This is a genomic window from Nonomuraea sp. SYSU D8015, from assembly GCF_008065375.1.
GTDB lineage: Bacteria > Actinomycetota > Actinomycetes > Streptosporangiales > Streptosporangiaceae > Nonomuraea.
Genome location: NZ_VJYI01000017.1, coordinates 115,344 through 171,094, shown reverse-complemented (window position 1 = coordinate 171,094; position 55,751 = coordinate 115,344). Strand labels below are relative to the sequence as shown.

Here is a 55,751-nt window from a genome sequence, read left to right as displayed (position 1 = left end):
CCTTGCCGTCGTAGTCGGCGATGTCGCCGGCGGCGAAGATGCCGGGCACGTTGGTGCGCATCGCGGAGTCGACCACCAGGTGGCGGTTGTCGTGCAGGTCGAGCCCCCATTCGCGGAGCGGCCCGAGGTTGGCGGTGAAGCCGAGGGCGGCGACGAGCCGCTGGCACGGGAGGGTGTGCCCCGTGCTGAGCTCGATGCGCTCCAGCCGGTCGCCGCCGAGGGCGGCGGTGACCTGGGCGTTGGTGACGATCTCCACGGGCGAGGCCTTGAGCCGCTCGACCGAGCCGTGGTGGGCGCGGAAGGCGGCGCGGCGGTGCACGAGCGTGACGCTCGCGGCGACGGGGTGGAGCATGAGGGCCCAGTCCACGGCGCTGTCGCCGCCGCCGACCACGACGACGTCCTTCGCTGCGTAGTCCGCGCCGTCCGGCACGAAGTACTCCAGCCCCCTGCCGAGGAACTCCTCCCCGGCGGGGAGCGGGCGCGGCGTGAAGGTGCCGATGCCGCCGGTCACGATGACGGCGCCGGCGTTGATCTCGGTGCCGGCGCTGGTCTTGACCACGAGGCGGCCGTTGAGGCCGTGTTCGAGCCGCTGGGCCTCCTGCCCGAGCAGGTACGCCGGCTCGTACGGCGCCGCCTGCTCGACCAGGTTGGCGATGAGCCGGCGGCCGGAGACGGCGGGGAATCCGGCGATGTCGTAGATCTGCTTCTCCGGGTACATCGCGCTGACCTGGCCGCCGACCTGGCTCAGCGAGTCGACGACCGCCGTCTTCAGCCCGCGCACGCCGGCGTAGTAGGCGCCGAAGAGGCCGACCGGCCCGGCTCCGACGATCAGCACGTCGACGTCGACGGCGCTCATCAGAGCACCTCCCGCTCCGCGACGAGCTCCCGGACCTTGAACCGCTGGATCTTCCCGGTCGCGGTCTTGGGCAGCTGTTCGAGGAAGATCACGTGCCGTGGGCGCTTGAACGACGCCAGGCCGTCGCGGCACCACTGGATGAGCTCCTCGGCGGTGACGTCCCCGCGGCTGACCACGCAGGCGACCGGCTTGTCGAGCCCGTGCTCGTCGGCCAGGCCGACGACGGCCGCCTCCTGGACGGCCGGGTGCTCCAGCAGGCGGCTCTCGACCTCCGTCGGCGACACCCAGATGCCTCCGGCCTTGAGCAGGTCGTTGCTGCGGCCCAGACAGGTGTAGTAGCCGTCCGGCGAGCGGACGTAGGTGTCGCCGGTGTTGAGCCATTCGCCGGCGAACACGGAGCGGCTGGCGTCGGTGCGCCGCCAGTAGCCCAGCGCGATGGACTCGCCGCGCACGTACAGGGAGCCGGGCTGCCCGTCGGGCACCGGCTTCCCGTCGGCGTCGCGCAGCTCGATGTCGTAGCCGGGCACCGGGCGGCCGGTGGTGCCGGGACGCACGTCGCCCGGGCTGTTGGACAGGAAGATGTGCAGCGCCTCGGTGGAGCCGATGCCGTCGATGAGCTCGACGCCGAAGCGGCCGGCGAACCGCTCCTGCAGCGGCGCGGGCAGCGCCTCCCCCGCCGAGACGCCGAGCCGTACCGACGCGAACGTCTCGGCGGGCAGGCCGGCGGCGAGCAGGGCGGCGTAGAAGGTGGGGACGCCGAAGAACAGCGTCGGCAGGTCGGCGGCCATGCGCTCGGCCGTCACGGCGGGGGTGGGGCGGCGCGGCTCCAGCACGGTCGCGGCGCCGGCCGAGAGCGGGAAGAACATCGCGTTGCCGATGCCGTAGGCGAAGAAGAGCTTGGCGACGGAGAAGCAGACGTCGTCGGGCCGGATGCCGAGCACCTGGTCGCCGTAGGTCTCGCAGACGTGGCGGATGTTGGCGTGGCGGTGCATGGCGCCCTTGGGCGTGCCGGTGGTGCCGGAGGTGTAGAGCCACAGGGCCCAGGAGTCCGCGTCGGTGACGGCGGGCTCGCGGGGCAGTCCTTCGCCGGACTTGAGCAGCTCCTCCCAGGTCAAGGCGGTGCTCCCGGACGGCGCGTCGCCGTCCCACACCAGGTGGCGCACCTCGGGCGCCAGGGTGAGGGCCTCCTGGAGGCGGGGCTCGTACTCGGGGCTCGCGATCACCACGGCGGCGCCGGAGTCGGCGATGATCGTGCCGAGCTCCTTGGCCCCGAGCATGGTGGAGACCGGCACGGCCACGAAGCCGCCGCTGAAGGCGGCGAGGATGCCGGCGAACATGGGCAGGTCGTCGTTGGTGACGAACACGACGCGGTCGTCGCGGCGCAGGCCGAGGCCGCGCAGGGCGGCGGTGACGGTCCCGACGAGGTCCGACAGCCCGGCGTAGGTGAGCGTGGCTTCGCCGCGCCGGACCGCCACGCGGCCGCCGCGGCCCTCCCGCACGTGGCGGTGGACGAGCCAGTCCCCGGCGTTGAACTCGTTCTCACTCATGATCAGACCCGCTCCACGTCATAGTCGCCCTTGCGGCCGGTGCCGTAGCGGCGCAGGGCGCCGTCGGGGCCCGACGCGTTGGGGCGAATGAAGATCCAGTTCTGCCAGGCGGTGAGCCTACCGAAGATCTTCGTCTCGAGGGTCTCCGGGCCGGCGAAGCGGTGGTTGGCCTCCATGCCGGTGAGCGCGTCAGGCGACAGCGAGGCGCGTTCCTCCAGCACGATGCGCAGCTCTTCCTCGAAGTCGATGTCGTCCAGTGCCAGGGTGACCAGGCCGAGCTCCTGCGCGGCGGCGGCGTCCAGCGGCTCGCCGAGCCTGGCGCGGACGGCCGCCAGGTCCCCGTCGTTGCCCCAGAAGCGCGACTCCAGGCGGGACAGCCCGTTGCCCATCGGGTAGTCGCCGTCGTTGGACGGGGTCAGCAGGAGGGTGGCGGGGGCGGCATCGGCGTCGCGGTCCTCGTAGACGCCCTCCAGCATGTACTGCCGGTCGGCGGCCAGGGCCAGCTCGGCCAGCAGGCCGGCGAAGGCGGTGCCGGGGTCGATGACGGCGATGAGGCTGCGGCTGGTGACGTCGAGCCGCTTGAGAGTGCGCTTGTAGTAGTGGCGCACCTCGTTGACGAACCAGTCGCCGGCCTGCTCGCGCAGCTGGGCGTCGTAGGCGAGCACCCGCTCGGGGTCGCCGACGGCACGCAGCACCCAGATGCCGAGCTCCAGCTCGTTGGTCCGCAGGTGGAGGATGAGGTCGTCCAGCGCGCGCGTCACGGCGAGCGGCCAGTATTCCGCCCCCTGCGCCGCGGGGTCGGCGGGCGGGGCGTCGGCCGGGCCCGACACCGTGATCTCGACGAGGCGGTTCGCCCGGTCGATGCGCGCCGACAGGTACGGGTAGGTGATGGCGTCGGCCTCGTCCTTGCGCTCCAGCGGCGTCAGGACCACGCCCTTCGCGTCCGAAGGCCGTGTGGAGGCCGCCACCGCCTCGCCCGCACGCCTGGCCACCTCATCGTCGAACGAGTGGCGTGGCACGGCGGCGTCCACCAGGCCCCATTCGACGGCCGTACGGCCGCGGAAGCCCTCCGCCTTGGTGGCGAACAGGTCGGCGCGGTCCTTGCGCACGTGCCGCTTGTCCACGACGCGGGTCAGGCCGCCGGTGCCCGGCAGCACGCCGAGCAGCGGCACCTCGGGCAGGGAGACGGCCGAGGAGCCGTCGTCGACGAGGACGATCTGGTCGCAGGCCAGCGCGAGCTCGTAGCCACCGCCCGCGGCGGTGCCGTTGAGCGCGGCGATCCAGGTCTGGCCGGAGTGCTCGGTGGCGTCCTCGATGCCGTTGCGGGTCTCGTTGGTGAACTTGCAGAAGTTCACCTTCCACGCGTGGGTGGACTGGGCCAGCATGCGGATGTTCGCGCCGGCGCAGAACATGCGCTCCAGGCCGCCGGTCAGCACGACGGCCTTGACCTCGGGGTGCTCGAAGCGGAGCCGCTGGACGATGTCGTAGAGCTCGATGTCGACGCCGAGGTCGTAGGAGTTCATCTTGAGCTCGTAGCCGGGGACCAGGCCGCCGTGCTCGTCCACGCGCAGCGTGACGGTGGCCACCGCCCCGTCCACGTGGAGCGTCCAGTGGCGGTAGCGGTCGGGGGAGGTCGCGAAGGTGACGGTCAATGCGCGCTCCATGGGGGGTTGGGCCTCACTGCCTAATATTCGACGCCATCTCGGTGTGACGTCAAGAGTTTGTAGTGTTTAGAGGAGGCCTTCGTCGGCCAGGTGCACGTAGTCGAACTCGACCGGCTGGTCGTTGATGCCGGTCTTCGGCGGGGCGATCCAGCCGGCGAACTTGCCGTACTCGTACTCGGGGATCATGAGGGAGGCCACCTTCTCGCGGTCCTCGGGCGTGGGCAGCCACTCGGCGGCCCGGGCGTTCCAGGCGTCCTCGTCGACGACCTCGCCCTGCGGGGTCACGTGGTGGCCCGCGTACACGCCGACCTTGCGGTTGAAGCCCTCGTGCGGCAGGTAGAGCCGCTCGGACAGCCCGGCGTCCTCGAGCGCCTGGTTCCAGCGGCGCACGCCGTTGGCGCAGTCGGCGACGTACTCGTCGCGCAGGTCGAGGTTGAGCGCGCTGAGCATCGGCACGGTCTTCGTCTTGATCTGGCCGTCCTCGACGTAGCGCAGCTCGCGGGTGGCGTCGAGGAGCACGTGGTCGTCCTTGCGCCGGGTCTCCATCCAGCGGCCCTTCAGGCCGGAGGTGTAGTAGTTGCCGGCGTTGGTGGACTGCTCGGACCCGAACAGGTCCATCGAGACGGAGAACTGGAAGTTCAGGTATTTCTGGATGATGTCCAGCGGGATGCCGCCGTGCGGGAGGATGTCGGCCGTGTCGTGCTCCTTCATGAGCTCGGCGGTGCGCTCCAGGGTCCGCTGCACCCCGGTGGTGCCCACGAACATGTGGTGGGCCTCCTCCTTGAGCATGAACTCGCAGGTGCGCGCGAGAGGGTCGAAGGCCGACTCCTTGAGCGTGCCGAGCTGGTACTTCCCGTCGCGGTCGGTGAAGTACGTGAACATGAAGAACTGCAGCCAGTCGGTGGTCGCCTCGTTGAACGCGCCCAGGATGCGCGGCGCGTCGAGGTCGCCGGAGTTGCGCTTGAGCAGCTGCTCGGCCTCCTCGCGGCCCTCGCGCCCGAAGTAGGCGTGCAGCAGGTAGACCATCGCCCACAGGTGGCGGCCCTCCTCCACGTTGACCTGGAAGAGGTTGCGCAGGTCGTAGATGCTGGGCGCGGTGTGGCCGAGGACGCGCTGCTGCTCGACCGAGGCGGGCTCGGTGTCGCCCTGGATGACGATCAGCCGCATCAGGTCGGCCCGGTGCTCGCCGGGCACCTCCTGCCAGGCGGGCTCGCCCTTGTGCTTGCCGAAGTTGACCTTGCGGTCGGGGTCGCGCTCGGCGAGGAAGATGCCCCAGCGGTACTCGTCCATGGGGACGTGGGCGAAGTGCGCCCAGCCGTCGCGGCCCACGGCGATCGCCGTGCGCAGGTAGACGTCCTTGGTGGGAAGGGCCGGGCCGAGCTGCTTCCACCACTCCAGGAACTTCGGCTGCCAGCCTTCGAGGGCGCGCTGCAGGCGGCGGTCGCCGGCCAGGTTGACGTTGTTGGGGATGCGCTCGCTGTAGTCCACGCGGCTGAGCGGGCCGGTGGGCGCGGGGGCGGCGCCGGTACGGGTGTCGTCGATGCTCACCACTGCTCTCCTTCTCCAGGTCTGAGTCGTCAGTTGATGATCGAGTCGAGGGTAGCGAGGCTGCCCTGGATGGCGGTGCGCTGCAGGTGGGCGTGGACGGCACGCAGCCCGCCCTCCTCCTGGCCGCCGCCCGCCCGCCCGGGGCCGCCGTGGACGAGCTGCGGCATGGGCGTGCCGTGCCCCGTGGACTCGGCGGCGCTGTCGCGGTCGAGCACGAGCAGGCGGCCGTGGTGGGCGGCGGCCCCGAGCACGACCCGCCGGACGAAGCCGGGGTCGTACGACACCACCGACCCGGCCAGCGACCCCTCGCCGCGGGCGATCAGCTCGTTCACCTCGGCGGCGTCCCGGTAGGGCATGAGCGTGCTGACCGGGCCGAACGCCTCCACCTCGTGCGGCTCAGGACGGGCCGGGTCGTCCGCGCGCAGCAGCAGCGGCGACACGAACGCGCCGCGCTCGGCGTCGGCGCCCACCACCTCGACCTTGTCCGGGTCGCCGTAGATCACCGAGCCGGCCCGGGCCAGGCGCGCGACGGCCGCCCGCACGTCCTCGCGCTGGGCCAGGCCGACGAGCGCGCCCATCGTCACGCCGTCGGCGCCGGGCGCGCCCACGACGACCCGCGCCAGCCTGGCCTCGACCGCCTCGCCGACGGCGTCGAGGAGGTTCGCCGGGACGAACGCGCGGCGGATCGCGGTGCACTTCTGCCCTGCCTTGACCGTCATCTCGGTGACGAGGGCGTCGGCGAACAGATCGAACTCCGGCTCCCCCGGCACGGCGTCCGGGCCGAGCACGGAGCAGTTGAGGGAGTCGGCCTCGGCGTTGAACCGCGCCGAGCGGCGGGTGACGGCGGGGTCGGAGCGCAGCCGGGCGGCCGTGTCCGCCGAGCCGGTGAAGCCGATGTGGTCCTGCCCGCCGAGCAGGTCGAGCAGGCCGGGAACGCCGCCCGCGACGAGCTGGAGCGCCCCCGGCGGCAGCAGGTCCGCGATGATCCGGACGGCGTGGGCCGCGATGTACGCGGTCGGCGTGGCGGGCTTGACGATCGTGGGCAGCCCGGCGAGGAACGCGGGCGCGAGCTTCTCCAGCATGCCCCACACGGGGAAGTTGTAGGCGTTGATCTGCAGCGAGAGCCCGCGCGGCGTGGTGAGGACGTGGCGGCCCGCGAACGTGCCGCCCTTGCCGAGCGGCACCGGGTCGTCCTCGACGATCAGGGTGTGGTCGGGCAGGCCTTTGCGGGCGAGGCCGACGTAGACGAGCGCCGTGCCGATGCCGCCGTCCACGTCCACCGCCGCGTCGCGGCGCGTGGCCCCGGCCCGCGCCGACAGGTCGTACAGCTCCTGCCTGCGCTCCTGCAACGCCAGCGCGGCCGCTTTGAGCGCGGCGGCGCGCTGCGGGAAGGTCAGCTCGCCGAGTTCGGCCAGGCCGGTGCGGCGGGCGTAGGCCACCGCGGCGGCGAGGTCGAGTCCCTCCCCGCTGACCCGGGTGACGGTCTCGCCGGTCACCGCGTCGGCGACCGCGACCCCCTTCCCCGTCCCGGCGCGCCAGTCCCCTGCGAGATAGCTCTCCAGCATGCTCATGACTCGCTCCAGTCGTAGAAGCCCTTGCCGGTCTTGCGCCCGAGACGGCCCTCCTCGACCATCCGGACGAGCAGGTCCGGCGGGGTGAAGCGGGGGCCCAGCTCGCGTTCGAGGTAGCGGGCGATGCCGAGCCGCACGTCCAGGCCCACCAGGTCGGTGAGCCGCAGCGGCCCGGTCGGGTGGCCGTAGCCGAGCGTCATCGCGGCGTCGATGTCCTCGGGCTCGGCGACGCCGGACTCGACCATGCGGATCGCCTCCAGGCCGAGCAGGACGCCGAGCCTGCTGCTGGCGAAGCCGGGCGAGTCGCGGACGACCACGGCGGTCTTGCCGAGCGCCGCCACCCAGGCGACGGCCCGGTCCCGCAGGGCCGGATCGGTGGCGGGCGCGATGACCACCTCGACGAGCCTGCTGGCCGGGACGGGGTTGAAGAAGTGCAGCCCCAGGAAGCGCCCGGGCCGGGCGAGGGCCTCGGCGAGCGTGGCGAGCGAGATGCCGCTGGTGTTGGAGGCGATGACGGCGCCGGGCTCGACCGCGTCCTCGACAGCGCGCAGCGTGACCAGCTTGAGGTCCACGTCCTCGGGGACCGCCTCGATCACCAGGCCGCATCCGGCCAGCTCGGCGTGGCCGAGGGCGGTGGTCAGGCGGGACATGGGCTCTTCCGGGCCCGCGATCAGGCCCCGCTTCGCGCTGCCCTGGACGGCGCGCGACACCCGGTCGCGGGCGGCGGCCGCGGCCGCCGCGTCGCGCTCCAGCACGGTGACGTCGCAACCGGCGAGGAGCAGGGCGTGCGCGATGCCGGCGCCCATGCGCCCGCCGCCCACGACCCCGCACCGCCGCGGCAGCGTCGAGATCTCGCTCATTCCTCCAACATGCCACATTGTCGTTGCGTAGCGGAAGAGAGATGTAGTGAATCGAAGGTGAAGATCACATAATCATAGAGCACCCGAAGTCTCGATTGATGACAAACCCTTGACGTCCCATCACAGAACTGTGGATTCTGTGCGCACGCCATCCCCCAGGAGCCGACATGGGTGTTCTCTCCCTCCTCCGCATACTCGCACCCGCCGCCGTGCGCGCATTGTCGGGTAGCGCCGGTTCGAGCCTCAGCCAGTCCAGCGGCGAACAGGCCGGCGGCGCCGTGAGGATCGGGTCGCTGGTGCCGCGGTCGGGCCGCGATCGCGCCCATGCCCTCCTCGGCGTCGGCTAGCTCTTCCCACAACCGAACACATCTGGCGGAGGTCGCCATGACTCCCAGCGACATGACCCCGACCAACGAGTTGCGCCCGGAGATCGCGATGTCCTGGCGGCGCTGCCGGATGAGCGGGCTGGGGCCCGCGGCGCCGCACCTCCGCTTCGAGGCCGGCGAGGTCGACCGGCGCAGCCGGCTCGTCGCCGCGGCCCGGCCGGTCCTGGAACAGCTCGCCGAGCAGCTCGGCGACGCCGGGTACTGCGTCATCCTGGCCGATCGGGAGTCGCGGCTGGTGGACGTGCCGATCGGGGCGCGCACGCTGCGCGACCGGCTGGCGGCGCTGGGCGTGGTGGCCGGCGGGGTGTTCATGGAGGAGACCACCGGGACCAACTCGATCGCCACGGTGTACGAGCTGCGCCGCGGCCTCGCCGTGCACGGCGAGGAGCACTACCTGGAGCCGTTCAAGCGCTTCAGCTGCTACGGGCACCCGATCGTCCATCCGGTGACCCATCGGCTGGAGGGCGTCCTCGACATCACCTGCCTGGCCGAGAACGACTCCCCGCTGCTCGGCCCGTTCCTGACCCGGGCGGTGAGCGACATCGAGGAGCGGCTGCTGCAGACCGCGCGCCGCGCCGAGCAGCGGATGCTGGCCGCGTTCCAGGCCGCGGCGGCCGGGCACAACCGGCCGGTGCTGGTGCTCGGCGAGGGCGTGGTGCTGGCCAACCCGGCGGCCGTGGAGCTCCTCGACCCGATCGATCACCTGCTGCTGCGGGAGCTCGCGGCCGACCTCGCCGGCCGGGGGCGTCACGAGGAGCGGTCCGTCGAGCTGTCGTCGGGGCGCAGGCTCGCGGTCCGGTTGGAGGCCGTCACCTCGGGGGCGGACGGGGTGCTGTTCGAATTCACGGATCCGCGCGAGACCCGCCGCGCCACCGCCCGCACCGCGCCCCCGCGCCCCGGCACGCCCGTGTACGTCAGCGGCGCGCCAGGCACGGGCCGCACGACAACGGTCCGATCCCTGGCCAGGGACGCCGGGATCGATGTGACCAGGACACCCGCCGGACGGGAGCCCGGCGGCATCGCACCCGCCTCCGAGACACCCGCCGGACGGGAGACCGGCGGCGCCGCGCCCGCCACCGAGACACCCGCCGGACCGGAGACCGGCGGCGCCGCGTCGGCCCCCGCCAAGACACCCACTGGGCGGGGAGCCGGGGGCGGCGCGGCCCATGCGGCTGTGGCGGCCGCCGGGCGGGGAGGGGGGATCGTGGCGCTCGACGCCTCCGAGGCGGCGGTCAAAGGGGAGGCCGAGTGGCTGGCCGAGCTCGACGCCGCGGCGGCCGCACGGCCGGGACTGCTGCTGGTCGAGGACGCCCATCTGCTGCCCGACGCGTGCGCGGTTCACCTGCGGCGCCTCATGGAGCGCGGCGGGGTGTGGATCGCGCTGACCGGCGCGCCGGTGGCCGAGCTGACCGGGTACGCAGCCACGCTCGCCGCCGGGTGCCCCGCCCGGATCGGACTGCCCGCCCTGCGGGACCGAGCCGACGAGCTGCCGGCACTCGTGCGGGCCATGCTCCACGAGCTCGGGGCAGGCGATCGGGTGCGGTTCACCCCGGCCGCCCTCGCCGCCCTGGCCGGTCACCCGTGGCCGGGCAACCTGCGCGAGCTGCGCACCGTGCTGGAGACCGTGGTGGCGCACCGCTCGGCGGGCGACGTGACGCCCCGCGACCTGCCCGCGAGCTACCAGGTCAGCCCCCGGCTGCGCCGGATGACGCCCCTGGAGCGGGCCGAGCACGACGCGATCGCCGCCGCGCTGCGCGAGCACGACGGCAACAAGCTGCGTGCCGCCCAGCGGCTCGGCATCAGCCGGACGACGCTCTACAACCGTATGCGGGCCCTGCAGATCTCAGTGTCCAAGAGTTGAACAGTGCGCCGGGCGCGCGCCGACCTACGTTGCCGGTGAGAAACCCACCGGAAAAGGAGTCGTAACGTGCGCATCACCGCGGCACTGACCGAGACCCAAGGCGCTCCCTTCGCGCTCGCCCCCCTCGACCTCGACGACCCCCGGCCCGGCGAGGTCGTCGTGCGGATGGTGAGCTCCGGCGTCTGCCACACCGACCTGATCGTCCGCGACCAGTGGTACCCGGTGCCGCTGCCCGCGGTGCTCGGCCACGAGGGGGCGGGCGTCGTGGAGGCCGTCGGCGACGGCGTCACCTACGTGGCGCCCGGCGACCACGTCGTGCTCACGTTCAGCTCCTGCGGCGGCTGCCGCATGTGCGTCCAGGGCCGCCAGGCGTACTGCGACCAGTTCTTCGCCTACAACTTCGCCGGCTCGCGCCCCGACGGCAGCGCCACCCTGCACCGGGCGTCGGGTGACGTGCACGGCGCGTTCTTCGGCCAGTCGTCTTTCGCGACCCACGCCCTGGCCAGTGAGCGCAATGTCGTGAAGGTGGACCCCGAGGCGCCCCTGGAGCTGCTCGGCCCGCTGGGCTGCGGCATCCAGACCGGCGCGGGCGGCGTGCTCAACTCGCTCAGGCCGCCGGCGGGCAGCAGCATCGCGGTCTTCGGCGCGGGCTCGGTCGGCATCAGCGCCGTGATGGCCGCCGCCGTCGCCGGCTGCACCACGATCGTCGCCGTCGACCTGAACGACCGGCGGCTGGAGCTGGCCGCGGAGGTGGGCGCCACGCACGTGATCAACGCGGCCGCGGGCGACACTGTCGAGCGGCTGCGCGAGCTCACCGGCGGCCTCGGCGTGGACTACACGGTGGAGACCACCGCGGTCCCGGGCGTGCTGCGGCAGGCGGTGGACGCGCTCAACCAGGGCGGCACCTGCGGCCTGATCGGCGCCGCCGCGCTCGGCACCGAGGTCTCCCTGGACATGTCGGCGCTGCTGTTCGGGCGCGGGGTGCGCGGGATCGTCGAGGGCGACAGCGTGCCGCGGCTGTTCATCCCCAAGCTCGTGGACCTCCACCGCCAGGGCCGCTTCCCGTTCGACAAGCTGATCAAGACGTACGCGTTCGAGGACATCAACGAGGCGGTGGAGGACTCCGAGAAGGGCACCACCCTCAAGCCCGTCCTGACCTTCGCCTGAGCCCCGAGGAGTCCGATCATGCAACTGCGTCACGACACCTTCTTCATCGGCGGCACGTGGGTCCGCCCCGCCACCGACCGGGTGATCGTCCCGGTCAACGCCAGCACCGAGGAGCCGCTCGGCCAGGTCCCCGAGGGCGCCGAGGCCGACATCGACGCGGCGGTGGCCGCCGCGCGCGAGGCGTTCGACGAGCCGTCCGGCTGGGCGAGCTGGGAGCCCGCGCGGCGCGCCGAGGTGATGGACCGCCTGGCCGACGCGATCGACCGGCGGGCCGACGGGTTCGTCGAGCGGGTGAGCGCCCAGAACGGCATGCCGGTCGCGGTCGCCCGGCAGCTGGAGACCGGTTACCCCACCGCCGTGCTGCGCTACTACGCCGGGCTGGCCCGGTCGGCGACCTTCGAGGAGACCAGGGAAGGGTTGTTCGGCGGCCCGATCGAGGTGCGCCGGGTGCCGGTCGGGGTGGTCGCTGCCATCGTGCCGTGGAACTTCCCGCAGGCGCTCACCATGTTCAAGATCGCCCCCGCGATGGCGACCGGCTGCACGCTGGTGATCAAGCCGTCGCCGGAGACCGTGCTGGACGCGTACCTGCTGGCCGAGGCCGTCGAGGAGGCCGGCGTCCCGGCCGGGGTGATCAACGTCGTGCCGGCCGGGCGCGAGGTCGGCGCCTACCTGGTGTCCCATCCGGGCGTGGACAAGGTCGCCTTCACGGGCTCCACCGCCGCAGGCCGGAGCATCGCCGAGACGTGCGGGCGGCTGCTGCGGCCGGTCACGCTGGAGCTCGGCGGCAAGTCCGCGGCCATCGTCCTGGACGACGCCGACCTGGACCTGGGCAAGATCGGCCAGGGGTTGTTCGGCGCCACGCTGCTCAACAACGGCCAGACGTGCTTCCTCGGCACGCGGGTGCTCGCCCCGCGCAGCAGGTACGCGGAGGTCGTCGACGCCTTCACCGCCCTGGCGAGCTCCCTGACCGTCGGCGACGCCGCCGACCCGGGGACGCAGATCGGGCCGATGGCCACCGCCCGGCAACGCGACCGCGTCGAGAGCTACATCGCCAAGGGGCGCGGCGAGGGCGCCCGCATCACGACCGGCGGCGGCCGGCCCGCCGACCTGGAGCGGGGCTGGTTCGTGCAGCCGACCGTCTTCGCCGACGTCGACAACGGCTCGGTCATCGCGCAGGAGGAGATCTTCGGGCCGGTGCTGTCGCTCATCCCGTACGACGACGTCGACCACGCCGTCCGCATCGCCAACGACTCGGACTTCGGCCTCGGCGGGACGGTCTGGACCGCCGATCCGGAGCGGGGCGCGGCCGTCGCCCACCGGGTGCGCACCGGCACCATCGGCGTCAACCGCTACATCCCCGACCCCGCCGCCCCGTTCGGCGGGGTCAAGGCCAGCGGCCTGGGCCGCGAGCTGGGCCCGGAGGGCCTGACCGGCTATCAGCAGGTGCAGACCGTCTACCGGTGATCGTTGTCCTTGACGGCCAGCACGGGGCAGTCCGACTCCAGCAGGACACGCTGCGCCGTGCTGCCCATCAGGAGCTTGCCGACCGGGGATCGGCGGCGGACGCCGATCACGATGAGCTCCGCCGACTCCTGGCGGGCCACGTCGAGGAGCGCGGCGGCCGGGTCGGTGTCCTGCGGCTGCCGAACCTCGTGGCCGTCGCCCACCCGGCGCTGCAGCTCGGCCGGCGGCGCGGTGCCGGGGTCGACGTAGGCGCCGGGGTGGGAGACGTTCACCACCACCAGCCGGGCCTTCCTGAGCTCGGCCTCGGCCAGGGCCTGGCCGAGGACCGCCTCCCCCAGCGGCGTGGGGACGTATCCGGCGACGATGGTCATGCTTTCACCTTCTGTCGGTTCCGCCGGGACAGGCGCAGGGCCGGGGGCGCGAGGACGATCAGGACGATCACGCCGAGCAGCGTGGCGGTGATCGGCTGGGTGAGGAACCCGGTGAGGTCACCGCCGAAGATCCGCATCGACCGGCGGAACGACGACTCCAGCAGGCCGCCGAGCACGAACGCCAGCACCAGCGGCCCGGGCTCGAAGCCGACCTTCTTCATCAGGTAGCCCAGCACCCCTAGCCCGACCATGAGGAACATGTCGAACACACTCATCCTGACCGTGTAGACGCCGATCATCGTGACGAGGATCGTCAGCGGAGCCAGGATCGCCGCCCGCACGCGCAGGATGCGCACGAACACCCCGATCAGCGGCATGCTCATGGCCAGCAGCAGGAGGTTGCCGACGTACATCGAGTTGACGACCCCCCAGAACAGGTCGGGCTTCTCCTCCACCAGCATCGGCCCGGGCGCGATGCCCTGGATGAGCAACGCCCCGAACATGATCGCCATCGTCGCGTTGGCAGGGATGCCCAAGGTCAGCAGCGGGATGAACGACGACGTGGCGGCGGCGTTGTTGGCGGTCTCAGGACCGGCCACGCCCTCGATGGCGCCCTTGCCGAACCGGTCCGGCTCCTTGCTCGCCCGCTTCTCCACGGCGTAGGCGACCATGGAGGACATGGTCGCCCCGCCGCCCGGCAGGATGCCGAGCAGGAAGCCGAGCACCGAGCCGCGGGTGATCGCGCCCTTCGACTGGCCGAGCTCGGCGCGGGAGGGGTAGACCGAGCCGACGGCCGCGGCGGGGGCGGCGGGCCGGCGAAGCGACTCCAGGTTGTAGAGGATCTCGCCGACGCCGAACAGGCCCATCGCGACGATGACGAAGTCGATGCCGTCGAGCAGCTGGTCGACGCCGAAGGTCAGGCGCGAGGCGCCTTCGAGCGGGTCCTGCCCCACGGTCGCCAGCAGCAGCCCGACCGTGGCCATGAGGATGCTCTTGAGCGGCGAACCGGTGCCGAGCGTGGTGATCAGCAGGATGCCGAGCAGGGCCAGCGCGGTGTACTCCGACGGCCCGAAGTCCAGCGCGAACCCGGCCACCAGCGGCGCGACGAACGTCAGGCCGATGACGGCGACGGTGCCGCCGATGAAGGAGCCGATGGCGGCGATGCCGAGCGCGGAGCCGGCCCGGCCCTGCCGGGCCAGCTCGTGCCCGTCGATGGCGGTGACCACGCTGGACGCCTCACCGGGCAGGCGCAGCAGCACCGAGGTGATGGTGCCGCCGTACTGGGCGCCGTAGAAGATGCCGGCGAGCATGATGATGGCCGCGGTCGGCTCGATGTTGTACGTGATCGGCAGCAGCACCGCGATGGTGGCCGCGGGCCCGAGCCCGGGGAGCACCCCGACCAGCATGCCGAGGGTGACCCCGAGCAGGCAGTAGAAGAGGTTCTCCGGCTGGAAGACCACGCCGAACCCGGCGATCACCGGGGAGAGGAAGTCCATGTCCAGGTCTCACAGAGCGATGATGTGGGGCAGCGACACGCCGAGTGCTGTGATGAACAGCAGGTAGAGCGCCGCCGTGGCGACGATCGAGACCACGGCCGTCAGCCGCCAGCTCTCCCTGCCGAGGCCCTTGAGCCACAGGACGAGCAGCGCGACGGTCGGCACCTCGAAGCCGACGAGCTCGAACAGGAACGCGTACGCGACCAGCGAGGCGGCCGCGATCGCGACGACCACCACGTCCTTGGTGAAGCGTTCCTCGTCACCGCGGGGCCGTGACTGGAGCACCAGCACCGCGGCGGCGACCACCATGGCGACGCTGACGATCAGCGGCCACATGCCCGGCCCTGGGGCCGGCAGGGTGCCGATCCCCAGGTTCACGGACATGATCGCGGCCACCACGCCGCTGGCCAGCGGGACCAGGGCGGCCACCACGTTGAGCCTGCGGGCGTAGGCCGGGGGGACCTGGGCCGGCTCAGGGACCGGGGCCTCGGCCGAGGTCATTGCTGGGCCTTGAGGTCGATGCCGAGGTCCTGGGCCAGCTTCTCGAACCGCTTGAGGCTCTCGTTCAGCTGCGTCCCGACCGCGTCGCCGTCGGCGTCCCAGCGGCCGATGTAGTTGGCCTTGAGGACCTCGTTGTACTCGGGCGAGGCGACGGCCTTGTCGACGGCCGCGGCGAGCTTGTCGCGCACCTCGGCGGGCAGCCCGGCGGGCCCGGCGATGAACCGGCGCTGGTCCACCACGACGTCGTAGCCGGACTCCTTGGCGGTCGGCACGTCCGGCATCGCCTCGATGCGCTTGTCGGCGAAGACGGCCAGCGCCCGCAGCTTGCCCGCCTGGACCTGCTTGTAGGCCTCGGCGATCTGCACGGAGGCGGCGTCGACCTTGCCGCCGAGCACGGCGGTCACGGTGGGCGCGCCGCCGTCGAAGGGCACCGGCGCGGCCTTCGTCTTGGCCAGGCCGAACAGCAGCGTCTGCGACAGCTGGCTGCCGGTGCCGGGGCCGGTGGTGCCGTACTTGACGTCGGAGGCGCCGGCCAGGTCCTTGAGCGTCCGGTACTTCGAGTCGGCGGGGACCACGAGCACGTAGTCCTCGACCGCCAGGCCCTTGATGAAGGTCATGTCGGTGAGCTTGACCGGGTCGGCGTCGTTGAGCATGAGCGGCCCGATGGCGAACAGCGACTGCGGCATCACGGCCACGCGGTAGCCGTCCGGCTTGCTGCCGAACACGTCCTTGCCGGCGATCTTGCCGTTGGCGCCCGGCTTGTTGACGACCACGGCCTTGACGCCGAGCGGCTGCTCGATGCTCTTGGCGAGGGCGCGGGTGAGCAGGTCGGTGCTGCCGCCGGGGTCCGTCGGCACGGTGAACTCGACCGGCTTGTTGGGGTAGCCGGCCGCGGCCGCGCTCTTGTCAGCGCTGCCGCCCTGCACGGAGCAGGCGGAGGCGGCCAGGGCGACGGCGGCGAGGAGTACGCCGATTCTCATGTGAATTCTCCGTTTCACCAGCGGGGAGAGGGCTGGGAGGGGTTTCACCAGCGGGGAAGTGCGGGCTGGACCCACTCGGGATGGGCCTTGCGCATCGCGGCGACGTCGTCGCGGTCGCGCATGTCGGGGCGGGCGAGCCAGCGCTCGTGCAGCGTCGCGAGGGCGTCGCGGTCGAGCTCGACGCCGAGCCCGGGCGCGTCGCTCACCTCGATGGCGCCGCCGGCGAAGGTGTGCGGCTCGGTGATGACGTCCTCGGTCTGCCACGGGCGGTGGCTGTCGCAGGCGTAGCCCAGGTCGGGGATCACGCTGGCGACGTGGGTCATGGCCGCCAGGCTGATCCCCAGGTGGGTGTTGGAGTGCATGGACAGGCCCACGCCGTACGTGCGGCACAGCGCGGCCAGCTCGCGGGTGGCGTGCAGGCCGCCCCAGTAGTGGTGGTCGGACAGCACGACCTGGACGGCGTCCTTGGCGAACGCCTCGGGGACCTCCGCGAACGTGGTGACGCACATGTTGGTGGCCAGCAGCGCGCCGGTGCGCCTGCGCACCTCGGCCATGCCGTCGACGCCGGCGGTCGGGTCCTCCATGTACTCCAGCAGGTCGCCGACCTGCTCGGCCACGCGCACGCTGGCCTCGACCGACCAGCCGCCGTTGGGGTCCAGCCGCAGCGGATGTCCGGGGAACGCCTTGGCCAGCGCCTTGATGGCCTCGATCTCCTGCTCGGGCTCGAACACGCCGCCCTTGAGCTTGAAGGAGGTGAAGCCGTAGTCGTCGGCGAAGCGGCGGGCCTGCCGGACCACGCCGTCGGGGTCGAGGGCGGCGCCCCAGTCGTCGGGCGCCTCGCCGTCCGGGTGCTCGGCCCAGCGGTAGAACAGGTAGCCGCTGTAGTCGACGCGGTCGCGTACCTTGCCGCCGAGCAGGGCGTGCACCGGCAGTCCGACGGTCTTGCCGAGGGCGTCGAGACAGGCGACCTCGAAGGCGGACACGACGCTGCGGACCAGCTTCTCGTTGTTGCGGGTGCCGCGCAGGCCGGCCGGGTCGAACTCCTTGACCGTGTCGGCGGCGCCGCTCGCCGACGCGGAGGCCAGGGCGTACAGGCCGTTGACCGCCGTGAGGTCGCGGCCGGGGACGGCGGCGGCGAGGGCGCGCGCGACCTCCAGGTAGTCGGTGTCGCCGTAGGTCTCGCCGACGCCGGTGACGCCGTCGTCGGTCTCGATCTCGACGATGGTGCGCGGAGTGTACGGCTGGTGCACGCCGAGCACGTTGAGCAACGGCGGATCGCTGATCAGGATGGGCGTGACGGTCGCCCGGATGATGCGTGGCATACGGGTTTCCTTCTAGCTGGCGAGGTCGAGGCCGACGGTCAGCAACCGGTCGAGGGTCTGCAGATGCTCGGGGGTGGGATCGGTCAGCGGGGCTCGAACCGGTCCGACGTTCGCGCCGCGGAGCCTGGCCGCGGCCTTGACCAGGGATACAGCGTATCCGGGGCCCTGGTCGCGGAGCTCCACCAGGGGGATGTAGAACTCCTTGAGCAGCAGGTCGACGCGCTCGTGGTCGTCGGCGCGCAGCGCGCGGAAGAACGTCCCGGCGATCTCCGGGGCGAAGGCGTGCACGGCCGAGGAGTACGCCGGGACGCCGATGCTGCTGTAGGCGCGGGCCTGCATCTCGGCGGTGGCCGCGCCGTTGAAGAACAGCCATTCGGGGGGCGCGGCGAGTTTGATGCGTTGCAGCCGGTCGAGGTCGGAGTGACCGTCCTTGACGCCGATCACGTTGGGGATCTCGGCGAGCGCCGGCACGCTGGCGACGTCGATCCTGACCTGGGCCCGCTGGTAGACGATGATCGGCAACGCGGTGCTCGCGGCGACCCGGCGCACGTGCTCGACCAGTCCCCGCTGCGGCGTCTCGGCCAGGTACGGCGGCAGCAGGAGCAGGGCGTCGGCCCCCGCCCGCTCGGCGGCGGCGGCGAACCTGGCGGCCTGGGCCCAGCCGTAGCCGGCGCCCGCGACCACCGGGACCGCGCCGCGGGCCTCCTCCGCAGCCGCCGCGATCAGGCTCGCGTACTCGTCCTCGGCGAGGGAGAAGAACTCACCGGTCCCGCAGCACGGGAACAGCGCGCCGGGCCCGGCCGCGATCTGCGCGCGCACGTGGGCGCGGAAGGCGTCCAGATCGACCCGGCCGTCCGCGTCGAAAGCCGTCAGCGGGAACGACAGCACGCCCGTGTCCATCCCCCGGCGCAACCGTTCGGATATCTCTTCGGTCGTATACGTAGCAGGCAAGCTGTCTCCATATGTAGATTGCTGACACGTGGCGAGCAGTTTCGCCTTATTTTGGTAATGTGTCAACACTCGTACCCAGGCGCGCAGACTCTCTGTGAGGTGCAATGACCCATCCCGAAGGCGGGGTGCGCAGCGTCAAGTCCGCGGCGCGGACCATCGATCTCCTCGAGCTCCTGGCCTCCCGCCAGAACCGGCCCGCCCGCCTGCGTGAGCTCAGCGAGGCGCTCGGCGCGCCCCGCAGCAGCGTCTACGCCCTGATCCGCACCCTCGTGGAGCGCGGCTGGGTCCGCACCGACGAGACCGGCACCCTCTACAGCATCGGCATCCGCGCCCTGCTGGCCGGCACCACCTACCTCGACACCGACCCGTACCTGCGCATCGCCCAGCCGCACATCAACGATCTCAGCATGCGGCTGGACGAGACCATCCACTTCGGCCGGCTCGACCGCACCGACATCGTCTACCTGGCCACCAAGGAGTCGAGCCGCTACGTGCGCCCCTTCAGCCGGGTGGGCCGCCGGCTGCCCGCCTTCAGCACGGCGATGGGCAAGTCGCTGCTGGCCGAGCGGCTCGGCACCCCGCACGAGGTGCCGATCCCGCAGCCGATCGCTCCGCTCACCCCCAACACGCTGGTGGACGAGCAGGCTCTGCGACGCGACCTGGAGCTGACCCGCGAGCGCGGCTACGCCATCGACAACGAGGAGAACTACGCGGGCGTCAAGTGCTTCGGCTTCGCGCTGCGTTACAGCTCCCCCGCGACGGACGCGATCAGCTGCTCCGTGCCCATCAGCGGCCTGACCGAGGAGCGGATCAACGAGATCGTCGCGGCGATGGAGCAGGTCCGGCTGGCCATCGAGCGGATGGCGCCGGTCGATCTGTCCACTCCCGGGTGGGTCTGACGGTTGGATCTCCTTTCAGCGGCCCTGCTGGTGGCGGCGGGGCTGGCCTCCGGGCTGGCCGGCTCCATCGGCGGGCTCGCCTCGCTGTTCAGCTATCCGGCGCTGCTCGCCTTCGGGTTGCCGCCGGTCGTCGCCAACGTCACCAACACCGTGGCGATGTTCTCCACCACCGTCGGCACCGCGGCGGGCTCGCGGCTGGAGCTGCGCGGCCACGGGCGGCGCGTCGCCAAGCTGGTGGTCGTGGCGGCGGCGGGCGGCTCGGCCGGGGCCTGGCTGCTGCTGGCCACGCCGGACAAGGCGTTCGAGTTCGCCGCGCCGTGGCTCATCGCGTTCGGCTCGGCGCTGTTGCTGGCCAGGGATCCGCTGCGGCGGCTGGCCGACGCCCGGGCGCCCAAGACCACGTCCTTTTTGCCGGTCGCCGTGGCGGTGGCGCTGGTCGGCGTGTACGGCGGCTACTTCGGCGCGGCGGCGGGCGTGATCATGCTGGCCGTGCTCTGCGCCGCCGCCACCGAGCCGCTCGCCGTCACCAACGCGGTCAAGAACATGGCCACCGGCGCGGCCAACATCACCGCCGCCGTCGCGTACGCGTTCCTGGCGCCCGTGCACTGGCTGGCCGCGGGCGCGCTGTCGTGCGGCTGCCTGGTGGGCAGCTGGCTCGGGCCCAAGATCGTCCGGCGGCTGCCGGAGCGGCCTCTGCGCTTCGCCATCGCCCTGGCCGGGTTCGGCCTGGCGGTGAGCCTGTGGGTCGCCTGATCCGGCCGGCGTCCCGCAGAGCCCGACGGCCGCAGGAGCACGCTCGTGCCCCGGGGCAGGGCTCCCGCCCGGCACGCCCTGACCACGACGGCCCTGTGCGTGACGGTGATGAACGCCCAGCGGCCCACCGCCTGCGGCGAGCCGGCGAAGCGCGTCCGCGTCCCCGGCGCGCTGCCGAAGTAGCGCGCCCGAGGACACCGTCGCGGATTCGCTTCAGGGCGTGGGTTGCGGCGCGGACAAGGGAAGAAGGCGAGGAGCGCCTTGCCGTGGCCGCATGTCAGGGCGTGGGCGCCCACAGCGACCGGCCGAGGCCACGAGACGGCGCCACCGGGCCGGGCGCGAGACGACGTCCGCCGGACCGGGCGCGAGACGACGCCCCGGGCCGGGCGGACAAAACAGCGGGCGGTCCGGGACCGGGGCGCGCCGGCCCCGGGCGCGAAGGGGAAGACGCCGAGGGGGCTCAGCGCCGGGTCGGCAGGATCACCGCCGAGGGATGCCGTGGGTCGTGGTAGACCGCCTGGTCGGCGGCCCGGAACGTGGTGGCGGTGGCGCGGGACTCGCCGGTGCCCGGATTGCGGGCGTAGCGGGGGAAGGCGCCGCTGGAGACCTGGACCCTGATGCGGTGCCCGCGCTTGAAGCGGTGGGCGGTGGGCCAGAGCCGGACCGTGGCGCGCGTGGTCTCCTCGGCACCGGACAGGCTCGTCAGCCCGTCGCACACGTTGACGGACCTGCCGTTCGGATCGACGTCGCACAGCCGGACGAACACGTCGGCGTACGGCAGGCTGGAGCGGAACCAGATCTCCGCGCCGACCTCGCCGATCACCTCCACGTCCCGGTCGAGCGGATCGGTGGTGTAAATCAGGACGTCCGCGCGGGCCTCCAGGGCCGTGTTGTCGACGCGGCCGCTGTCGCTCACCATCCGCACCCCTCCGGCCGCGGGTGTGGGGTCCGCGGGGTCGTAGCGGTACAGGTCGGGCTCGGCGTCGCCGGACGGCGGCGCGGTGGACAGCACGCCGCCGGGCTGCAGGTGGAAGCGCTGCGCCTGATAGCCGGGCGGCGGCCAGGAGTCGAAGTCCCGCCAGGCCTCCTCCCCCATCACGTACAGCCGCACCGGGGCGCGCTCCGGCGGTTGCTCGCCACGGGCGCAGGCGAGCCCGAACTCGACGGCCTCGCGTATCGCCGTGCCGTCCATGTCCAGGTGGGTCCACGGCCCGACAGTCAGGCGGGCCGGGCGGCCCGCGTCCTGGAGGACCTGGAAGTCGCGGAGCTGGCCGGGCAGGAAGATGTCGTACCAGCCGCCGATCGAGCTGACCGGCACGGTAACCTGCGCCACCCGGTGCCGGTGGTCGAAGCCTTCCCACCGCGGGTGCCCGGCGTCGTGGGCGAGGATGTCCTGGATGTAGGCGGAACGCTCGCCGATGGCGGCCACGTCGGCCTCCTTCAGCGGCAGCGTCCGCAGCGCCCGGCGGGTTCGCCGGGTCTGGAGGAACTGGCGCAGCATCGCCCAGCGGCGCTCCTGGGTGCCGACGAGGACGCCCCATCCGAACGGCGTCTCCAGCGACATGCCGTCCGCGCGCAGGAACTCCAAGGTCAGCGCCGACTCGGTCACCTGCGGGATCATCGCCTTCACCTGCGGGGGGAGGGCGTCGGCGACGGCCCACTGCACGTAGCCGAGGTAGCTGAGGCCGACCAGCACGATGGAGCCGCCGAACCACGGCTGCTTCACCACCCAGTCGAGGGTCGCCAGGCCGTCCTCGCGCTCCTGGCGCAGGGGGTCGAAGGCGCCGCCGGAGCCGAAACCGCCGCGGGTGCTCTGGATCAGCACCTGGTATCCGCGTTCGGCCAGCGGCATGGCCAGGCCCCAGGCGAGCGGCGCCCGCCGGCCGTAAGGGGAGCGGAGCAGCGCGGTCGGCAGCGCCTCTCCCCCGGCCCTGGGCGCCCATCGGTCGGCCAGCAGCTCCACGCCGTCGTCCATCGGCACGCGGAGGTCCCGCTGGACGACGAGATCCCGCGTCACCGGCGGGGGAAGTTTCAACCGGCGTTCCAGGAGACGGCTGATCAGTTTCACCGGCTCCCCTCCTCTCCATCGGTGATCGCCGACCGGCGTGCGCCGGTGGCGATGGTCATCAAGCGCAGCAGCCGCTCGGTGAACTCCTCGGGGTCGAGCGGGTCGTCGCCCTCCACCACCCAGGCGTTGATGAACGCTGCCGCGCCGCCGGTCACGTACACGGCTAGGTCGTCGAGCAGCTCAGGGGCGAGCCGCTCGCCGTGCACCCGGGTGACCGCCTGCCGGTTGACCGGAAGGAACAGCCCCATCAGCGCCTTGTTCAGGACGAACGCGCACGAGCTCGTCAGCAGCGCCCGGTAGAACCCCCGGTGCCGGGCGAAGTGCCGCGCCGTGGCCAGCGCCCGGTTCCGCGAGGCCGACGGGTCCCAGTCGTTCTCGAGGTCCGGCAGCAGCTCACGCCGGACGAGGTCGAGCGCGGCCTCGAGCACCAGCGTGTCGCGGTCGCCGAACTGCTGGTACACCACCTGCCGGCTCACATCCGCGGTCTCGGCGATGTCGGAGAGCGGGATCGCGGCCGTGCCCCGCTCCGTCACCAGGGCGATGGCGGCCCGCATGAGAGCGGCGCGCGAGCGGCGTACCCGGCGGTCCATGGCGGGGGCGGGGGATACCGCCTCGAACGTCATGCCCAAATAATGGACATGTGTTAATAAAAAGGCAAGTGTTGCTTAGCTAGAAAACGCCCCTTCAGCGGATGATGCGCTCCCGGGCGCGGAGCAGGGCGGACAGGATGACGCGCTCGCGCTCGGGGCCGAGGCGGACCAGGGGGACCGAGCAGCTGAGCGCCTCGTCCGGGACGGGCCCGAAGGGCAGGGGGACGGCGAAGCACCGCAGCCCGACGGTCGACTCCTGCTCGTCCACCGCGTGACCGCGGCGGCGGATCTCCTCGAGCTCGGCCCGCAACGCCGCCCGGTCGGTGATCGTGTACGGGGTCCGCGCCTCCAGGGTCTCCGGCAGGAGCTCGTCGACCTCCGCCCACGGGCGCCAGGCGAGGATCGCCTTGCCGAGCCCGGTCGCCCACGACGGCAGCCGCCGGCCGGGCCGCGAGACGACGGCGAGGGAGTGCCGGGAGATCTCGGTGGCCAGGTAGACGACCTCGGCGCCGTCGAGGCGCGCCAGGTGCACGGTCTCGCCGAGCTCTGCGTTCAGCTCGCCCATCACCGGCTGGGCCCGCCGGACGACGTCGTCCCGCTCCACGTACGCCGCGCCCGCGCGGAGCGCGCGGATTCCGATGCGGTAACGACCCGCGTCGTCGGTCTCGACCCACCCGGTGTTCACGAGCGTGGTGAGCAACGCGTACCCGCTGGCCCGGGGCATGGCCAGGGCGGTGACCACCGAGCGCAGCGAGCACGCCTGCGTGGCGGCGCTGAGGTATTCGAGCACCGCGATGGTCCGCTCGGCGGACTTGACGCTGCGTACACCTCCTGTGGCCGCATCGGGCGGGTCGAGCGGGGCTTGCCTCATCGACACCTCTTGACGTTTGGCGAAACACCAACTTAATGTCTCGGCTACACATATAGCCAATGTCTCCATATGTAGACAAGAGGTTTCCGCTTGACATCCCTCTCCACCAGGCGAGTCACCGCCGCCTCATCCGGGCCCCTCGCCTTCCCCGTCACGCCGTTCAGGGCGTCGGGGGACGTGGATCTGTCCCGTTGCTGAAACGGCGCACCCGCCCTGCCCGGCCATCAGGGCAGGCGACTTCCGGAGGAACCATGATCACCACCCCCCGCCGCCGCCAGGCGGCCTCTGCCCTGCTGGCACTCGGCACCATGCTGTCGGCAGGCGCCTGCACGGTCGCCAACAGCGGCCCGGAGCCCTCGTCCGGCGCCGCGGCGAGCACCGTCCGCATCGTGCTGCCGGAGGAGCCCCCGACGCTGGAGCCGTGCGACGCCTCACTCACCGCGACCGGCCGCGTCACCCGGGCCAACATCACCGAGGCGCTCACCGAGCGCGACCCGGCCAGCGGGCAACTCCAGCCGGCGCTGGCCACGGAGTGGAAGCAGGACTCGGAGAACGAGTGGACCTTCACCCTGCGGCAGGGCGTGAAGTTCCACGACGGCACCGCGTTCGACGCCAAGGCGGCCGCGTTCTCGATCGACCGGACCGTCAACTCCAAGATCGACTGCAACGTGAAGGGCTACGTCTTCGGCGGCATCGAGCTCACGGCCACGGCCGTGGACGCCTCCACCCTCAAGGTGAAGACCGCCAAGCCGGACCCGATCCTGCCGCTGCGGCTGTCCTTCGTCGAGATCGTGCCGGCCACCACGAGCGCGACCGCGAAGGTCCGCGAGCCCGTCGGCACCGGCCCGTACAAGATCGCCAAGTGGGACACGGGCCGCAGCCTGCGACTGGAGCGGTTCTCCGGGTATTGGGGCAAGGCGCCGGACTTCGCCGCGGCCGACTACGTCTGGCGGGCCGAGGGCAGCATCCGCGCGGCGATGATCCAGAGCGACGAGGCGGACGTCGCGATCGGCCTCGCGCCGGAGGACGGCGCCGGCGAGGCCGCCGTGCAGTTCCCCAACAACGAGACCTCCTACCTGCGCATCGACGCCGCCAAGCCGCCGCTCAACGACATCCGCGTGCGGCAGGCCATCAACTACGCCATCGACAAGAACGGGCTCGTCGCCTCGGTCTTCGCGGGGCTCGGCAAGCCGGCGGGGCAGATCGTCCCCGAGGGCGTGACCGGTCACAGCACCGCGATCCAGCCGTGGCCGTTCGACATGGCGCAGGCCAAGAAGCTGATCGCGGAGGCCAAGGCCGACGGCGTCCCCACGGACACCCCCATCACGATCATCGGGCGGAACGGGATCTACCCCAAGGCCGCCGAGTCGATGGAGGTCGTGCAGAACGCGCTGATCGAGGCCGGGCTCTCGGTGAAGATCCAGATGCTGGACGTGAACGCCTGGCTGGAGTACCTGCTGGCCCCGTTCCCCAAGGACGCCGGCCCCACCCTGCTGCAGGCCCAGCACGGCAACCAGGCCGGTGACGCGGCCTTCACGATGGGCCAGATCTACGGCAGCAAGGGCGCGCAGAGCAGCTACGGCACGAAGGAGCTCGACGAGCTGATCAGCGCCGCCGAGCAGGCCTCGGGCGAGGAGCGGCAGGCCGCGTTCGCCAAGGCGCTGGAGTACCAGAACAAGGAAGTGGTCCGGGACGCGGTCATGGCGCACATGACGGGCATCCTCGCCCTGTCGAAGAAGGTCACCTACAAGCCCAACGCCGCCACCAACGACGAGATGCGCCTCGCCGAGATGCACCCGGCCGGCTGAGAGGAGCGAGTGTGCTGACCTTCCTGCGGCGTCGCATCACCTCCAGTGCGATCCCGCTGGTCGTGGTGATCCTCGGGGTGTTCTGCCTGGCGCGGCTCACCGGCGACCCGGCCAACCTCTACCTGCCGCTCAGCGCCACCCCCGAGATGCGGGCGGAGTTCGCCGCCCGGCACGGCTTCGACCAGCCGCTGCTCGTCCAGTTCGGCGACTACCTGGCCCAGGTCGTGCGGCTGGACTTCGGCGAGTCGCTGCGGACGGCCGAGCCCGCCGCCACGGCCGTGCTGCGGGCGTTCCCCGCGACGCTGCAGCTGGCGGGGGCCACGATGATCCTCGCCATCCTCGGCGCGGTCGTCGTCGGGAGCTGGGCGGCCTACCGCCCCAACTCCGTGGCCGACCGGGTCGCGAGCTTCACCTCGACGACCGCGGCGAGCATGCCGGACTTCTGGTTCGCCATCATGGGCGTCCTGGTCTTCGCCGTGGCCCTGGGCTGGCTGCCCACCTCGGGCACCGTGGGCGCGGCGGCGTGGGTGCTGCCGGTGCTCACGCTGCTGATCCGGCCGTTCGGCGTGCTCGTGCAGGTGGTGCGCGGGGCGATGGTGTCGGCGCTGTCGGCGCCGTACATCAAGGTCGCCCGGAGCAAGGGCGCGGGCGAGGTGCGGGTGGTCTTCGGGCACGCCCTGCGCAACGCCGCGCCGCCCGCGCTCACCGTGGCCGGCGACCTCACGGTCGGACTGGTCAACGGCGCCGTGGTCGTCGAGACCATCTTCGGCTGGCCGGGCATCGGCAAGCTGATGATCACCTCGATCCTGCAGCGCGACTTCGCGGTGCTGCAGGCCGCGGTGCTGGTGACCGCTGTGACCATCTTCGCGCTCAACATCGTCATCGACGCCTGCTACGCGCTCCTGGACTCCCGGGTCCGGCAGGGGGTGACGGCATGACGCTCGTCGAGACCCCCGCCGCGATCGCCGCCCGGCGGACCTCGTGGTGGCGGCTGCTGCTCAGGGACAAGTTCGCCTGCGTGGCGGTGGTGATCCTGCTGCTCGTGGCCGTCTCCGCGGTCGTGGGGCCGGTGCTGCTCGGCGACCTGGCCGTCAAGCAGAACCTGCGGGCGGTCAACCGGCCGCCGTTCAGCCTCGACGACGGCTGGGCGTTCGCGCTCGGCAGCGACTCGCTCGGGCGCAGCGTGCTGGCCAGGCTCGTGGTGGCCAGCCGCACGACGCTGTCCGTCGCGATCCCGGCCGTGCTGATCTCCCTCGTCGTCGGGTCGATCTGGGGCATGTGGGCGGGCTACCACCGGGGCCGGCGGGAGAGCGTGTCGATGCGGATCGCCGACGTCATCCTCAGCTTCCCGTCCCTGCTGCTGGCCGTGGTCGTGCTGTACGTCTTCTCCCCCAGCGCCCTGAACATCATCCTGGTGCTGGCGATCGCCCGCATCCCGATCTACCTGCGGGCGGCCCGGGCCGAGTCGGCCGAGCTGCAGAGCCGGCTGTTCGTGGACGCGGCGCGCACGTTCGGCGCGAAGAGCTGGGCGATCATCGCCAGGCACGTGGCGCCGACCGTGCTGCCCACCCTGTTCACCGTCGCGACCCTGGACTTCTGCTTCGTCATGCTGACCGAATCGTCGCTGAGCTTCCTGGGCATCGGCATCCAGCCGCCGGACATGAGCTGGGGCCTGATGGTCGCCCAGGGACGGCAGGTGCTGCAGAGCGCCTGGTGGATCGCCGTCTTCCCCGGCCTCGCCATCGTGGTGACGACCGTGTCGGCGACCGTGCTGGCGTCCTGGGCGCGCCTGGCCATGGACCCCGGCCAGCGGTGGCGGCTCACGCTGCCCCGCTCCCGCCGGAAGGAGGTGAAGCCGTGAACCCCGTGCTCGAGGTGGATCGGCTGGCCGTCGACATCCGCACGCCCGCCGGGACGGTGCGCGCCGTGCGCGAGGTGAGCTTCTCCGTACGCTCCGGCGAGACCCTGGCGCTGCTGGGCGAGTCGGGCTGCGGCAAGAGCATGACGGCGCAGGCCATCGTCGGGCTGCTCGATCCCGTGGCGCACGTGGCGGGCGGCGAGGTGCGCCTGGACGGGACCGACGTCCTCACGCTGCCTCCGGCGCAGCGGCGGCGGCTGGCCGGTCCCGGCCTGTCCATCGTGTTCCAGGACGCCCTCACCGCGCTCAACCCGATCCAGACGGTGGGCGCCCAGCTCGCCGAGCCGTTCCGGATCCACGAGCGGCTGTCGCGCCGCGCGGCGCGGGAGCGGGCCGTCGAGCTGATGGAGCGGGTCGGCATCCCCGAGCCGCGTGCGCGGGCCGGCGCCTACCCGCACCAGTTCTCCGGCGGCATGCGGCAGCGGCTGCTCATCGCGCTGGCCGTGGCCCTGCACCCGAAGGTCCTGCTCGCCGACGAGCCCACCACCGCGCTCGACGTCACCGTGCAGGCCCAGATCATGGAGCTGCTAAGGGACCTGCGCACCGAGCAGCAGACGGCGCTGATCCTCATCACGCACGACCTCGCGGTGGTGGCCGAGCAGGCCGACCACGTGGCCGTCATGTACGCGGGCGGCATCGTCGAGACCGGCCGGGTGGCGGACGTGTTCGCCAAGCCGCGTCACCCGTACACCCGGGGGCTGCTGGACTCGGTGCCGGGCGAGGTGGCGCGCGGCACGAACCTGAAGTCCATCCCGGGCAGCCCGCCCGACCTGCACGCGGTGCCGTCGGGCTGCGCCTTCCGCACGCGCTGCCCGCTCGCCACCGACGTGTGCGCGGAGCAGCGCCCGCCGCTGGCCGAGGCGGGGCAGGGGCGCATGTCCGCGTGTCACCACTGGAAGGAGCTGGCCGATGACTGAGCCCGAAAAGAGCCGGCCGGTGGCTGAGCCTGGAAAGAGCCGGCCGGTGACGACGCCCGCCGTGCCCGCCTTGTCCTCCGCGCCCGCCGCTGCCGAGGCTCCCCTGCTGGAGGTGGCCGGGGTGAGCAAGAGCTTCCACGTGGCCGGCCGCCGGCGGCTGCGCGCGCTCGACGGCGTCGACCTGCGGCTGGAGCGCGGCGAGACGCTGGGGCTGGTCGGCGAGTCCGGCTGCGGCAAGTCGACGCTCGCCCGGGTGCTGCTCCTGCTGGAGCGCCCGGACCAGGGCCGGGTCAGGTTCGAGGGCACGGACCCGTTCGCGCTGCGGGGCAAGGAGCTCCTCACCTGGCGGCGCCGGGTCCAGATGGTGTTCCAGGACCCGTTCGGGTCGCTGAACGCGCGGCTGCGCGCCGAGGACATCATCGCCGAGCCGTGGCGGACGCACCGGGACCTGGTGCCGGTGAAGGAGCGCGGCAAGCGGGTGGCCGAGCTCCTGGAGATGGTGGGGCTGCGGGCGAGCGACGCCCGGCGGTATCCGCAGGAGTTCTCCGGTGGGCAGCGCCAGCGGCTCGGGATCGCCCGGGCGCTCGCCCTCGGGCCGGACGTGATCGTGTGCGACGAGCCCGTGTCGGCGCTCGACCTGTCGGTCCAGGCGCAGGTGCTCAACCTCCTCACGGACCTGCAGGCCCGGCTGGGCGTGTCGTACGTGTTCATCTCCCACGACCTGTCGGTCGTCCGGCACGTGGCCGACCGGGTGTCGGTCATGTACCTCGGAAGGATCGTGGAGACGGGGCCGACGGAGCAGGTGTTCGACCGGCCGCGGCATCCGTACACGGCCGCGCTGATGTCGGCGGCGCCGGTGCTGGACGTCACGCCGGGGGCGCGGCGCGAGCGGATCCTGCTCAAGGGCGAGGTGCCCTCGCCGCTCGACCCGCCCTCGGGGTGCCGGTTCCGTACCCGCTGCTGGCGAGCCCAGGACGTCTGCGCGCAGGAGCCGCCGCCGCTGGAGCCGTCCGGCGAGGAGCCGCTGCACGCGGCCGCCTGCCACTTCCCGCTCCAGGAACCCGTCACCGTCTCCTGAGCCGGCCGACGGCAGGCCGGCGCCGCTCGGGGGCGCCGGCCTGCCATGGGCTGCCCACTGCCGCGGGCCTGGCGCGGTGCCGGCGCCGGCCGAAAGTACGGCCCGGCACTGGCCGACCGGCCTGCTGAAGTCGGGCCGTCGGGGCGATGAGCCGGGACCCCTTCCAGCGTCACGATCGAGGTCGTCCACCCCCCTCATCGACGACAAGGAGTCCCGGTGGCCTCGACCAGGAAGATCGCGACAGCCGCGGGCCTGTTCTACCTCCTCACCCACGTCACCTCGATCGGCGGGCTCGTCCTGTACGACCCGGTGCTGAACGACCCGGGCTACCTCACCGGCCCCGGCGCCGACGCCCGCGTGCTCTGGGGCGCGTTCCTGGAGGGGCTCCTCACCCTCGGGATCGTCGGCACCGCGGTCACGCTGTTCCCCGTCGTCAAGAGGCAGAACGAGGGCGTCGCCCTCGGCTACGTCGGCCTGCGCACCCTCGAAGCCGCCATCGTGGCCGTCGGCATCGTCAGCGTCCTCGCGGTCGTGACGTTGCGGCAGGACCTGGCGGGGGCGGCGGGCACGGACGCGGCCTCGCTCGTCGCCGCCGGCCGGGCGCTCGTGGCGATCCACGACTGGACGTTCCTGCTCGGGCCGAGCTTCGTGCTGGGGGCGAACACGGTGTTGATGGCGTACCTGATGTACCGATCGGGCCTGGTGCCGCGGTTCATCGGCGTGCTGGGGCTCGTCGGCGGCCCGCTGGTCTTCGCCTCGGCGACCGCCACGCTCTTCGGCGTCTTCGAGCAGGTGTCGGCGTGGGGGGCGATCGCGGCGATCCCGGTGTTCGCCTGGGAGCTGAGCCTCGCCGGCTGGCTCGTGATCAAGGGCTTCCGGCCCTCGGCCGACGCTCCATGATCACCGCGCCGTAATCGGCGTTCGTCCCGTCCGCCGCGATCCTCCGCCACCGGATGGCGAGCCGCGCCCTCTCATCGTCCTCTCACCCGGTCCGCCGCACAGTCAGGCATGTGGCGGCACGCACGTGCCATCCGATGACGTGTGGCAAGGAGACGGAATGATTCCTCGACGAGGGGGCGGGGCCTTGGCCGCGGCGCTGCTGCCGGTGGTCGCGTTGACGCTGGCGGCCTGCGGCGCGGGGGCGGGCGCGGCGGCGTCGGCGGCCGCGGGCAGCCCCGTCCAGGGCGGGACCCTCCGGTTGCTGGGCGCCGGCGACGTGGACCACCTGGACACGGCCAGCGCCTACTACACGGCCAGCACCACCCTGGAACGCGCCTTCACCCGGCAGTTGTTCACCTATCCGGCCTCGGCGAACGCCCAGCGGGCGATCACCCCGGTCGCCGACGCCGCCGCCGGGGTGCCGACGAAGGCCAACGGGGGCATCAGCGCCGACGGCAGGACGTACACCGTCCGCATCCGGCCCGGCGTGAAGTGGGACACCAGCCCGGCGCGGCAGGTCACCGCCCAGGACTTCGTCCGCGGCTTCAAGCGCCTGTGCAACCCCGTGAGCCCGGTCGGCGCGCCCAGCTACTACACCGGCACGATCGCCGGGATGAAGCAGTACTGCGACGCCTTCGCCAAGGTCCCCGGCACGGCCTCGGCGATCGCCCGCTACATCGACACCCACGACATCAGCGGCATCCGCGCCGACGGCGACATGACGCTGGTGTTCACCCTGACCCGGCCCGCCAACGACTTCCTCAACCTCCTGGCCATGCCGTTCGCGTCGGCGGCGCCGAAGGAGTACATGTCCTACGTCCCCGACGACGCCTCCTTCCGCCGGCACACGATCTCCGACGGGCCGTACCAGATCACCAAATATGCGCCCAATCGGGAGATCGACCTGGCCCGCAACCCGGCGTGGAGCCAGGCCGCGGACCCGATCAGGCACCAGTACGTCGACCAGATCCAGATCAGGGAGGGCCAGACCGACCCGGGCACGGTGCAGCAGCAGATCCAGGCGGGCACCGCGGACCTGGAATGGGACACCGTGGTCCCGACGCCGGACATCCCGAAGCTGAGGGCCGCCGAGGACCCGCGGCTGGGCGTCTACCCGGCCCTGGACAGCAACCCGTTCCTGGTGTTCAACCTGCAGAGCCCCAACAACGGCAAGGCGCTGCGGAACGTGAAGGTGCGCCGGGCCCTGGAGTACGCGATCGACAAGGTCGCCATCGGCCAGATCTACGGCGGCCCGGCGCTCAACACGCCGCTCAACCAGGTCATCCCGCCGGGGAACGTCGGCTACCAGCCGTTCGACCCCTACCCCACGCCCGGCGCCAAGGGCGAGCCGGCCACCTGTAAGACCATGCTGGCCCAGGCCGGATACCCGCACGGGCTCACCCTGGACTACGTCTACCGCAACGCCGGCAACCATCCGGCGGTCACCCAGTCCGTCCAGGCCGACCTGCAGGCCTGCGGCGTGACCGTGAAGCTCGTCCCGCAGACGGCGGCCGACTTCTACAGCAAGTACCTGTCCAGCCCGGCCGCCGCCCGGCAGGGCCTGTGGGACATCGCCGCGCCCGGCTGGGTGCCCGACTGGTACGGCAACAACGGGCGCGCCATCGTGGAACCGCTCTTCGACGGCCGCTCGTACGGCCCCAACTCCACCGACTGGGGTGACTACGACAACCCCGCGGTGAACCGCCTGATCGACCGGGCGCTCGCCGAGCAGGACTCCGCCAAGGCGGCCGCCCTCTGGCACCAGGCCGACGTGCAGATCATGAAGGACGCCCCCTTCATCCCGTTCGAGACCCAGAAGACGGCGGTCTTCCACTCCTCGCGCGTGCACGGCACGGTCTACCTGCCGACCTCGCAGAACTACGACATCACCCAGGTGTGGCTGTCATGAGCCTGCTCGAGCTGGCCGACCTGGCCGTCTCCTTCCCCTCCCCGGACGGCGCGGTGCACGCCCTCCGGGGCGTCTCCCTCACGCTCGACCCGGGCCGGACCCTCGGCGTCGTCGGGGAGTCCGGCTCCGGCAAGAGCACCGCCGCCCTGGCGATCCTCGGCCTCAACCGGGGCGCGCGGGTCTCCGGCCGCATCGGCTTCGACGGCCAGGACCTCCTCTCGCTCGGCGAGGACCGGTTGCGCGAGGTGCGCGGCTCCCAGATCGGCATGGTGTTCCAGGACCCGCTGAGCAGCCTGCACCCGTACTACACGGTCGGCCGGCAGATCGCCGAGGCCATCCGCGCGCACGAGGACGTGGGCGCGAAGGCCGCGCGGCGGCGGGCCGCGGACCTGCTCAGGCTCGTGGGCATCCCCGAGCCGGAGCGGCGCGCGGACGACTATCCGCACGAGTTCTCCGGCGGCATGCGCCAGCGCGTGATGCTCGCGATGGCCGTCGCGCTGCGGCCGAAGCTGCTGATCGCCGACGAGCCGACCACGGCTCTGGACGCCACGGTCCAGGCCCAGATCCTGGAACTGATCATGCGTCTGCAACGCGAGTACGGCATGGCCGTCCTGCTCATCACGCACGATTTGGGCGTGGTCGCCGCCGTGGCCGACGAGGTCATGGTGATGTACGCCGGGCGGGTGGTCGAGAGCGCCGACAGCCATACCGCCTTCCACCGGCCCCACCACCCGTACACGCTCGGCCTGCTCGCCTCCCTGCCCGGCCCTCGGGGGCAGCGGCTGCGCCCGATCCCCGGCCAGCCGCCCAGCCTGCTGCGGATGCCGGACGGCTGCCCGTTCCAGCCGCGCTGCGACTACGCCATGCACCAGTGCGCGGCCACGGAGCCGCCGCTGCTGACGGTCACGGGCGGTCCCGCGCACCGCTCGGCCTGCTGGCTCCCCTCCGGTGCGGTCGGCCGGGACGACGGGGCGGAGCGCATCCGCGCCCGCGCGATCGGGAGGAAGGCCTCGTGAGCGGCGCGCTGCTGGAGGTCCGCGACCTGGTCAAGCACTTCCCGCTGCGGCACGGCCACGCCGTGCGCGCGGTCGACGGCGTGAGCCTGGACGTGCGCCGGGGCGAGACGCTGGGCCTGGTGGGCGAGACCGGGTCGGGCAAGTCCACGCTGGCCCGGTGCATGACCAGGCTCCACGACGTCACCGCCGGGCACGTGGTCTTCGACGGCGACGACATCACCGGACTGCCGCGCAGGCGGTTGCGGCCGTACCGCCGCGACCTGCAGATGATCTTCCAGGACCCGTACGGCTCGCTGAACCCGCACCGCCGGGTGGGCTCCATCATCGGCGACCCGTTCGCCGTGCACGGCGTCGCCGAGGGCCGGGAGCGCAAACGGCGGGTCCAGGAGCTGATGGAGCTGGTCGGCCTCAACCCCGAGCACTACAACCGCTTCCCCGCCGAGTTCTCCGGCGGCCAGCGGCAGCGCATCGGCGTGGCCCGGGCCCTGGCCCTGCGGCCCAAGCTGATCGTGTGCGACGAGCCGGTCTCCGCGCTGGACGTCTCCATCCAGGCGCAGATCGTCAACCTGCTCGCCGACCTGCAGCGTGAGCTCGGCCTCACCTATGTGTTCATCGCCCACGACCTGTCGGTGGTCGGCCACCTGTGCGACCGCGTCGCCGTCATGTACCTGGGCAAGGTCGTCGAGATCGGGCCCACGGAGGAGGTGTACGGCCGGCCGCGCCACCCGTACACCGAGGCGCTGCTGTCCGCGCGGCCGGCGCCGGACCCCGACGTGGCGTGGCAGCCGACCCTGCTCGCGGGCGACCCGCCGTCCCCCATCGCGCCCCCGGCCGCCTGCCGCTTCCACCCCCGCTGCCCCATGGCGCAGCCGCGGTGCGCCGATGAGGAGCCGCTGCTCGAGGTCAAGCCGGGCGACACCGCGACCCGTCTGACGGCCTGCCACTTCCCCATGGGGACGCCATGAGCCTCACCGAGCTGAAACCCCTGCCTGTCGAGGAGGCGGCGCCGGTCGCCGGCCGCGGCCCGCTGGCCCTGGCCTGGCGCAGGCTGCGCCGGGACCCGGCCGCCGTCGCGTCCGCGACGGTGATCGCCGTGCTGGTCGCGGTGGCCCTGGCGGCGCCGCTGATCGCCGCGCTCACCGGGCACGGCCCCGCCGACCAGTACCGCGACACCGGACTGACGCCGGACGGCCTGCCGGTGCCGCCGAGCGGCCGCTTCTGGCTCGGCACCGACAACCTCGGCCGGGACGTGCTGGTGCGCGTGGTGTACGGCACGCGGATCTCGCTGCTCGTGGGCGTGGCCGCGACCGTGCTCGCCGTCGCCGCCGGCCTGGTCGCAGGGCTGGTGTCGGGCTACTTCGGGGGCGCCGTGGACACCGCGCTGGCCCGGTTCATGGACGTGGTGCTGTCGTTCCCGTTCCTGCTCTTCGCCATCGCCCTGGTCTCGATCGCGGGTCCCAGCCTGTCGGTATCCGTCGCGGTCATCGCGTTCTTCTCGTGGGCGGCGGTGGGGCGCATCGTGCGCGGCCAGACGCTGTCGATCCGCGAGCGGGAGTACATCGAGGCGGCCCGCTCGCTCGGCGCCTCCGACCTGCGCATCATGGCCGTGGACGTGCTGCCGAACCTGATCGCGCCCGTCATCGTCTACGGGACCCTGCTCATCCCGGTGGCGATCGTGTTCGAGGCGACGTTGTCGTTCCTCGGCCTGGGGGTGCTGCCGCCCACGCCGTCCTGGGGCAACATGCTGGCGGACTCGCTGCAGTACTACCAGGTCGCCTGGTGGTTCGCGCTCTTCCCCGGGCTCGCCCTGCTGGTCACCACGCTGGCGTTCAACCTGCTGGGCGACGCCGTACGGGACGCGCTCGCTCCCGGATCCGGACGGGGGTAGCCGTGTACCGTTTCGTCCTTCGCCGTCTCGTCTTCGCCCTCCTGGTGCTGTGGCTGGTGAGCGTGGCCGTGTTCGTGCTGTTCTTCGTGGCCCCGCACGACCCCGCGCGGATGATCGCCGGCAGGCTGGCGACCCCGGAGACCGTGGCCCTGGTGCGTCACCGGCTCGGCCTGGACCAGCCGGTGCTCGAGCAGTACCTGCACTTCCTCGGCGGTCTGCTGCACGGCGACCTGGGCTACTCCTACTACAACTCCGAGCCCGTCACCACGTTGATCGCCGAGCGGATCCCGGTGACGCTGTCGCTGACGCTCGGCGCCGCGATCATCTGGCTGCTGCTCGGCGTGGCCGCCGGGGTGATCGCGGCCCGCCGCCCGGGCACCGTCCTCGATCGCGGCATCACGGCCCTCGTGCTCGCCGGCCTGTCGACGCCGCCGTTCCTGCTCGGACTGCTGTTCCTGTACGTGCTGTTCTTCCGGCTGCACCTGGCCGGCGTGGACTGGTTCCCCGGCGGCGGCTACACGCCGCTGACGCAGGATCCGCTCGGCTGGGCGCAGCACCTCATCCTGCCCTGGCTCACGCTCGCCGTCGTGTCCGCCGCCACCTACGCCCGCCTCACCCGCACCTCGCTCCTGGAGGTCCTGGGTGAGGACTACGTGCGCACGGCGCGAGCCAAGGGCGTGACCGAGCGCCGGGTCGTCTACCGGCACGGCCTGCGCGCCGCGCTCACCCCTGTCGTGACGCAGCTCGGCATCGACGTGGGCACGCTGCTCGGCGGCGCGATCGTCACCGAGAGCGTCTTCGGGCTGCCCGGTCTCGGCCAGCTCGCCGTGCAGTCGGTCACCACGCAGGACCTTCCGGTCATCATCGGCATCGTGCTGCTGGCTGCGCTGTTCATCGTCCTGGCCAACATCGTGGTGGACGCCGGGTACGCGCTGCTCGATCCGCGGGTGCGCCTCGCGTGACCCGCCGGCGGTCGTGCAAGCGGCCCGCAAGCGTACGGAAACAGCCTTCCGAGATCGTATGGGTTCGTGAGCGCGCTCGTCCTCGACCCCAGCCTTCCCGAGGGGCACCGCCGGCTGATGGCCACCCGCCCCGACCTCCTCCCCCCGTCACCGGAGCGGCCCGCGTGGGGCGGGCGGACGTCCGGTGACGTCCTCGCCGCGCTGGCCATGTCGGCTGTGTGGGGTTTCCTCCCCCTCGTCGCCGGCCTCGCCCACCGTGACCGGCGCATGCTGCTCGCCGGGCTGCCGCTGCAGGCCGCGTCGGCCGCCGTCTGGATCCGGTACGGCTACACGACGTTCTTCCTGGGCGCCCTGACCGTGCAGGTCATGGCCTTCCTGGTGCTCCTGGCCCTGGCGGGAGAGTCCCCCGTGGCGGTGTACGGCCGCCGCCACCGCGGCAGGTACGTGACCGCCGCGATGCTGGAGCCGCTGGACGCCGCGCTGCTGGAGCGGACGGTGGAGGCCACGGCGATGGTGCTGCGCTCCAGGCTCGACCGGGACGGCCTGCTCGACGGCATCGCCAACCGGGTGATCCTGCCCCGCCAGGAGTGGGAGATCGCCGAGACCCTGGTCGAGCTGACCCGGCTGCGGCGCGAGCAGGCCGGCGCACGGTCGGGCCGCGTCACCGAGCGCATCTCCGCCATGCTCGAATCCCAGGAGGAGGCGCTCAAGGTGGCGACCCGGGCGCTCGCCCTGCGGATCTCCGCCTTGGAGGAGTACGCGCTGCGCACCGAGGTGGCCGAGGAGGTGTACGCCGAGTGGCTGACCCTGCAGGACCTCGCCGACGACAGCGACGCCTACCGCGAACTGCTCTCCAGAACCGTGCGCGACGACCTGGCCGCCGGCGAGGTCGGCGAGCTGACCGAGCGCGCCGCGCGCCTCGAGGCGTCCCTGCGCGAGAGCGTCGAACAGGCCCGGCTCGCCGGACTCACCCTGATGCCTGAGGAGGGCTGACCCGTGACGCGTACCTCCGACCGCATGCGGCGGCTCATGGAGCCGTTCCCGTCGTGGATCCCGTTCCTCGGCGCCGTCGTCATCCTCGTCGAACTCTTCGTCCTGCTCCCCGAGGCCGCCGGCGGCGGATTCGCCGCGGAGCCCCGTCCGGCGCCGAGCGTGGTCACGATCGTGACGGCCGTTCCGGTCCGTCCGTCGCCCCCCGAGCCGTCGCCCACTCCCACCCGTGCGACGCCCACCCCGTCCCCGAGCGGGCCCGAGGTCGAGAGGATCCCCGAGGGGACCGTCGTCAAGCTCCGCCGCTACCCCGGCCGGGGCTCCTCGGTGATCGGCAGGGTGACCGACCCGAAGACCGGCCTGTCGTTCGCCGAGCTGGGCTCCCCGTGGCGGCCGAGCCGCCCGATCAACGACGGCCCCATCAAGGACGGCCGCTACAACCTCCGCCAGGCGCTGGTGACCGAGACCTACGGCCCGGACGACGATCGCGAGTGGTGGGCCGACATCGACTCCCAGCACCTGTGGTCCGACCTCGACGCCGGAGACAGCCTCTACGACGCCGCCCGGGCGATGCTCGACTACAAGCAGGACGCGGGGTTCCCCGGCGGGACGAGGGGCCGTGACATCGCCTCGCAGCCGGTGCGGCGCGGTTGGCTGCTCGCCCGGATGATGGAGATGCCGCCGAGCCCGGACGGCCGCAAGGCCAGGCGGGAGTTGTCGATCGCCATCGCGGTCGACACGGGACGCCCCCGGCCCGCCGTTTTGTGGATCACCATTCCCGACACGCACCGGCGCCTGTGGCCGGACGTCGACACGCTGGTGAAGTCCCTCAAAGTCGTTCCGCGACGCTGACCATCCCCGTACGGCTACCACCACGCGGGAGGATACGGGCCCGTGATCATCGAGGTCGGCTGATCGGGATGGAGTCCGAGCCGTCGTAGCGCGCCGGCTTCGACCCGGACGCTGACCCGGCCGCGCCAGCGACCCTCGGCGTCCGGCCCGCACGCCAGGTCCACCCGGATCTCGTCGTCCCGGAGCGGCATCCAGTCGATGCCGCGCTCACGCAGTCAAGCCCGCAGCGCCGCCGTCGGCCGAAGGCAACCGGGCCGGTTCTCGTACGTCGCGATGGTGATCCACTGTGAGCTCGGCGGGTACATGGCTTCCATGATGCCGCACTCGACGCGGGTGCCGACCGCCCAGGCCCTCGCCAAGGACACCAGGTCGTCGCCGTGACCCGTGACCCGGCACGGCCTGAAACGGCTGGTCGCGGCGAGCAGCGCCGCCGTCGACCCCGCCTACCACCCGAGTGGCTCCTTCCTCTACACCCGGATCGTGGAACCGAACTTCATGCGCAAACCCGGCCGCACGCTACATGAGGACACGATCCGGATGGAGGCGCTGGTGCGGGCGAGCGACCTGGACTGCACGATTGTCCGGTCGGCGTGGTTGTTCGTCCGCGAGACCGTCGGCATCCACACCGACGAGAGCGCGCCGAACCTGATCCGGCAGATCTGGCGCGAGGGCATCAGGAAGCCGCAGAAGCAGGAGAGCCGACTGGTGGTCGCCCGCAGGGGCAGCGCCGTGCTCATCTCCACCCACACTGATGAGACCCTCCCGCAAGCTCCGCCTGGCCCACTTCCGCCGGCACGCGGCCGGCGCAGCACGGATGGCGCGACTCGTCCGCGCGCTCGACGGCGTCCGCGGCTGACCCCCGATCGAACGTTCCGCTCCCGGTCGAGCACCATTCATCAGGATGGGTGCCCGCGGACTCCGCTCTCGTCGTGGCCGCCCAGGAGGAGATCAGTTCGCGTGATGGCGGGTAGTGGAATGGTCCGAGAAGGGAGGATGCCATGCGCCACAACGGCTTGCGTACCGCGGTCCTGCTCGGCGCGCTGTCCGCCTTGATCATCGTCGTGGGATGGTGGCTGGGCGGCGGAAGGGGCGTCCAGATCGCCGTCCTCGTCGCGCTGGCGGGCAACGCCGTCGCCTACTTCTTCTCCGACAAGATCGCGCTGTCGGCGATGCGCGCGCAGCCCGTGAGCCAGTCCGACTGGCCCGAGCTGCACCGGATGGTGCGTGACCTGTCCGCCCAGGCGGGGCAGCCGATGCCGCGGCTGTACATCTCGCCGGCCGGGCAGCCGAACGCCTTCGCCACCGGCCGCAATCCGCGTCACGCCGCGGTCTGCGTCACGTACGGGATCAGCCAGTTGCTGAACGAGCGCGAACTGCGCGCGGTGATCGGCCACGAGCTGTCCCACGTCTACAACCGCGACATCCTGATCTCGTCCGTGGCGGGGGCCCTGGCCACGATGATCACCTACCTGGCGTACATGGTGGGGTTCTTCGGCGGCGGCGGGGACGATGACGACGGGCCGGGCCTCCTGGGGGCGCTGCTGCTCATGGTGCTCGGGCCGGTGGCCGCCGCGCTGATCCAGATGGCCATCTCGCGGGCGCGGGAGTACCAGGCGGACGAGTCGGGCGCGCGCCTGACCCGGGATCCGCTCGGGCTGGCGATCGCGCTGCGGAAGATAGACGCGGGCACCCGGCAGCTGCCGCTGCCGGAGAACGGGCGGCTGTCCTCGACGTCCCACCTGATGATCGCCAACCCGTTCCGCGGCGGAGGCGTCGCGCGGCTGTTCTCCACGCACCCGCCCATGGCCGACCGGATCCAGCGGCTGGAGAGCATGGCCGGTCTCGGCCACACCTCACGCTGATCGGGCGTGGGTGCGGAGGAGGTGCCGGGTGAACCAGTCGCCGGCCAGCTCGGCCACGCGCTCCAGCGCGCCCGGCTCCTCGAACAGGTGGGTGGCGCCGGGCACGATCTCCAGCCGGCTCTCGCCGTGCAGCCGCTGCTGAGCGGAGCGGTTCAGGCCGAGCACCGGCTCGTCGCGGCCGCCCACGATGAGCAGCGTGGGGGCGGTGACGTCGGCCAGGCGGTCGCCGGCCAGGTCCGGCCGTCCGCCTCTGGAGACCACGGCGGCGATGTCGGCCTCTCGGCCGGCGGCCGCCCACAGCGCCGCCGCCGCGCCCGTGCTGGCGCCGAAGTAGCCGAGGCGGGCAGTGGGCGCCTGCTCGCGGCGCAGCCAGGCGGTGGCCTGCCGGAGCCGCTCGCCGAGCAGGGCGATGTCGAAGACGTTGCGCCGGTCGGCCTCCTCGGCCGGGGTCAGCAGGTCGAACAGCAGTGTGCCCAGCCCGGCCTGGTTGAGCACGCCGGCGACGTAGCGGTTGCGCGGGCTGTGGCGGCCGCTCCCGCTGCCGTGCGCGAACACGACGATCGCGTCGGCGTCCTCGGGCAGGACCAGCGTCCCGGGCAGGCGCGCGGCGCCGGCCGGGATCTGCACCTCCTCGTCGCGGTACGGCCGATGCTCGCCGCCCTCGCCGCGGCCGGCGGCCGGCCCGTGACCCGCGTCCCCGCCGCGGCCGGTGGTCTCGGCGCGGCCGGCGCCGTCTCGGGGGTGTGGCCGGGCCTCGCCGGTCTCCGGTTGCGTCAGTTCGTCGGCGGCGCGGCGGAGCAGGTCGGCGACCTCGGCGTCGCCCACCTGGCGGAAATCGTGATACCACAGGCCGATGCCGCCCAGGTCGGCGGGCGTCTCCAGGCAGATCACCTCGTCGGCGTCGGGACGCAACCGCTCCACGGCCTCCGGCGGGCACACCGGCGCGGCCAGCACGACGCGGGCGGCGCCCTGGGCCCGGGCGACCTGGCAGGCGGCGCGGGCGGTCGATCCGGTGGCGATGCCGTCGTCCACGATGACCGCGGTCCGCCCGGCCAGCGGGATCTTCGGCCGCCCGGCGCGCACCTGCTCGGCGCGCCGCCGGAGCACCTCCCGCTCGTGCTCCTCCACCCCGTCCATGGCCTCGGGGCTCAGGCGGGCGGCCTCGACCACCGCGGGGTTGATGACGCGTACCCCGTCCTCGCCGATGGCCCCGAACCCCAGCTCCGGCTGGATCGGGACGCCCAGCTTGCGGACCAGGATGACGTCCAGGGGCGCCCCCAGCGCCCGGGCGGCCTCGAACGCGACCACGACCCCGCCCCGCGGCAGCCCGAGGACGACGACGTCCTGGTCGCCCAGCGACCGGAGCCGGGCGGCCAGGCGGCGTCCGGCGTCCTTGCGGTCGGCGAACATGCTCGATCACCTCCAGGTCAGGTGCCGACGTCGAGGTCGATGAGGGTCAGCCCGGTCTGCGGATCGTGGCGGCGGCGCAGATAGCGGGGCGACTGGGTGACGATGACCTCCAGGGTGGGCCACACCTCGCCCGCGAGCAGGTGGCCGCCGCGCGCGGCGCCGTCCGGGAACCCGACGACGACGTGGGCGTGCAGCTCCGGCCGCCGGGTGTCCTCGGCCATGGCGAAGTCGCCGATCAGAGCCAGCACCTCGGTCTGCCGATCGATCGGGATCCGCACGAAATCCCTGCTCGTGGGGTCGAAGAAGCCCAGCGTGACGCGCCGGAACCCGCCGATTCCGGTCAGCCGCGCCGCCCGGACGCCGTGCCGATCGGCCCATTCCGTCAGCTCGTCCACCACCTCGTCGCCGGGATCCAGGACGATCACGTGACTGTGCTCCTGGTTGGTGGAAAGCTGTTTGGCGCGCATAAGACCACCCCTGCCCAGAGGACCGGGGAAGCCAACATCGGCCCGGGCCTGTGCTCTCCCGGCCGCACGGCGTGACGCGCGGCGATAGGCCGGCCGCGCTCCGGGTAGTCGCCTGCGAGAGGCGTCAACCGAGGTCGGGAGGGGTCGTTGCCGGTGAGCCTGCGGGGTCCGGTGACGGTGTCATGAGCCTGCCTCCGCTGCGTGCCCTGCGGGAGCTGCGGCGGCTGGCCGAGCGGACGCCCGAGCACCGCGACCGCCACGTCGACCTGCTCCGCGCCATCGCGATCACCGCGGTGGTGGTCGGCCACTGGCTGGCGGTGCACGTGACGTACGACGGCGGCCTGCGAGGCGGCAACGTGCTGGAGCTGGTGCCGTGGACGCGCGCGCTGACCTGGCTGTTCCAGGTCATGCCGATCTTCTTCCTGGTCGGCGGGTACGCCAACGCCGCCTCGCTGGCCGCCCACCGCGAGCGCGGCGGGGACGCGCCGGCCTGGGCGTTGCGCCGTACCGACCGGCTCGTGCGCCCCACCACCGCGCTGATGGTCGTGCTGGCGGGGGCGGCGCTGCTCGCGCGGGCCGCGGGTGCCGATCCAGAGCTGGTCGGCACCGGGGTGTGGCTGGCCGGGATCCCGCTGTGGTTCCTGGTGGCGTACCTGGCCGTGGTGGTGCTCACCCCGCCGATGCACGCCCTGCACCGCCGGTACGGGCTCGCCGTGCCGATCACGCTGACCGTGCTGGTCGGCCTGGGCGATGTCGCCCGGCTGGCGTCGCCGGTCCCCGAGGTGGGAGAGGCCAACTTCCTCTTCGCCTGGCTGGCGATCCATCAGCTCGGCTTCGCCTGGCAGGACGGGCGCCTGCCCCCCCGGCCGCGGATCGGGTTGCCGCTGGCGACCGCCGGGCTGGTCGTCCTGGTGGTGCTCACCATGCCCGGGCCGTATCCGATCAGCATGGTGGGGCTGGCCGGGCAGGAGATCCAGAACACCTCCCCGCCCACGCTCGCCTTGCTGGCGCTGGCCGTGACGCAGACGGGCCTGGCCCTGGCCTGCCACGACGTGGCCTGCCGGTGGCTGCGGCGGCTGCGCCCGTGGACCGTCGTCGTGACGGTCAACTCGGTGATCATGACGCTCTTCCTGTGGCACATGACCGCCGTCGTGCTCGGCGCGCTGGCGCTGTACCCGACCGGGTTGTTGCCGGACCCGCCGCCCGTGACGCCCCTGTGGCTGCTGCTGCGGGTGCCGTGGCTCGTCGTGCTGGCCTTGGTGCTCGGCGTGCTCGTCGCGGTGTTCGGGCCCGTGGAGCGGCGCTCCGGCCCGCGTCCGGGGCCTGGGGCCGCGGTGGGCGTGGCGGCGGGCGGGCTCACGTTCCTCGGCACGGCCGGCGTGCTGGCCGGGCTGCTCGGCGTGGCGATCGCCGGGCCGGGAAACCACGGCCTCGCCGGCCTGCCCACCGCGGCCCTGATCGTTTACCTGGCCGGCGCCGGGATCCTGCGGTTCACCCGGTGGCGGTGGCGCTCGTCATGAGCGGCCGGCGGCGGCCGCGCTCAGCGTGAGCGGCCGGCGGGGCCAGGCCGGTTGCGGTGGCGCTCGGCGTGGGCGGCCGGCGGGGCCAGGCCGGTTGCCGTGGCGCTCGGCGTGGGCGGACCGGTCAGCGGCCGTAGGTGCCGACCAGCGTGCCGGAGGCCAGCACGTTGCCCTCGATCGCGCGCCGGAAGTCGGCGGCGTCGAAGCCGTCGGGCAGGCCGGTCGGAGCGGCCAGGGCGTACAGGCGGAAGAAATAGCGGTGCGGGTTGTCGCCTGGCGGCGGGTGCGGCCCGCCGTACCCCTCGGCGCCGAAGTCGTTGCGGCCGACGACGTACTCCTTCAGCTCGGCGCCCGGCTCCAGCTCGGTGATGTCCGGCCGGATGCCGGCGACCAGCCAGTGGGCGAAGGTGCCGGTCGGAGCGTCCGGGTCCTCGCACACCAGCGCCAGCTCGGCCGCCTCACCCGGCACGTCGGCCCACTGCAGCGGCGGGGAGACGTCCCCGGCCTCGTGGGAGTACTCGTACGGGATCATCGCGTGATCGTCGAACGCGGTGCTGCGTAGCATTACTCCAGCCATGCCCACCCGCTTCCCAGCGAACTCCGTCCGACACCAGGCCACCCGCCGGATCTTCGCCGTGCCCCGGCGGAATCCGCCGGGGCACCGGGCCGCCTCAGGCGTCACTCTTCGTCGGAGTCGTACACGTAGTGCCACTTGCCGCACAGATGCCTGCCGCGGTGCGAGTCGGTGTAGCAGGCGCGCACGCTCGCCCTGCCGGCCCCGAACTCCGAGAAGCGGAACCCGCGGTAGCCGCGACCGCAGTGCTTGGCCGAGTAGAACTGGGCGCCGCGGTCGTCGGGCTCGAAGTCCTCGTAGCGGATCTGCACGTATCCGCAGAGCCGCGTCGGCGAGCCCCGGTCGTAGAGTTTGCCCCCGACGACGAGCCTGCCGTTGTGGTCCATGTAGGCCGCGCCCGTGGCGTGCGCCCGCCATCCCTCGTAGTACTTCGAGTAGTAGGGGCCCCACGAGTCCGCCGAAGTTGGGGCCGTGCCCGCCGGGGCCGAGGCGGCGGACGCGGCCGGGGCGCCCGTCGCGATGACGGCGGTGGCCGCTGCGAGGCCGATCAGAGCACGAATGGCACGATGCATGTACTTCTCCTTGTGAAGTGCCGGACGACATGTGGCGGCTCACAGGGAAGTCTCGCGCCGGAACCGGCCGCGGGGCGTCAGGGTGACCACCCTGACGTTTGCGGCGGGCGTCAGGGGGTCAGGGTGCGGGATCCTGGGCGAAGACGTCGTGCAGTCGGCGCCGGTTGGTGATCCCGAGCTTGCGGTACACCCGCGCCAGGTGGGTTTCCACGGTCTTGGTAGTGATGAACAGCGTCTGGGCGATCTGGCCGTTGCTCTGCCCGTCGAGGGCCAGCATGGCGACCCGGCGTTCGGCGGGGGTCAGGGCGTCGACGCCGATGACGGCGGCCCGCCGGGGACGCAGCCCGACGGTGCGCAGCTCGGCGCGGGCCCGTTCGGCGAGTGGGCGGGCGTGCATCTGTTCGGCCAGCGCCAGGCCCTGCTGGAGCGGCTCGCGGCAGCCGGCCCGCCGGCCGGCGCGGCGGAGGGCTGCGCCCAGGTCGATGAGGGCGCGGGCGTGTTCGAGCGCCGCAGGCGTCTTCTCCAACGTGGTGACCGACTCGGCCAGCAGCTCCAGGTCGGGGCGGGGCCGGGCAACCAGTCCGGCCAGGCGTGAGGCGGCGCCGACGGCCTGCGGGACACCGATCTCGCGGGCGCGGTCGAGAGCCTGGCGGGCGAGGCGCCGGGCGCGCTCGTGGTCGCCGAGGTGGTGGGCGGCCATGGCCGCCGTCGTCCGCCACGGCAGCAGGCCGGGGTGGTCGATGTCGTACGTGTCCCGCAGCAGCCGGCCCGCCGCGCAGGCGTCCTCCAGCGCGGCCGCGCACTCGCCCCGGTCCAGGGCGAGCCGTGCCCTGACGTCGCGCATCAGCGCCGCGTCCATGGAGTCGGCCGGGCGGTGATCGCCGAGGGTGAGCGCTCGCGCGGCGGCGGCGTGGTCGCCGAGCTCGAGGTGCACCCGGGCGAGGAGCCAGCCGATCCACCCGCCCGCCGAGATCCAGCCGGCCGAGTACGGCGTCTGGGCCGCCTCCAGGTCGGCCTGCGCCGCGATCAGGGCGCCCTGGTGGAAATGGGCCAGCGCCCGGTGGTAGGCGGCGTTGGCGCAGGCGAGGACGTCCCCTTGGCGGCGGACGACGGCCATCGCGGCGTCGGCGGCGGACTCCGCCGCGGCCGGCTCTCCTGCGATGACGAGGGCGTGGACGACGAGGCCCAGCAGCGCGCCGTGATCGGTCCGGCTGACGGCGGGGTCGTCGGCCAGCGCGCGCTCGGCCACCTCGCGGACCACGGCGGGAGGATCGCCCGCCAGCGCGAGCCGGAGCGCGACGTGCGCCAGCAGCCCCGGCCTGCCGGGGTACCGCCCCTGACGGGCCTCGCGCAGGACCGGCCGCAGCCGCCGGTCGCCCCTGCGGCGCAGCGGCGGGTGGAACGTCGCGATCCGCAGGTAGCCGGCCAGCTGCTCCTCCCAGACCGGGTCGCCGGGGTCGAGCAGGTCGAGCGCCGCCTCGCGGGCGGCCCCGGCGCCGCGTACGTCGCCGCGCCCGTAGTGGATCTGGGCGAGCAGCGTCAGCGCCTCGGCGCGCACGTGGGGAGAGGCGTCATCGAGCAGCCCCAGGGCCTGGCGGACGGAGTCGTACGCGGCCAGGTCGCCCGACATCGCCTGGGCCCGGGCCAGCTCGATCAGGAGTTCGCCCAGGTGCCCGGGAGGCGGCGGCTCGGCCGCGGCGCGCCGCAGCAGCCGGGTCGCCGCGGCCGGATCCCCGCGGCGCAGCGCCAGGCCGGCGGCCTGGCGGAGCACGGCGACGACGGCGGGGTCGCCTTCGGGCTCGGTGACCAGCAGATGCCCGGCCGCCTTCTCCGCGCCTTCGCCGTCGGCCATGACCAGCCCGGCGGCCCGGCGGTGGGCTCGGGCCCTGGCGAACGCCGGCAGGTCGGCGTGCACGGCGGCGCCGACGAGCGGGTGGACGAACGCCGGCGGGCCGCCCCGCCGCACCAGGTGGGCCTCGGCCAGCGCGTCGGCGGCCCGCTCCGCCGTCACCAGGTCCAGCTCGGCGTGCGCGGCGGCGCGGCGCAGCGGGGTGCCGTCGCCCAGCACGGCCAGCGTCGCGGCCAGCCGGCGCGCCTCGGCGGACAGCCGGGCCAGACGCGCCAGCACGGTACGCAGCACCCGGCCGGGCACCAGGCCCGCGACCGCGTCCGCCCCGGGCACTCCCCCGTTCATCTCCAGCGATCTCAGCAGCTCCTTGACGAGGAAGGGATTGCCGCCGCTGGCGTGGGACACCGCGGCGGCTAGCGCGTCGCCGGAGCCGGGGAACGCCGTGTTCACGAGCCGGTGGACCGCCTCGCCCGTCAGCGCCGGAGGGGTCAGCACCCGGCCGCCGGGATGCGCCGCCAGGCGGCGCGCCGGCGGCGCGTCGTTCCCGTCGTCGCCGTCGCGCATGGTGATCACCATGGCGACGGGGAGCTCGTCGACCCGGTCGGCCAGCATGGTCAGGAACCGTAACGACGCCTCGTCCGCCCAGTGCGCGTCGTCGACGGCCAGCAGGATCGGCTCCGGCTTCGCGTCCGGCAGGTCCCGCCGGGTGAGGTTCGCGATCAGGCGGCACAGTGCCAGCGGCATGGTCTCCGCTGCCGGCCAGCCGGCGGATCCGTCGTCGTGGAACAGCGGCGCGGCGGGCGCGGCCGGGCCGCCGAGCAGCCGCTCGCGTTCCTCCGGCGCGGCGGTGAGCAGCGCCGGCGCGAGCAGGCCGATGGCGACGCCCAGCACGACCTCGCGTTCCAGCTCCCGGCCGCGGCCTTTGAGCACGCGTACGCCGGCAGCCCTCGCGTGGCCGGCCACGGCGGCCAGCAGGCTGGTCTTGCCCACGCCGGGCGGCCCCTGCACCACCAGCACGGCGCCTTCGCCGCCCCGGGCCAGGTCCACCGCGGCCCGCAACGCCGCCAGCTCGGCCTCCCGCTCAAGCAGGAGATCGCCGTCCGGCCGCGCCCTCACGTCTTCGCCCACAGCGCCCCCGTGGATCGGTGGAGTGCCACGGCCTCACACCGTACGTTGATCAGCACGCCGCGGCCAGATCCCGGCCGTCGCTTGTGGCGAGGCCGTCCTCGCGCGTTCCGCAGGCGCACCACAGCACTGCGGGGACGCCGCTCCGCTCCACGAGTTCGCATTCCACCCGCCGGCTATGGCGGCGCGCCCGTCCCGCCGCCGGGCGGGCCGATCGCCGGCAGGGCCCCTGTCCGGCGGCGTTCAGGCGGGGGCGACCGTGAGTCGTCCGGCCAGCGGGCTGACGCGGGCGCGGTGGAAGGTGTGGCGGGTGAAGGCGGCGCGGGCGGCGCGTTCGGCCCGGCCCAGGAAGAAGCGGAAGTCGTAGACCCACAGCCGGCCGTCCTCGCGCAGGACCCTGCTCAGCTCGCGCATCCCCGCCTCCGGGTCGCGCCAGTGGTGCTGGCTCATGGTGGTGATGACCAGGTCGATGCCGGCGTCGGGATGGGGCAGGGCGGCGACGTCGCCCACGGTGAAGCGTACGGTGCTGTCCTGGCCGGCCGCCTCCCGCGCGTAGGCGATCATCTGGCGGGACAGGTCGAGCCCTTCGATGTCCAGGTCGGGGCGGCGGCGGGACAGGGCGATCGGGACGCGGCCGGGACCGGTGCCCACGTCCAGGACGCGGGCCCCCGCAGGCAGGTCGGAGGTGGCGACGTCGTTCACGGCGCGCTCGTACAGGCGGCGGAAGCCGTGGTTCCGGTTCATCCGGTCGTAGAGGCGGGGGTTGTGGAACAGGCCGAACACGTGCTCGCTCATGGAACTCCCCTATAGTTGCTCCATACAACTCTCAAGGAGAGGATAGAGCGCACAGTTGCATCACACAACTCATCGGCCGGGATTCCCCGACGACGATCTGCGGCGGCTGTTCCGCACGCTCGTACGCGTCGGCCGGGTGCTCGAACCCCAGGTCCACGGCGGCGTGGCGGTCTCCTTCTCGGAGCTGTGCGCCCTGGGCGAGCTGGAGGAGGCCGGCACCCTGTCCCAGCAGGAGCTGGCGGACCGGCTCGGCCTGGAGAAGAGCACCGTCAGCCGGCTCACCGCGGGCATGGAACGCAAGGGCTGGCTGGTACGCGAGCGTGACCCGGCCAACCGCCGCTTCTACCGGCTGCTGCTGACCTCCGGCGGGCGCGCCGCCAGCGAGCAGATCGGCGGCGCCTTCCAGCAGGTTCACAGCAGCCTGTTCGAGTCGCTCACCCCGGCCGAACGCGACGCGCTCGGCCTCGGCCTCCGCGGCCTGATCCGCGCCCTGCGGGAGTACGAGAAGACCCAGCCCACGTAGCCCCCGCCGCTGTGCGACCTGCGGGCGGATCAGGTCCTGGGGGCGAGCGGCGGCAGTGCCCGGGAGATGGCGCGGGCGCTGGTGCGCAAGAGGGTGGCGAGCGCGTGGGTCGAGGCGCTGCCGTGGTGCACGACGAGGGACACCGCGGCCACGACGGCGCCCTCGGCGTCGTGGACGGGCGCGGCGACGGACAGGGCGTCCATGGTGACCTGGCGGTCACTGACGGCGTAGCCGCGGGCGCGGGTGTCGGCGAGGGCGGCCCTGATCTGGTGCGGTGCGGTCATGGTGCGTTCGGTGTAGCGGGTGACCGGCCTGGCGAGAACCTGTTCCTGCAGCTCGGCGGGGGCGTACGCGAGCAGGACGAGCCCCACGCCGGTGGCGGTCAGGGCGAAGCGGCCGCCGACCCGCGTGAGCACGGGCACCGCGCCCGTGCCCGCGATCCGCTCGACGAACACCACCTCGGTCCCCTCCCGCACCGCCAGCTGCACGTTCTCCCGGGTGACCTGCGACAGGTCCTCCAGGTACGGCAGCGCGGCCTCGCGCAGTCCCAGGCCGCGCGGCGCGAGGGAGCCGATCTCCCACAGGCGCAGGCCGATGTGGTAGCAACCGGCCGCGTCCCGCTCCAGCGCGCCCCAGGCCACCAGCTCGGCCGCCAGCCGGTGCGCGGTGGAGACGGGCAGCCCGGAGTGCCGGGACAGCTCGCTGAGCGTCAGCGACCGCCGGTCGGGGGTGAACGCGGCGAGCAGTTGCAGCGCCCGGGCCACGACCGGGCCGGTCCGCTCGGCCGCCGGGCGGCTCCCGTGCTCCAGGCGGCTCCCGTGCTCCAGGCGGGGCGCGGGCTCCCCGCGGGGCGCGGGCTCCGGACGGGGCGCGGGCGTCGGCTCGGCCGCCGGGCGAGGCCCGGGCACCGGCTCGGCCGCCGGGCTGGGCGCGGGCGTCGTCATGGCCGCCTCCTGTGGGTCAGAGGTCGAGGACCAGCTTGGGGCACGCGGCGCGGGAGACGCAGATGAACATGGTGTCGTTGGCCTCCCGCTCGTCCGCGGTGAGGAGCGAGTCGCGGTGGTCCACGACCCCGGCCAGCACGCCGGTCTCACAGGTGCCGCAGGTGCCCTCCCGGCAGGACGACAGCACCTGTACGCCCGCCTCCTCCACGACGTCGAGGATCGACCGCTCCGGCGGCACCGTGAGGGTCAGGCCGGTGGCGGCCAGCTCGACCTCGAAGGACTCCGCCCGTACCGGGTCGCCCGCGTCCTTGGGGGTGAAGCGTTCGACGTGGAGCGTGCCGGGTGGCCGGCCCGCGCAGCGTTCCTCGACGGCCTCCAGCAGCGGGGCGGGCCCGCAGCAGTAGACGAGGGCGTCCGGCGGCTCCCCGGCCAGCAGGCGGTCGAGGTCGAGCAGGCCGTGCTCGTCCTGCGGCCGCAGCGTCACCCGGTCGCCGTGGGCGGCCAGGAGCCCGTGGGCGAAGGCCATGGACGCGGCCGTCCGGCCGCCGTAGACGAGCCGCCACTCGGCGCCGTCCGCTGCGGCGGCGGCGATCATGGGCAGGATGGGGGTGATGCCGATCCCACCGGCGATGAACAGGTAGCGGGGCGCCGGGTGGAGCGGGAAGTGGTTGCGCGGGCCGCGGACGAGGATCGTGGCGCCCGGGTGCAGCTCGTCGTGGACGAACGCCGAGCCGCCCCGGCCGTCCGGCTCCCGCAGCACGGCGATCCGCCAGGTCGTACGGTCGGCGGGGTCGCCGCACAGCGAGTACTGGCGCACGAGCCCGTCGGCGAGGACCAGGTCGATGTGCGCGCCGGGCGTCCAGTCGGGCAGCTCGGCGCCGGCCGGGTCGCGCAGCTCCAGCGCGACGACCCCGTCGGCCGCCCGCTCGCGGGCGTGGACGACGACCTTGCGTTCGGCTTCTGTGACGGCACCACTCATCACGCGGCCCTCCCGTCGGACGTGCGCCGGCCGGCGATCGCCACCCCGGACACCGGCCGTCCCACGGGCGCCGTGGCGGGCACCGGCCGTCGCGGGGTCCCCGGGCTCGGGGCCGTCATCGTGCGGCTCCCGCGCCGGTCAGGAAGGCCGGGTCAGGGACGTCCTGCGGGGTGTGGCCGATCGGGTGGGCGAGGAGCCACTCCCACACCTCGATCGGGCCCTCGGCCACGTGCGTCGCGCCGCAGTGGCAGGTGCCCAGCAGCAGGTCGCTGCCCGGCAGCCACACCACCCGGAGCACCTCCCGCCCCGCGAGCATGCGGGTCGGCTCCATGGTCGGCTCCATGGCCGTCATGAGCGCGACGCCGCGGTGGCGGCGTTCTGCCCGGCGAGCTTGGCCAGCATCCGCCGGGCCGCCAGCCCGCCGGTGTCGATGTTGATCGACAGCTCCTGGTAGCCGGCCGGCTCGGTGGCGATCACCTGCTCCAGCACGTCCAGCGCGGCCACGTCCTGCAGCACCACGGTGCGGTTCTGCTCGGCCAGGAAGTCCGAGACACCCTGGTCGTCCAGGGCGAAGTCGCGGGCGACGGCCCAGAAGTCGTGGGTGGTGTGCTCGGTCTCGGGGGTGATGGCGTAGACGACCTCGACGTGGAAGGCGTCCGGGTCGCTGCCGTCGGCGTTCGGCAGCACGCCGAGCGGGGCGATGCGCGAGTGCAGCTTGTACAGGCACGGCGGCGTGTACTCGATGTCCTGCCAGCGCATGATGCGCCCGGTCAGGCCGGTGGACTTGGCGTAGAAGGGCGGGCATTCGGCGTCGTCCATGTGGCGGCTGACGTACACGATGCCGGCCTCCTCGTCCACCTCTGTGGTGATCGGGGTGGCGGCCACCTCAGGGGTGCCGATGTAGCCGCCGTGCAGGTACGTCTCGTGCGACAGGTCGAGGAGGTTGTCCACCAGCAGCCCGAAGCGCGCCTTGAGCGGCTCCATGCCGCACACGGTGGTGTAGTCCGGCGAGACCAGCCAGGGCGCCCGCGGGATGCGGGCCGGGTCCGCCTTGGCCGGGTCGCCGATCCAGATCCACACGAAGGAGTCCTGCTCGACGACCTGGTAGCTCTTCAGCCGGGCGGTACGCGGCACGCGGGTCTGGCCGGGGACGGCGACGCAGACGCCGTCGGCGCCGTAGGTGAAGCCGTGGTAGCCGCACACCACCTGGTCGTCCACGAGCCGGCTCGGCGACTCCGACAGCGGGAAGCGGCGGTGCACGCAGCGGTCCGACATGGCCGTGACGGTGCCGGCGCGGGTGCGCCAGAACAGGATCGACTCACCGCAGACGGTGCGGCTGAACAGCTCCTGGCCGATCTCGTGCCCGTACGCGGCCACGTACCACTGATCGCGGGGGATGCTCGACATCGGTCGGCTCCTTCGTTAGTCCGGGGGTGAAACGATGGTGGCGTCCGTCAGGTGGCCGGCGGAACGCCGTTTCCCGGATGCCGGAAAGCGAATGTCGTCCTAGAAGCGCAAGACCGGCTTGATCGCCTCGCCGGAGGCGATGTCGCCGACCGCCTGCTGGATGTCCTCGAACTTGTAGTGCCGGATGAGGCGGTCGATCCTGAGCCGGCCGGAGGAGACGAGGTCCACGAGCACCGGGATCAGCGACTCGGTCTCGCTGTCGCCCAGGGTCAGGCCCACGACCGTGCGGCCCGGCAGCATGAAGTTGACGTCCACGGGGATGGTCGAGCCGAAGGGCGGGGCGCCGACCAGCACGGCGGTGCCGCGGGCGGCCAGGACGCCGACGGCGGCGCCCGCGACCCCCAGGTTGCCGGTCGTCTCTACCACGCCGTCGGCGCCGTGCCCCGCGGTGATCGTGTCGATCGCCTCGGCGAGGTCGGCCGTGGTGGTGTCGACGGTGTGCGTGGCGCCGAGCTCGCGGGCCAGCTCCAGCCGGGCCGGGACCCGGTCGACCGCGATGACGCGGGTGGCCGGGGTGAGCCTGGCCGCCATGATCGCGGACAGGCCGACGGCGCCCGCCCCGGTGACGACGAGGGTGGCGCCGGGGCGGGGGCGCAGGACATTCCATACCGCCCCGGCGCCGGTCTGCACGCCGCAGCCGAGAGGCGCCAGCAGGTCGAGCGGCGCGCCGGCGGGCACCTTGACCAGGCTGCGCTCGTCGGCGAGGGCGTGCCTGGCGAAGGAGGACTGGCCGAAGAAGTGCCCGCCGATGGCCGTGCCGTCCCTGGTCACGGTGGGCGAGCCGTCAGCGCGGGCGCCGCCGAGCAGGTTGAGCGGCAGCCAGGCCGCGCAGTAGGCCGGGTGCCCGTCGCGGCAGTTGGCGCACCTGCCGCAGGAGGTGAAGGAGAGCAGCACCTGGTCGCCGGGGCGGACCCGGGTCACCGCGGAGCCGACGGCCTCCACGACGCCCGCGCCCTCGTGGCCGAGGACGCCGGGGAGCGGGAACGGCAGGCCGCCGGCGGCGACGCCGAGATCGGTGTGGCAGATCCCGGCGGCGACCATCCGGACCAGCACCTCGTCCGGTCGCGGATCGGCCAGCTCGATCTCGCTCAGGTGGAAGCCCGCGCCCGCGGACTCGACGACGGCTGCGGAGGTGGTGGTCATGGCGTACCTCTCATGGGACGATTCACAGCGCTGATCACAGGGCGATTCACAGCGCGATGACGACGGACTTGACCTTGGTGTACGACTCCAGCACCTCGGGCCCGTACTCCCGCCCGTAGCCGGACTGCTTGACACCGCCGAAGGGGATCGCCGGGTCGAGCATCGCCCAGTCGTTGACCCACACGATGCCGGCTTCCAGCCGCGCCGCCACGCGGTGGGCGCGGGCCAGGTCCCTGGTCTGCAGGCCGGCGGCGAGCCCGTACGGGGTGCCGTTGGCCATGGCCACGGCCTCGTCCTCGGTGTCGAAGGACTGGACGGTCAGGACGGGGCCGAAGATCTCCTCCTGCACGACGCGGGAGTCGTCGCGCAGACCGGCGATGACGGTCGGCCGGTAGTAGTAGCCGCCGCCGAGCTCCAGGCGCTCGCCGCCGGTGACGATCCGGCCGCCCTCCTCCTGGGCGAGCCGCACGTAGTCCTCGACCTTGGCGCGGTGCCGCTCGGCGGCCATGGGGCCCACGACGGTGGCCGGGTCGAAGGGGTCGCCGACCGGGACGCCCGCGACGGCTCCGGCCAGGATCTCCAGGACGGTGTCGTGCAGCGAGCGGTGGACGAGCAGGCGCGGCCCGCCCATGCAGAACTGGCCGGTGTTGAACACGAACGCCTTGATGACCGAGCCGATCGCCTTGTCCAGGTCGGCGTCCTCGAACACGATCTGCGCGGCGTTGCCGCCCAGCTCCATCGTGACGGGCTTGAGCGCCTCCCCCGCCATGCCGGCGGCGTACCGGCCGATCTGGGTCGAGCCGGTGAAGGCGATCTTGTCGATGCCCGGGTGGCGCAGCAGCGCCTTGCCGGCTTCCGGGCCGCCGCCGGTGACCACGTTGAGCACGCCGTCCGGGACGCCGGCCTCGGCCAGGATCTCGGCCATCAGCAGGGCGCTGAGCGGGGTGTCCTCCGCCGGCTTGTGGACCACGGCGTTGCCGGCGGCCAGCGCCGGGGCGATCTTGGAGCTGCTGAGGATCAGCGGGAAGTTGAAGGGCGTGATCGCGCCGACCACGCCGATCGGCTCGCGGCGGGTGTAGGCGTGCGAGGGGATCGGGATGTGCCGGGTCGCGCCCTGGATGGTCTGGGCGAGGCCCGCGTAGTACTCGTAGATCTCGGCGGTCGTGGCCACGTCGACGGCGCGGCACAAGCTCACGGGCTTGCCGACGTCGACGCTCTCCACCGCGACGAGCTCGTCCTCGCGCCGGCGGATGAGGTCGGCGACGCGGTTCAGGATGCGGGCCCGCTCACGGCCGGTGGTCTGCGCCCACGCGGTGAACGCCGCACGCCCCGCCGTCACGGCCGCGTCGACGTCGGAGGCGTCGGCCTCGGCGACGGTCGTGATCACCTTCCCGGTGGACGGGTCGACGACGTCCCTTCTGCCCTTGGCGTTCGCCTCGCACCACTCACCGCCGATGAAGAGCTTGCCCGGCTCCACGTGCGGCCGGCTCACGGCCTGGACGTGCTCGGTCATTGCCCGCTCGCCTTCTCGATGCGACCGCTAACCGCATCGTGTCGATCCTGGTCACGCCACTGCGACCAACAGGTTTCCTGATAATTACGCCCGTGTGGCGGCGTTGGCAAGAGGGGTTGGCATAATCAGGAAACCTGAACGTCATTCTGAGGAGGGCATGTGGTACGCACAGCGGAGGACAGCGTCGGCTCCACAGGGGTGGCGGCCGCGCGACCATCGCTGCTCTACGTCGTGAAACAGGTCGAGCTCGCCGCGCGGTCGCACATGGACGAGGTGCTCAAGCCGGCCGGCATCACGGCCCTGCAGTACACCGCGCTCACCGTGCTGCGCCGCCGGGACGGGCTCAGCTCCGCGCAGCTGGCCCGCAACTCCTTCGTCACCGCCCAGTCCATGGCCGACATGATCACGGCGCTGGAGCGGCGCGGCCTGATCACCCGCCGGCGCGACCCGGAGAACCGCCGCGCGATGCTGATCAGCCTCACCGACGAGGGCCGCGAACTGCTCGCGGCCCACGACGCGGCGATGGACGCCCTGGAGGAGCGGATGCTGTCCGGCCTCACCGCGCGCCAGCGGCGCGACCTGGAGTCCTACCTCAACCGCTGCCGCACGGCCCTGTCCGACGTGCCGCCCCACTAGCGCCGGCGTGCGCCGGAAACCTCATCCGGCCCGCCGCACCGCCCCCTCCCCCGACCGGCGCCGACCCGGCACAGGCCGGCACCGGGAACGGCCGGTCGTCAGGGAAGGGACAGGTCGCGGAGCTTGAGCTTCTGGATCTTGCCGGAGCCCGTCTTCGGCAGGTCCTCCACGAACGTGACGTAACGGGGGACCTTGTACTTGGCCAGGCGGGTCCTGAGGAAGCCCTGGAGCTCCTCCTCCGTGACGGCGTCGTGGCCGGCACGGGCGACCACGAACGCGCGGCCCGTCTCCCCCCACGTCGCGTCCGGGACGCCGACCACCGCCGCCTCGGCCACCGCCGGGTGCTCGAAGAGGGCTGCCTCGACCTCG

Annotated in this window: 53 protein-coding genes (2 of these 53 cut by a window edge); 24 read left to right on the top strand and 29 right to left on the bottom strand. The window is 72.9% G+C overall.

The features are described from left to right. The 6 genes from ID574_RS45455 to ID574_RS45430 form a co-directional block, all read right to left on the bottom strand. Positions 1-856, bottom strand: partial view of an NAD(P)/FAD-dependent oxidoreductase gene (locus ID574_RS45455; protein ID WP_188195277.1) — the 5' portion only. The gene continues 122 nt to the left of window position 1, outside the view; the window shows 856 of its 978 coding nt (coding positions 1-856); it begins with the start codon at positions 854-856; its stop codon lies off the left edge, out of view. After that, on the bottom strand, positions 856-2,403 hold the full coding sequence (locus tag ID574_RS45450; RefSeq protein WP_188195276.1) for a benzoate-CoA ligase family protein: 1,548 nt from the start codon (positions 2,401-2,403) through the stop codon (positions 856-858). Before ID574_RS45450 ends, ID574_RS45455 begins: the two co-directional genes overlap by 1 nt. 2 nt (positions 2,404-2,405) lie before the next feature. Next, positions 2,406-4,055: a 2,3-epoxybenzoyl-CoA dihydrolase gene (gene boxC / locus ID574_RS45445; protein ID WP_223167744.1), complete on the bottom strand. Its 1,650-nt coding sequence runs from the start codon at positions 4,053-4,055 to the stop codon at positions 2,406-2,408. Positions 4,056-4,133: 78 nt separating this feature from the next. Next, positions 4,134-5,615, bottom strand: a complete 1,482-nt coding sequence (gene boxB, locus ID574_RS45440; RefSeq protein ID WP_188195274.1) for a benzoyl-CoA 2,3-epoxidase subunit BoxB — start codon at positions 5,613-5,615, stop codon at positions 4,134-4,136. Between the two features lie 29 nt (positions 5,616-5,644). Beyond that, positions 5,645-7,186 (bottom strand): phenylacetic acid degradation bifunctional protein PaaZ, encoded by a 1,542-nt coding sequence (gene paaZ, locus ID574_RS45435; protein WP_188195273.1) that lies wholly within the window; start codon positions 7,184-7,186, stop codon positions 5,645-5,647. Then, complete coding sequence (locus ID574_RS45430; RefSeq protein WP_188195272.1) at positions 7,183-8,046, bottom strand: 3-hydroxyacyl-CoA dehydrogenase family protein; 864 nt, start codon at positions 8,044-8,046, stop codon at positions 7,183-7,185. The genes paaZ and ID574_RS45430 overlap by 4 nt, the downstream gene beginning before the upstream one ends. Before the next feature lie 167 nt (positions 8,047-8,213). Here ID574_RS45430 and ID574_RS45425 point away from each other — a divergent pair, with 167 nt between their 5' ends. From ID574_RS45425 to ID574_RS45410, 4 genes are all read left to right on the top strand, one after another. After that, positions 8,214-8,393: a hypothetical protein gene (locus tag ID574_RS45425; RefSeq protein ID WP_188195271.1), complete on the top strand. Its 180-nt coding sequence runs from the start codon at positions 8,214-8,216 to the stop codon at positions 8,391-8,393. Positions 8,394-8,430: 37 nt separating this feature from the next. After that, positions 8,431-10,293 carry a sigma-54-dependent Fis family transcriptional regulator gene (locus ID574_RS45420; RefSeq protein WP_188195270.1) on the top strand — a complete coding sequence of 621 codons (1,863 nt, stop codon included), beginning with the start codon at positions 8,431-8,433 and terminating at the stop codon, positions 10,291-10,293. A gap of 66 nt (positions 10,294-10,359) precedes the next feature. Beyond that, a complete protein-coding gene (locus ID574_RS45415; RefSeq protein WP_188195269.1) occupies positions 10,360-11,460 on the top strand; it encodes an NAD(P)-dependent alcohol dehydrogenase in 1,101 nt (366 codons plus the stop codon). A gap of 18 nt (positions 11,461-11,478) precedes the next feature. Further along, positions 11,479-12,924, top strand: a complete 1,446-nt coding sequence (locus ID574_RS45410) for an aldehyde dehydrogenase (protein ID WP_188195268.1) — start codon at positions 11,479-11,481, stop codon at positions 12,922-12,924. On the opposite strand, the gene ID574_RS45405 is transcribed toward ID574_RS45410, so the two are convergent. The 6 genes from ID574_RS45405 to ID574_RS45380 are packed head-to-tail and all read right to left on the bottom strand — an operon-like array spanning position 12,915 to position 18,545. Further along, entirely contained in the window at positions 12,915-13,295 is a 381-nt protein-coding gene (locus ID574_RS45405; protein ID WP_188195267.1) for a universal stress protein, read from the bottom strand. The two genes, ID574_RS45410 and ID574_RS45405, sit on opposite strands and share 10 nt — an antisense overlap. Next, positions 13,292-14,791 carry a tripartite tricarboxylate transporter permease gene (locus ID574_RS45400; protein WP_188195266.1) on the bottom strand — a complete coding sequence of 500 codons (1,500 nt, stop codon included), beginning with the start codon at positions 14,789-14,791 and terminating at the stop codon, positions 13,292-13,294. Before ID574_RS45400 ends, ID574_RS45405 begins: the two co-directional genes overlap by 4 nt. A gap of 9 nt (positions 14,792-14,800) precedes the next feature. Then, entirely contained in the window at positions 14,801-15,292 is a 492-nt protein-coding gene (locus tag ID574_RS45395) for a tripartite tricarboxylate transporter TctB family protein (RefSeq protein ID WP_188195265.1), read from the bottom strand. Further along, positions 15,289-16,272, bottom strand: coding sequence for a Bug family tripartite tricarboxylate transporter substrate binding protein (locus tag ID574_RS45390; protein ID WP_188195264.1), 984 nt, complete (start codon positions 16,270-16,272; stop codon positions 15,289-15,291). Before ID574_RS45390 ends, ID574_RS45395 begins: the two co-directional genes overlap by 4 nt. Before the next feature lie 44 nt (positions 16,273-16,316). Continuing rightward, entirely contained in the window at positions 16,317-17,594 is a 1,278-nt protein-coding gene (locus ID574_RS45385; RefSeq protein WP_188195263.1) for a glucarate dehydratase family protein, read from the bottom strand. A 12-nt stretch (positions 17,595-17,606) separates the two neighbouring features. Beyond that, positions 17,607-18,545 carry a 5-dehydro-4-deoxyglucarate dehydratase gene (locus ID574_RS45380; protein WP_188195262.1) on the bottom strand — a complete coding sequence of 313 codons (939 nt, stop codon included), beginning with the start codon at positions 18,543-18,545 and terminating at the stop codon, positions 17,607-17,609. A 104-nt stretch (positions 18,546-18,649) separates the two neighbouring features. Here ID574_RS45380 and ID574_RS45375 point away from each other — a divergent pair, with 104 nt between their 5' ends. From ID574_RS45375 to ID574_RS45365, 3 genes are read left to right on the top strand one after another with little or no spacing between them, the layout of a single operon-like run. Then, positions 18,650-19,444, top strand: coding sequence for an IclR family transcriptional regulator (locus ID574_RS45375; protein ID WP_188195261.1), 795 nt, complete (start codon positions 18,650-18,652; stop codon positions 19,442-19,444). Positions 19,445-19,447: 3 nt separating this feature from the next. Further along, the gene (locus ID574_RS45370; protein WP_188195260.1) at positions 19,448-20,197 is read left to right on the top strand and encodes a sulfite exporter TauE/SafE family protein; all 750 of its coding nucleotides are present in this window, start codon (positions 19,448-19,450) and stop codon (positions 20,195-20,197) included. A 45-nt stretch (positions 20,198-20,242) separates the two neighbouring features. Beyond that, a complete protein-coding gene (locus ID574_RS45365; protein ID WP_188195259.1) occupies positions 20,243-20,380 on the top strand; it encodes a hypothetical protein in 138 nt (45 codons plus the stop codon). 277 nt (positions 20,381-20,657) lie between these two features. Here ID574_RS45365 and ID574_RS45360 read toward each other — a convergent pair whose 3' ends face one another. The 3 genes from ID574_RS45360 to ID574_RS45350 all read right to left on the bottom strand — a co-directional run bounded on the left by ID574_RS45360 (position 20,658) and on the right by ID574_RS45350 (position 23,726). Further along, complete coding sequence (locus ID574_RS45360) at positions 20,658-22,265, bottom strand: CocE/NonD family hydrolase (RefSeq protein WP_188195258.1); 1,608 nt, start codon at positions 22,263-22,265, stop codon at positions 20,658-20,660. After that, positions 22,262-22,888 (bottom strand): TetR/AcrR family transcriptional regulator, encoded by a 627-nt coding sequence (locus tag ID574_RS45355; RefSeq protein ID WP_188195257.1) that lies wholly within the window; start codon positions 22,886-22,888, stop codon positions 22,262-22,264. The genes ID574_RS45360 and ID574_RS45355 overlap by 4 nt, the downstream gene beginning before the upstream one ends. Before the next feature lie 61 nt (positions 22,889-22,949). Then, a complete protein-coding gene (locus ID574_RS45350) occupies positions 22,950-23,726 on the bottom strand; it encodes an IclR family transcriptional regulator (RefSeq protein ID WP_188195256.1) in 777 nt (258 codons plus the stop codon). Positions 23,727-23,977: 251 nt separating this feature from the next. On the opposite strand from ID574_RS45350, the gene ID574_RS45345 reads away from it, so the two are divergent. From ID574_RS45345 to ID574_RS45285, 13 genes are all read left to right on the top strand, one after another. Beyond that, positions 23,978-25,534, top strand: a complete 1,557-nt coding sequence (locus tag ID574_RS45345) for an ABC transporter substrate-binding protein (RefSeq protein WP_188195255.1) — start codon at positions 23,978-23,980, stop codon at positions 25,532-25,534. A gap of 11 nt (positions 25,535-25,545) precedes the next feature. Further along, complete coding sequence (locus ID574_RS45340) at positions 25,546-26,472, top strand: ABC transporter permease (RefSeq protein ID WP_188195254.1); 927 nt, start codon at positions 25,546-25,548, stop codon at positions 26,470-26,472. Further along, a complete protein-coding gene (locus ID574_RS45335) occupies positions 26,469-27,395 on the top strand; it encodes an ABC transporter permease (protein WP_188195253.1) in 927 nt (308 codons plus the stop codon). Before ID574_RS45340 ends, ID574_RS45335 begins: the two co-directional genes overlap by 4 nt. Further along, entirely contained in the window at positions 27,392-28,369 is a 978-nt protein-coding gene (locus tag ID574_RS45330; protein WP_223167743.1) for an ABC transporter ATP-binding protein, read from the top strand. Before ID574_RS45335 ends, ID574_RS45330 begins: the two co-directional genes overlap by 4 nt. After that, positions 28,362-29,447 (top strand): ABC transporter ATP-binding protein, encoded by a 1,086-nt coding sequence (locus tag ID574_RS45325; RefSeq protein ID WP_188195251.1) that lies wholly within the window; start codon positions 28,362-28,364, stop codon positions 29,445-29,447. Before ID574_RS45330 ends, ID574_RS45325 begins: the two co-directional genes overlap by 8 nt. A gap of 216 nt (positions 29,448-29,663) precedes the next feature. After that, positions 29,664-30,347: a DUF4386 domain-containing protein gene (locus tag ID574_RS45320; protein ID WP_188195250.1), complete on the top strand. Its 684-nt coding sequence runs from the start codon at positions 29,664-29,666 to the stop codon at positions 30,345-30,347. A gap of 157 nt (positions 30,348-30,504) precedes the next feature. Further along, complete coding sequence (locus tag ID574_RS45315) at positions 30,505-32,295, top strand: ABC transporter substrate-binding protein (RefSeq protein ID WP_188195249.1); 1,791 nt, start codon at positions 30,505-30,507, stop codon at positions 32,293-32,295. After that, positions 32,292-33,311 (top strand): ABC transporter ATP-binding protein, encoded by a 1,020-nt coding sequence (locus ID574_RS45310; protein ID WP_188195248.1) that lies wholly within the window; start codon positions 32,292-32,294, stop codon positions 33,309-33,311. Before ID574_RS45315 ends, ID574_RS45310 begins: the two co-directional genes overlap by 4 nt. Further along, a complete protein-coding gene (locus ID574_RS45305) occupies positions 33,308-34,276 on the top strand; it encodes an ABC transporter ATP-binding protein (RefSeq protein WP_188195247.1) in 969 nt (322 codons plus the stop codon). Before ID574_RS45310 ends, ID574_RS45305 begins: the two co-directional genes overlap by 4 nt. Beyond that, entirely contained in the window at positions 34,273-35,199 is a 927-nt protein-coding gene (locus ID574_RS45300) for an ABC transporter permease (protein ID WP_188195246.1), read from the top strand. The genes ID574_RS45305 and ID574_RS45300 overlap by 4 nt, the downstream gene beginning before the upstream one ends. A 2-nt stretch (positions 35,200-35,201) precedes the next feature. After that, positions 35,202-36,161, top strand: coding sequence for an ABC transporter permease (locus ID574_RS45295; RefSeq protein WP_188195245.1), 960 nt, complete (start codon positions 35,202-35,204; stop codon positions 36,159-36,161). A 66-nt stretch (positions 36,162-36,227) separates the two neighbouring features. Continuing rightward, entirely contained in the window at positions 36,228-37,154 is a 927-nt protein-coding gene (locus tag ID574_RS45290; protein ID WP_188195244.1) for a hypothetical protein, read from the top strand. A gap of 3 nt (positions 37,155-37,157) precedes the next feature. Further along, positions 37,158-38,003 carry a hypothetical protein gene (locus ID574_RS45285; RefSeq protein WP_188195243.1) on the top strand — a complete coding sequence of 282 codons (846 nt, stop codon included), beginning with the start codon at positions 37,158-37,160 and terminating at the stop codon, positions 38,001-38,003. 467 nt (positions 38,004-38,470) lie between these two features. Here the strand turns inward: ID574_RS45285 and ID574_RS60785 are convergent, their stop codons facing one another. Beyond that, positions 38,471-38,740: a hypothetical protein gene (locus ID574_RS60785; RefSeq protein ID WP_223167742.1), complete on the bottom strand. Its 270-nt coding sequence runs from the start codon at positions 38,738-38,740 to the stop codon at positions 38,471-38,473. A 261-nt stretch (positions 38,741-39,001) separates the two neighbouring features. Here ID574_RS60785 and htpX point away from each other — a divergent pair, with 261 nt between their 5' ends. Next, entirely contained in the window at positions 39,002-39,865 is an 864-nt protein-coding gene (gene htpX, locus ID574_RS45275) for a zinc metalloprotease HtpX (RefSeq protein WP_188195241.1), read from the top strand. On the opposite strand, the gene ID574_RS45270 is transcribed toward htpX, so the two are convergent. Continuing rightward, positions 39,857-41,275, bottom strand: a complete 1,419-nt coding sequence (locus ID574_RS45270; RefSeq protein WP_188195240.1) for a phosphoribosyltransferase — start codon at positions 41,273-41,275, stop codon at positions 39,857-39,859. The genes htpX and ID574_RS45270 overlap by 9 nt on opposite strands. A gap of 17 nt (positions 41,276-41,292) precedes the next feature. Continuing rightward, on the bottom strand, positions 41,293-41,742 hold the full coding sequence (locus ID574_RS45265; protein ID WP_188195239.1) for a PPC domain-containing DNA-binding protein: 450 nt from the start codon (positions 41,740-41,742) through the stop codon (positions 41,293-41,295). A 182-nt stretch (positions 41,743-41,924) separates the two neighbouring features. Between ID574_RS45265 and ID574_RS45260 the strand changes: the two genes are divergently transcribed. Next, positions 41,925-43,262: an acyltransferase family protein gene (locus ID574_RS45260; RefSeq protein WP_223167741.1), complete on the top strand. Its 1,338-nt coding sequence runs from the start codon at positions 41,925-41,927 to the stop codon at positions 43,260-43,262. Positions 43,263-43,386: 124 nt separating this feature from the next. Here ID574_RS45260 and ID574_RS45255 read toward each other — a convergent pair whose 3' ends face one another. The 4 genes from ID574_RS45255 to ID574_RS45240 all read right to left on the bottom strand — a co-directional run bounded on the left by ID574_RS45255 (position 43,387) and on the right by ID574_RS45240 (position 48,177). After that, complete coding sequence (locus tag ID574_RS45255) at positions 43,387-43,839, bottom strand: YbhB/YbcL family Raf kinase inhibitor-like protein (RefSeq protein WP_188195238.1); 453 nt, start codon at positions 43,837-43,839, stop codon at positions 43,387-43,389. Positions 43,840-43,940: 101 nt separating this feature from the next. Further along, entirely contained in the window at positions 43,941-44,408 is a 468-nt protein-coding gene (locus ID574_RS45250; protein WP_188195237.1) for a hypothetical protein, read from the bottom strand. 118 nt (positions 44,409-44,526) lie between these two features. Then, positions 44,527-47,385 carry an ATP-binding protein gene (locus ID574_RS45245; RefSeq protein ID WP_188195236.1) on the bottom strand — a complete coding sequence of 953 codons (2,859 nt, stop codon included), beginning with the start codon at positions 47,383-47,385 and terminating at the stop codon, positions 44,527-44,529. 240 nt (positions 47,386-47,625) lie between these two features. Beyond that, positions 47,626-48,177, bottom strand: a complete 552-nt coding sequence (locus ID574_RS45240) for a class I SAM-dependent methyltransferase (RefSeq protein ID WP_188195235.1) — start codon at positions 48,175-48,177, stop codon at positions 47,626-47,628. 55 nt (positions 48,178-48,232) lie between these two features. On the opposite strand from ID574_RS45240, the gene ID574_RS45235 reads away from it, so the two are divergent. Further along, the gene (locus tag ID574_RS45235) at positions 48,233-48,700 is read left to right on the top strand and encodes a MarR family winged helix-turn-helix transcriptional regulator (protein ID WP_188195234.1); all 468 of its coding nucleotides are present in this window, start codon (positions 48,233-48,235) and stop codon (positions 48,698-48,700) included. Positions 48,701-48,729: 29 nt separating this feature from the next. Here the strand turns inward: ID574_RS45235 and ID574_RS45230 are convergent, their stop codons facing one another. The 6 genes from ID574_RS45230 to ID574_RS45205 all read right to left on the bottom strand — a co-directional run bounded on the left by ID574_RS45230 (position 48,730) and on the right by ID574_RS45205 (position 54,746). Beyond that, positions 48,730-49,644 (bottom strand): IclR family transcriptional regulator, encoded by a 915-nt coding sequence (locus tag ID574_RS45230; RefSeq protein WP_188195233.1) that lies wholly within the window; start codon positions 49,642-49,644, stop codon positions 48,730-48,732. Between the two features lie 16 nt (positions 49,645-49,660). Then, positions 49,661-50,623, bottom strand: coding sequence for a PDR/VanB family oxidoreductase (locus ID574_RS45225; RefSeq protein ID WP_188195232.1), 963 nt, complete (start codon positions 50,621-50,623; stop codon positions 49,661-49,663). A gap of 115 nt (positions 50,624-50,738) precedes the next feature. Further along, complete coding sequence (locus ID574_RS45220) at positions 50,739-50,954, bottom strand: hypothetical protein (protein ID WP_188195231.1); 216 nt, start codon at positions 50,952-50,954, stop codon at positions 50,739-50,741. 17 nt (positions 50,955-50,971) lie between these two features. Beyond that, positions 50,972-52,030, bottom strand: a complete 1,059-nt coding sequence (locus ID574_RS45215; protein ID WP_188195230.1) for an aromatic ring-hydroxylating oxygenase subunit alpha — start codon at positions 52,028-52,030, stop codon at positions 50,972-50,974. A gap of 99 nt (positions 52,031-52,129) precedes the next feature. Beyond that, on the bottom strand, positions 52,130-53,233 hold the full coding sequence (locus ID574_RS45210; RefSeq protein ID WP_188195229.1) for an NAD(P)-dependent alcohol dehydrogenase: 1,104 nt from the start codon (positions 53,231-53,233) through the stop codon (positions 52,130-52,132). Between the two features lie 46 nt (positions 53,234-53,279). After that, positions 53,280-54,746 (bottom strand): aldehyde dehydrogenase family protein, encoded by a 1,467-nt coding sequence (locus ID574_RS45205; RefSeq protein WP_188195228.1) that lies wholly within the window; start codon positions 54,744-54,746, stop codon positions 53,280-53,282. Between the two features lie 159 nt (positions 54,747-54,905). Between ID574_RS45205 and ID574_RS45200 the strand changes: the two genes are divergently transcribed. After that, positions 54,906-55,382, top strand: coding sequence for a MarR family winged helix-turn-helix transcriptional regulator (locus tag ID574_RS45200; protein WP_223167740.1), 477 nt, complete (start codon positions 54,906-54,908; stop codon positions 55,380-55,382). Positions 55,383-55,480: 98 nt separating this feature from the next. On the opposite strand, the gene ID574_RS45195 is transcribed toward ID574_RS45200, so the two are convergent. After that, positions 55,481-55,751: the end of an acyl-CoA synthetase gene (locus tag ID574_RS45195; protein WP_188195227.1), read on the bottom strand. It continues 1,232 nt past the right edge of the window; only the last 271 of its 1,503 coding nucleotides appear in the window; its start codon lies off the right edge, out of view — the gene reads right to left on this strand; its stop codon occupies positions 55,481-55,483.

What these genes read in the sequence shown, in the direction of transcription:
- ID574_RS45385 (WP_188195263.1), bottom strand. Translation starts at nt 17,594, where the DNA reads ATGCCACGCATCATCCGGGCGACCGTCACGCCCATCCTGATCAGCGAT.
- ID574_RS45205 (WP_188195228.1), bottom strand. Translation starts at nt 54,746, where the DNA reads ATGACCGAGCACGTCCAGGCCGTGAGCCGGCCGCACGTGGAGCCGGGC.
- ID574_RS45225 (WP_188195232.1), bottom strand. Translation starts at nt 50,623, where the DNA reads ATGAGTGGTGCCGTCACAGAAGCCGAACGCAAGGTCGTCGTCCACGCC.
- ID574_RS45240 (WP_188195235.1), bottom strand. Translation starts at nt 48,177, where the DNA reads ATGAGCGAGCACGTGTTCGGCCTGTTCCACAACCCCCGCCTCTACGAC.
- ID574_RS45255 (WP_188195238.1), bottom strand. Translation starts at nt 43,839, where the DNA reads ATGGCTGGAGTAATGCTACGCAGCACCGCGTTCGACGATCACGCGATG.
- ID574_RS45315 (WP_188195249.1), top strand. Translation starts at nt 30,505, where the DNA reads ATGATTCCTCGACGAGGGGGCGGGGCCTTGGCCGCGGCGCTGCTGCCG.
- ID574_RS45325 (WP_188195251.1), top strand. Translation starts at nt 28,362, where the DNA reads ATGACTGAGCCCGAAAAGAGCCGGCCGGTGGCTGAGCCTGGAAAGAGC.
- ID574_RS45410 (WP_188195268.1), top strand. Translation starts at nt 11,479, where the DNA reads ATGCAACTGCGTCACGACACCTTCTTCATCGGCGGCACGTGGGTCCGC.
- ID574_RS45395 (WP_188195265.1), bottom strand. Translation starts at nt 15,292, where the DNA reads ATGACCTCGGCCGAGGCCCCGGTCCCTGAGCCGGCCCAGGTCCCCCCG.
- ID574_RS45355 (WP_188195257.1), bottom strand. Translation starts at nt 22,888, where the DNA reads ATGACGTTCGAGGCGGTATCCCCCGCCCCCGCCATGGACCGCCGGGTA.
- ID574_RS45215 (WP_188195230.1), bottom strand. Translation starts at nt 52,030, where the DNA reads ATGTCGAGCATCCCCCGCGATCAGTGGTACGTGGCCGCGTACGGGCAC.
- ID574_RS45400 (WP_188195266.1), bottom strand. Translation starts at nt 14,791, where the DNA reads ATGGACTTCCTCTCCCCGGTGATCGCCGGGTTCGGCGTGGTCTTCCAG.
- ID574_RS45300 (WP_188195246.1), top strand. Translation starts at nt 34,273, where the DNA reads ATGAGCCTCACCGAGCTGAAACCCCTGCCTGTCGAGGAGGCGGCGCCG.
- ID574_RS45310 (WP_188195248.1), top strand. Translation starts at nt 32,292, where the DNA reads ATGAGCCTGCTCGAGCTGGCCGACCTGGCCGTCTCCTTCCCCTCCCCG.
- ID574_RS45265 (WP_188195239.1), bottom strand. Translation starts at nt 41,742, where the DNA reads ATGCGCGCCAAACAGCTTTCCACCAACCAGGAGCACAGTCACGTGATC.
- ID574_RS45210 (WP_188195229.1), bottom strand. Translation starts at nt 53,233, where the DNA reads ATGACCACCACCTCCGCAGCCGTCGTCGAGTCCGCGGGCGCGGGCTTC.
- ID574_RS45345 (WP_188195255.1), top strand. Translation starts at nt 23,978, where the DNA reads ATGATCACCACCCCCCGCCGCCGCCAGGCGGCCTCTGCCCTGCTGGCA.
- ID574_RS45350 (WP_188195256.1), bottom strand. Translation starts at nt 23,726, where the DNA reads ATGAGGCAAGCCCCGCTCGACCCGCCCGATGCGGCCACAGGAGGTGTA.
- ID574_RS45430 (WP_188195272.1), bottom strand. Translation starts at nt 8,046, where the DNA reads ATGAGCGAGATCTCGACGCTGCCGCGGCGGTGCGGGGTCGTGGGCGGC.
- ID574_RS45335 (WP_188195253.1), top strand. Translation starts at nt 26,469, where the DNA reads ATGACGCTCGTCGAGACCCCCGCCGCGATCGCCGCCCGGCGGACCTCG.
- ID574_RS45250 (WP_188195237.1), bottom strand. Translation starts at nt 44,408, where the DNA reads ATGCATCGTGCCATTCGTGCTCTGATCGGCCTCGCAGCGGCCACCGCC.
- htpX (WP_188195241.1), top strand. Translation starts at nt 39,002, where the DNA reads ATGCGCCACAACGGCTTGCGTACCGCGGTCCTGCTCGGCGCGCTGTCC.
- ID574_RS45260 (WP_223167741.1), top strand. Translation starts at nt 41,925, where the DNA reads ATGAGCCTGCCTCCGCTGCGTGCCCTGCGGGAGCTGCGGCGGCTGGCC.
- ID574_RS45230 (WP_188195233.1), bottom strand. Translation starts at nt 49,644, where the DNA reads ATGACGACGCCCGCGCCCAGCCCGGCGGCCGAGCCGGTGCCCGGGCCT.
- ID574_RS45390 (WP_188195264.1), bottom strand. Translation starts at nt 16,272, where the DNA reads ATGAGAATCGGCGTACTCCTCGCCGCCGTCGCCCTGGCCGCCTCCGCC.
- ID574_RS45220 (WP_188195231.1), bottom strand. Translation starts at nt 50,954, where the DNA reads ATGGAGCCGACCCGCATGCTCGCGGGGCGGGAGGTGCTCCGGGTGGTG.
- paaZ (WP_188195273.1), bottom strand. Translation starts at nt 7,186, where the DNA reads ATGAGCATGCTGGAGAGCTATCTCGCAGGGGACTGGCGCGCCGGGACG.
- ID574_RS45270 (WP_188195240.1), bottom strand. Translation starts at nt 41,275, where the DNA reads ATGTTCGCCGACCGCAAGGACGCCGGACGCCGCCTGGCCGCCCGGCTC.
- ID574_RS45450 (WP_188195276.1), bottom strand. Translation starts at nt 2,403, where the DNA reads ATGAGTGAGAACGAGTTCAACGCCGGGGACTGGCTCGTCCACCGCCAC.
- ID574_RS45375 (WP_188195261.1), top strand. Translation starts at nt 18,650, where the DNA reads ATGACCCATCCCGAAGGCGGGGTGCGCAGCGTCAAGTCCGCGGCGCGG.
- ID574_RS45420 (WP_188195270.1), top strand. Translation starts at nt 8,431, where the DNA reads ATGACTCCCAGCGACATGACCCCGACCAACGAGTTGCGCCCGGAGATC.
- ID574_RS45425 (WP_188195271.1), top strand. Translation starts at nt 8,214, where the DNA reads ATGGGTGTTCTCTCCCTCCTCCGCATACTCGCACCCGCCGCCGTGCGC.
- ID574_RS45405 (WP_188195267.1), bottom strand. Translation starts at nt 13,295, where the DNA reads ATGACCATCGTCGCCGGATACGTCCCCACGCCGCTGGGGGAGGCGGTC.
- ID574_RS60785 (WP_223167742.1), bottom strand. Translation starts at nt 38,740, where the DNA reads ATGAGCACGGCGCTGCCCCTGCGGGCGACCACCAGTCGGCTCTCCTGC.